Origin of the sequence: Methylobacterium sp. WL64, assembly GCF_008039945.1 — a bacterium.
Lineage (GTDB): Bacteria > Pseudomonadota > Alphaproteobacteria > Rhizobiales > Beijerinckiaceae > Methylobacterium.
Window position 1 is genome coordinate 1 of record NZ_VRVA01000011.1, and the last position, 54,753, is coordinate 54,753.

A 54,753-nucleotide genomic window follows, 5' to 3' on the forward strand; every position below is an offset into this window, starting at 1 on the left:
GCGCGGGGGCCGCGGGCTTCTTCGCCTGGGACAGCGCCGGGGCGGCCGCGAGGCCGAGGCCCGCAAGGCCGAGGAGGGCGGCGCGTGCCAGCGTCGCGGGGCGGGTGAAGGACATCGGCTCTGACCCCTTTGAAGAAACGTGGTGTGGCTTGCGGAATGCGGAGCCGGCCTGACGGGCTGGTCCGCCGGACCGCCCGGGCACGCACCGCCGTGGCGTGCCTCCCGGGGCTCCGGATGAATCGGTCCGACCATCGGGCGAGGATGGGCGCCTCATGCGCGCATCGCCCGCCCCAGCGACCGGGCGGCCTGCCTGTCCCCTCCGAATGAGGCGAAGGCATGACACCACGGCATCGAGCGCCCTCGGAGCGCGTCGTGCCGCAGCGGCCTCCGATAGGCTCCTGCCTCCCCGGCCGCAAGCGCGACGTTGGCCGCGCCCGCGTGCACGGCCCCCACGCGCCACCGTGATCCGGACGTGTGGCGCGGCGACAGCCTCGCCCAAGGGCTGGCGACAGCCTCGCCCAAGCGAGCCGATTTCAAGTGAGCGCATCTTAGGCGCGGGTTAACCATGGCCGGCCGACCATGCGGATGGATCTGCGGTTTGAGCGGGGGTCGGATTGAGCGCGTTCGCGGTGGCGGAGAGGACGGCCGACGCCGCGCCGGACGCGTCCGCGCGGTCCGGCGGGCTGTCCGCCAGCCTGTTCGCGGCGGCTCGGTCCGGCCCGCAGCGCACGGCCCTGCGTGATTCGGGGGACCGGGCGGCGTGGTGCGGGCGCCCGCCGATCACCTGGACCTACGCGGCGGCGGCGGAGATCGTCGGCCGGCTCGCGCGCGGGATCGGCGCCTGGCGGCTGCCCGCGGGCAGCCGGGTCGGCCTGTGGTTCTCCGGCGGCGCCGAATCGGCCCTCGCCCACCTGGCCGTCGAGGCGGCCGGCCACCTGCCCTGCCCGATGCCCGCCCTCTGGGATGCCGGGCAGCTCTCGGCCGGGATCGCGTCCGCCGGCCTGGTCGCGGTGCTGACGGAGGGCCGCCGCGGTGCGCGCCGTCCGGCCGAGGACCTCGCCCAGGCGGCCATGGGCCATTTCGGCCTGCGCTACCTCGCCGCCTTCGGGCCGGGCGTCCCGGACGGCGTGATCAGCCTCGACGCGATGGCTCTGGAGCGCGGGGTCGTCGAGCCGGTCGCGAGCCGCGGCCTCGTGATCTTCGCGGCGGCCGACCCGACCCGGCCGGTCTACCGCAGCGCGGCAGCGCTCGCCGCGGCGATCGACGTCCACCTCGACGTGCTGCCGGTGACGGCGGACGAGCGGATCCTGACGCTCCTGCCGGCCCACGACCTGCGCGGACTGGTCACCGGCCTCGGCGCGGCGCTGGCGGCCGGGGCCAGCCTCGAGACCGTGATTCCCTTCGACGAGGCGGGGTTCCGGGCCGGCCTGATGCGGCCGGTGCCGACGCGCCTCGTGGTCCCGTCCCTGATCGAGGCGGCGCTCGCCGCCCTGCCCCTGCCCTGGACCGTGCGGGCCCTCCACGTGGTCCACCGGGCGCCCACGCACCTGATCCCGGGCCCCGTCGCCGAATCGGCCGGCCCGCGCCGCCTCGATTCGCTGGTGTTCGACGAAGACGTAGTCCTCACGCGACCGGGCGGCCGCGACCTCGCCGCGACACTGGCCCATCCGGAGCGGGCGCCCCTGCCCCGAGCGCTCCTCGATCTCGCATTCCTCGATCGCGGCCCGGTTTATCGGGGCCTGGTTTATCGCGGCTTGGCCTGCGCGGCGGCGCCCCTCCCCCGTGGCGGCGTTCCCGACCTGGACCCCCAGGATTGGCGGAACTCGGGCTACCGGCCGGTCTCGGCCGGCGGGACCGTGACCGGTGTCGAGACCGCCTGACCGGCGGACGGCATTCGGTTCATCCAGCGCTCAGGCACGACGGATAATCTCGCACGCGCACACAACCGGACGGATCCGATCCGCTTCTTCGCGGGTTTCGCTTCGGATTGTGGTTCTGGCTATCTTCCCAAGCCACGCTTCATGAGGTACCGCTCAAGCCTATGGGTGCGCTGCAACAAGTGCTCGTGGTCGATGACGGTGTTCGCGCCGTGGACCGGTCCCTTTCGGGCGAGCTGGCCAACCTCGGCTACGCGAGCGTCACCGCCTCGATGGAGGCGGCAGACGATGTCCTGGCCGTGATCGCCCGCCCCGCGGCGGTGCTGCTCCAGGCCCCGACCCGTCGGGACCCGGCCTACGCCCGCCGCGCCGCACGCCTGCGCGCGCAACTGCGGGACCGCGGCATCCCGGTCCTCCTGATCGGCGACGCGGCCGAGGGCCGGGCCGGCGGCCCGGTCGACCTCGCCACCCGTCTCGGCGCCTACGTGGCCGCCCAGCCCGACCTCTAAGCGATAAGTTTTCGTTCAAAGCTCCGCCGCCCTAGCGGGTGCCGCGAGGCAACCTTAGGTCGCGCGCCGTCCCGGAGTGCAGCGCAGCACTGGGTCGCTGCGCTGCGCGCCATGACGGCCTTGGACGATCTGCCCGGACGATCGTGTCCGATTCGGCCAAGGGCCCACGGCGCGTCATCGGCGGCGATTGGAAGCGCGCTCAGCGCGCGCCGCGCATCAGTTCCGGCGCGCCGAGCCGCGGCAGCACGCCCTCGCGCATTACGATCCGCCGGAGCGGACCGAGATGCGACATCGCCAGCAGTCCCAGGCCCCGCAGCGCGTCGACCGGAACGAGGTCGGTGAGCAGGCTTCGGTTCAGGAGGTCGACCGCGGCCGTGCGGGCCGCCGCGTCGAGGCGGCGGCTCCGGGCGTAGCCGTCGAGTACCGGCCGGCCGCCGGGGTCGCGGCCGTCCCGGGAGGCGGCGACCAGCAGGTCGCGCAGGGCGGCCGCGTCGCGCAGGCCGAGGTTCAGCCCCTGTGCGCCGATCGGCGGGAAGACGTGGGCTGCCTCGCCGACGAGCGCCAGCCGCTGCGCCACCGGGCTCGACACGGACAGGCCGCGCATCGGCACGAGGCCCCGGGGGCCGTCGATCCGCATCGCGCCGAGCATCGCCCGGGCCTGGCGCTCCACCGCCTGGCCGAGGGCGGCGTCGTCCAGGGCCGCGAGGCGCCGCGCGGCGCTCTCCGCGGTGACCCAGACGAGGCTCGACCGGTGGCCGCCCGGCAGCGGCACCAGGGTGAACGGGCCGGAGCGGGTGTGGAACTCGGTGGAAACGTCCCGGTGCGGGCGGTCATGCGCCAGGATCGTGGTGATGGCGCTCTGCGGATAGGTCCAGTCGCGCACGCGCACGCCGCTGGCGGCCCGGAGCGGGGAGCGCGCCCCGTCGGCACCCACCACCAGACGCGCCGCGACCGTGCCGCCATCCGCCAGGGTCAGGCGCGAGACCGCCTCGCCGGGGGCGGCGCCGGCCGCATCCGCCTCGACCAGGGTGAGATTCTCTTGGGCGCGGGCCCGGATGCGCAGGCTCTCGACCAGGCGGGCGCTCTCGACGTTCCACCCGAAGGCGTCCAGCCCGATCTCGGCGGCCTGGAAGCGCACCGGCGGCGGCCGGAACAGGCTGCCGGTGTCGTCGATGATCTGCAGGGTGCAGAGCGGGCTGGCCTGCGGCGCCACCGCCTCCCAGGCGCCCAGCGCCTCCAGGAAGCGCACCGACCCGTCCAGCAGCGCCACGGTGCGCCCGTCCGCCACGGGGGCGTGCCGGCCGACCAGGGCGGTCCGGATGCCGGCCTGGGCGCTCGCCAGCGCGGCGGCGAGCCCCGCGGCTCCCGCGCCCACCACGGCGACGTCGAAAGGTATATTCGCCACTTCTGACATGCTGCCCGACGCGATCCTTTGAACCGCCTGCGCCCATGATCCGGGTCGCATCGGCGGTCTCGGCCGATTCGTCCCTATGGGACAGATCCTATCTGAGTCTTGCAGTCACCCTGCCAATCCCGGCCGGCGCCGCCACGGCGCCGCAGCCCACCGAGCGATTGGCCTGCCCGGTGAGTCTCCGTTCGCAGAACAACGTTGACGTGAGGCCGGGGGTCTACATTTCTGTGGACTTCCACGAACCTGTCGGACGTCCGATATCCGCACGAACGCGAGCGAACTCCGCAGGCTCCTCGCCGCGAAGGGATGCACGTTCGAGAACCACACGGGCGGCTCGGGCCATCTCACGGTCCGGCGTGGCGATCGGGTGTCGCAGATCCCGATGCATGGCGGCCGGAAGGAGCTCGGCACGGGGCTCGTCAACCGCATCCTTAAGCCGTTGGATCTCAAGTGACTGGCTACATCTTCGATCTCGAACCCGACGACAACGGGACGTATCTCGCCACCTGTGCGGCCTTTCCCGAGATCACCACGTATGTCGAGGATCCGGCCGCCCTTCCGATGAACGGCTTAGGTGCCCTTGAGGAAGCCCTGGCGGCGCGCATCGCGCGCGGTGTGGACATACCCGCACCGGCGCGAGTGGAGGCCGACGAGGCTCCCGACACCTGGGATGGACGCATCATCAGGGCTTGGGTCAAGCTGCCATTGCAGACCGACCTCAAGGTGATGCTGTACCGGATGCTGCGGAGCAAAGGCATCACGCGCGCCGAGCTGCAGCGCCAGCTCGGCTGGAACCGGGAGAGCGTCGACCGGCTGTTCCGGCTCGATCATCAGACCCGAACGGCACAGTTCGACGCTGCCTACCGGGCGCTCGGTTGCGAACTGAGCGTGCAGAGCGTGCCGGTGTCCTGAGCGCTGCGTCTTCGCTTCGTCCGAGCGCGCCGTTTCACCCGAGGAACGCCGACAGCTCCGAGAACACCTCCTCGGGCCGCTCCTCCTGCAGGGTATGCCCGCAATCGAGCGCCCGGCCCGAGACGGCTGTGGCCTTCTCGCGCCAGGTCTCCAGCACGTCGTAGGTCTGGCCGACCACGCCCCGCGCCCCCCAGAGGGCGAGCAGCGGCGCCGTGATCCGCGCCTCCGAATCGGCCGCGTCGTGCTCCAGGTCGATGCCTGCCGCCGCCCGGTAATCCTCGCAGATCGCGTGGCGGCAGGCCGGGTCACTGTAGCAGCGCAGGTATTCCGAAAAGAGGTCCGGCGGGGTCGAGCCGGAGGTCTTGGACTGGCCCTCGACGTGGTGGCGCAGGAAGTATTCCGGGTCCGCGCCGATCAGGGTTTCGGGAAGCGGATGCGGCTGGATGAAGAAGAACCACCAGAAATAGCGCGTCGCGAAGGCCTTGTCGGTGCGGGCGTACATCGTCGCCGTGGGGGCGATGTCGAACAGGGCCAGGCGCTCGACCCGCTCCGGATGGTCCAGGGCCAAGCGGTGGGCGACACGGCCGCCGCGGTCGTGGCCGACCACAGCGAACCGGTCGTGGCCGAGCGCCCGCATCACCGCCACTGCGTCCGCCGCCATGGCGCGCTTGGCGTAGGCGGCGTGGCGCTCGCCGCCCGGGGGCTTGTCCGAATCGCCGTAGCCACGCAGGTCCATCGCCACGATGGTGCGGCGCTCGGCCAGGCGCGGGGCGACGTGCAGCCAGGTCGACAGCGTCTGCGGGTGGCCGTGCAGCAGCAGCACCGGCGGCCCCGAGCCGGCCGAGCGCGCGTGGATCGTCACGCCGGGTGCGGTCTCGATCCGGTGCCGGTCGAAGCCCGGCAGAAAATCCGTCGCCATGCGAGTGGGTCGCCTCCGTGTCGCGAACGCGTGTGCCGTGAGCCCAGGTGCCATGCGCCCGTGCGCCCGTGCCTTGCGCCGCACTGGCGCGCCGGCATGCACCGGATGATAAGGCGGCTCCGGCACGATGTCCGCCGAGCCACCATGACAGATGCACGCGCGCCTCAGGACGCCGCCCCCCGGGATGCGGCCGTGAACGACCCCGACGCCGCGGAGGCGCCGGAGGGCGTCCGCGCGCCGCTGCTGCGTCCGAGCATCCTCGATCCCCTGTTCGCCCCGGCCCGCGCCCTGCCGGGCGTCGGTCCCAAGATGGCGCCGCTGATCGAGAAGCTGCTCGGCACGCCTGAGCGGGAGGCCCGGATCGTGGACCTGCTGTTCCACCTGCCCCAGGGCGGCGTCCCGCGCCGGCTGATGGGCTCGGTCAGCGAGGCGCCCGTGGGCGAGCCGGTGACCGTCGGGGTCACCGTGGTGGCCCACCGTCCGGCCCAGATCGGATCGGGCAAGCGCCCGCACCGGGTGCTGGTGGAGGATTCCACCGGCGACATCTCCCTGGTGTTCTTCGGCATGCCCCGCGCCCGGGTGGAGAAGATGCTGCCGCTGGGTGCGCATCGCTACATCACCGGCCGGATCGACCTGTGGGACGGCACCCGCCAGATGGTCCACCCGTCCCGCATCGTGGACGAGGCGGGCTTGGCCGAGCTGCCCGCCGTCGAGCCGATCTACGGCGCCACGGAGGGGCTGACCTCCCGGGCGATCAACAAGCTCGCGGTGGCGGCCCTCGATCGCCTGCCGACGCTGCCCGAATGGCAGGATCCGGCCTGGCTGGAGAAGAACCGCCTGCCCGCCTTCGCGGATGCGCTCCGCGTGGAGCACCGCCCCGACGAGCCGCTGCCGAAGGCCGAGGATCCGCTCCAGCCGCCGCCGGCCACCCCCGCACGGCGGCGGCTGTCCTACGACGAATTGCTCGCCTCGCAGCTGGCGCTCGCCCTGATGCGGGCCCGCCAGCGGCGCAAGGCCGGCCGGGTCAACGCCGGCGACGGGGCGCTGAGCGGGCGCATCCGGGCCGCCCTGCCCTTCGCGCTCACCGGCGCCCAGGCCCGGGCGGTGGTGGAGATCCGCGAGGATCTCGCCGCCCCGCGCCGGATGCTGCGCCTGCTCCAGGGCGATGTCGGCTCGGGCAAGACCGCGGTGGCCCTGCTGGCCATGGCGTCGGCCGTGGAGGCCGGGCGGCAGGCCGCCCTGATGGCGCCCACGGAGATCCTGGCCCGGCAGCATTTCGACCGGCTCCAGCCGCTGGCCGGCTCCCTACGGCTGCGCCTGATGACCGGCCGCGACCGGGCCGCCGAGCGCAAGAGCACGCTCGCCGCCCTCGCGGCGGGCGAGATCGACATCCTGGTCGGCACCCACGCGCTGTTCCAGGAGGCGGTGACGTTCCGGGACCTCGGTCTCGCCGTCGTGGATGAACAGCACCGGTTCGGCGTGCACCAGCGCCTGGCGCTCGGCGCCAAGGGCGAGGCGGTGGACTTCCTGGTCATGACCGCGACGCCGATCCCGCGCACGCTGGCGCTGACCTTCTTCGGCGACATGGACGTCTCGGTCCTCGACGAGAAGCCCGCCGGCCGCCAGCCGATCCGCACCATCACCCTGCCGACCGAGCGGATCGACGAGGTCGTGGCGGGGCTCGCCCGGGCGATCGCCACGGGGGAGCGGGTCTACTGGATCTGCCCGCTCGTGGAGGAATCCGAGTTCATCGACCTCGCCGCCGCGGCCGAGCGCTTCGACGACCTGAAACAGCATTTCGGCGACGCGGTCGGGCTGATCCACGGCAAGATGCCTGGGCCCGAGAAGGACGCCGGCATGGCCCGGTTCGCCGCTGGGGACACCAAGGTCCTGGTCTCGACCACGGTGGTGGAGGTCGGGGTCGACGTGCCCGAGGCGACCATCATGGTGATCGAGCATGCCGAACGGTTCGGCCTGGCACAGCTGCACCAGCTCCGGGGCCGGGTCGGGCGCGGCTCCAAGGCGTCGTCCTGCCTGCTGCTCTACCGCGGGCCGCTTGGGCAGGTGGCGCGGGCCCGGCTCGAGATGATGCGCGACAGCGAGGACGGCTTCCGCATCGCCGAGGCCGACCTGAAGCTGCGCGGCGAAGGCGAGGTGCTCGGCACCCGCCAGTCGGGCCTCGCCGCGTTCCGGCTGGCCCGGCTCGAGAGCGACGGCGACCTGCTCGTGGCTGCCCGGGACGACGCCCGGATGATCGTCGAGCGCGATCCCGGCCTGAGGAGCCCGCGCGGCCAGGCGCTGCGGGTGCTGCTCTACCTGTTCGAGCGCGATGCCGCGATCCGATTGATCGGGGCCGGCTGAACGGCCCGGGTGGGACGTGGCTTTCCTGAACGGCGCGTTCAGGAAAGCCCGCCGTTCAGGAAAACGCCACCTTGGCCCTGCACGCCCGGGAACAAACCGCACGAAACCGCCTGCTGATGCACGCGGAGCACGTAATGCGGAGAAAATCTCTGTTTCAGAAGGACTTGTGCTGAGCTGCGGGCGGGCCGGGGCCGGCCTCACGGCGGCGGGAGATCGCGTAGACATGCGCCTTGACCTTGCATCAGCCACAATCGTCCCTTAACTGTAGATGAACGAATGGCCCGGTAAGCCGGGACATCACGGACGAATCTGGAGGACGGACATGTCGAACGGACTGTTCCAAAACCTGCCGGGCTCCCACGAGATGGCCGGTATCCAAGCCTTGCCGACCGAGCCCTGGTTGTTGCCGATCTCGGACGGTGCCGTCGCAGCGGTGACGAAGACGTCGGAGGATCTGCAGGCTGCCGTGCGGCGGGCCGCGCGTCCGTTCTGGCTCGCTGCCAACGGGATCTGCATCGCGCTGGGCTTGGCCCTGACCATGCAGTGCGCCACCGGTTGGGCCCCGACTCCGACCCGCAGCGCCGTCACGGTCGCCCAGGCCACGCCGCCGACCATCGCGCCGCAGACGGCTTCGCTGCAGCGCTGAGTCACACGATCTCAGAATGAGCGACGGATTTCAGGGCCGGCCCGCGCGTGCGGGGCGGCCCTTTCGGTTGGGCCTCACGCGTCCTGCGGCTCCCGGTGGGCCGCCGGGTCGCCTGCCTGCTGCGCCGTCCGCAGGGACGCCGCCATGGCATGAAGCCGTCCCTGCGGGTCCTCCGGCTGGATCACGCCCGCCGACATCACCAGCTTGGCCGCGTCGTCGACACTGATATGCAGTTCCACCACCGCCGAGCGCGGCAGGTAGAAGAAGAAGCCCGTGGTCGGGTTGGGCGCGCAGGGCAGGAACACCCCGACCATCTCGTCGGCGCCGGCGGCGTTCCGGGCCTGCAGCGCGCCCTCGACCTCCGGGGAGGCCGGAGCCGACAGGAACACCACCGACCACGTGCCCTTCACCGGGAACTCGACCAAGCCGACCGTGCGGAACGAGGTGCCGTTGGCCGAGAACAGGGTCTCGAAGATCTGGCGCAGGCCCTTGTACAGGCCGGAGATCACCGGGGTGCGGGCCAGCAGCACCTCGCCGAACTCGATCACCGAGCGACCGACTAGGTTCGCCGTGAGGAAGCCCAGCAGCGTCACCGCCAGGAACGCGATGACAAGGCCGAGGCCGGGGATCGAGAACGGCAGGTAATGGTCCGGCAGGTAGTTCGCCGGCACCAGCGGCTTCACGAAGGAATCGATCAGCGCGATGAACCACCACGTGATGTAGGCGGTGATCGCCAGCGGTCCGGCCACGATGATGCCGGTGAGGAAATAGGTGCGCAGCCGCCCCCGCGCGCTGACGCGCGTCTTCGGGGTGGCGGGGCCGGGCGCGGATGCGTCGGGCTCGGGAGCCTGAATCGGCGGGGAACTCGGCGCCACGGGTGCCCTCTCGGCCGCTCGACCTGCGGCGATCCTGCCTGGGGGCGATCGGTCCCCCGAAGGCACAGGTAGCGGCTGCGCTTGTCCGCCTCAAGGGCGATAGCCGCGTGCGGCCTCGCCGCCTGACCGTCCGGTGGCCGAGCCATGACCGAAATTTCACGCAACGGCCGCCCCCGGCAGGCGGTTGTTCCGGCAGTCCCGACGGCGCGCTGAAGACGACCGACGCCGGCCGCCGACGCCCACCGGGCCAGACCGGAATCCTGACATGACCAGACTGAAGACGCTGGCGGCTGCCCTGGCCGCATCGACCTTGCTCGCCGGCGCGGCCGCGGCCGCCGACCAAGCTGCGCAGCCGGACCGCACGGCACCGCACGTGACCGGCGCGCTGCAGAAGCAGGCCGCCGCGGAGGCCGGCAAGCTGTCGACCGACGGCATCGACGCCTATCGCGACGTCCACCTGGCGCGGCTCGCGATCTACGAGGCGAAGCCCGAGCAAGCGCGGATGTTCGTCAGCCACGCCCAATCCGCACTGGAGAAGTCCAAGACCGATTCCACCGCCTTCACGAAGGCCGAAGCCGACCTCAAGCCGCCGTCCGGCATGCGCACGGCGGCCACGATGGCAGGGGGTGCCCCGGCGGGCGACGCCGCGATGGGGCAAGCGGGCGCCAAGGACACGCCGCCGGCGAAGGCCGGGACCGCGCGCGCGACCGAATCGGTCACGTGGTTGCCGGTCGACGCGCAACTGGTCCTGGCCGACGACTTCGTGGCCCGCACCAAGGATCAGTCCGCCGCGATCGACGAAGCCAACCACAAGCTGCGGGCCGGAGATCGAACCGGCGCGGTCGATCGGCTCAAGCTTGCCGGCGTCGATGTCGATTTCACCATGGCGGTGGTGCCGCTGGTCAAGACCACCCAGGACGTCGATCAGGCCGCCAAGCTGATCGCCGACGGTCAGTATTACCAGGCCAACGTTGCGCTGAAGCAGGTCGAGGACGGCGTACGCTTCGATACGATCGACGTGACCACGGTGCCGAAAGCGGCTGCCGCGCCCAAGCCGGAGGCTGGACACGCCACGGCCAGCACCGCCAAGTCGGCCGCGCAGTGAGGCGGGGCGGCGGGCTACGGGTCTGCCGCTGCAACCTCGCCGCTACCGCTCGGACGGGGACGTCGGATAGCGGGTGCTGGCATCGCGTCCCGGGGGATCACCGCGCCGCGATGCCCGATCACGGCGCCTGCTAGGCGGTGCGCCTCGGCGGCGGAGGCCTCCGGGGGCAGCCCGGCAATGCGTGCCGCGAGGTAGCCAGCCGCGAAGCTGTCGCCCGCGGCCGTCGTGTCGACCACCCGGTCCACCGGGCCGGCCGGCACGTTCGTGTCAGACGTCCCGTCCAGCACCCGGGCGACCGGGACCGAGCCGTCCGCGGTCTTGAGCACGATCTCGGCACGGCCACGGTAGCGCAGCACCTCCTCTTCCCCCGCCTCGCCGAACAGCCAGTCCAGGTCCTCCACCGAGGCGAAGATCAGGTCCGCCTGCGCCAGGGCCTGGCGGAACGCCGCCCGAGCCACGTCCCGGTCCGGCCAGCCGCGGGGCCGGTAATTGGTATCGAACGCGACCCGTCCGCCCCGGGCGCGCAGGGTCGCCAGGGTCTCGGCCAGGGCGGCGCGGCCGGCCTCGCCGTAGAGCGACAGGCTGATCCCGGAGACGTAGACGAGGTCGTCGGACTCCAGGGCGGCACGCGTCTCGGCCGCGCCCGGTTCCGAGAACAGGTCCCGCGCGGCGGCGCTGTCGCGCCAGTAATGGAAGCTGCGTTCGCCCGCGTCGTCAGTGCGGATGATGTAGAGCCCCGGCATCCGGCCCGGCAGGCGGCGGACCCGCTCGAGGCCGATACCCTCGCGGCCCCAGGCTTCCACCATCGCGTCGCTCCAGGTGTCATCTCCCAGGGCGGTGACGTAATCCACCGTCACGCCGAGGCGGGCGAGGTAGAGCGCGGTGTTGAGCGTGTCGCCGCCGAAACCGCGGACCAGGCTCCCATCCGGCCGCTCCGACAACTCGACCATGCACTCCCCGACGCAGGCGACCCTCATGCGGCTTCTCCGTGTGCGGAGCCTCGACCGGGCCGGTGGACGACCGGACCCGTCCGGCTTGGCCTATCGATCGCGCGGCCGCCTCGTGGGCTCGTATCCTTTTGAAGTATAGCCCTCATCGACCCCCGCCGGTATCCGGTTTTCGCGCGTCGCGCGCAGTCTTCCAGCGCGCCGTCCTGAATTGTCGGACGTCATTGACCGTCTCGGAATTTTGAAGATCCGATTCGAACATATTGGAACGTTGAGGGCCACTGGCTCCGGCCCGGCATCAACACGAACTCGTAATAGGGTAACGAGGATGGCTACTTCGCAGAGGGTATCCTCCCGTACGACCTGACGTCGGCCGTCAGCGTCGGTATCGGCGGCCGCCACTGGCGAATGCAGACCGGTTCGGTCCGTATCAGCTCTCGTTCTCCCCCGGAAGCTCGACCGAATTCGAGACCGACCGGTGCAACGCCTCCGCTCAGATCGCCTACGAGCTGTCGGATCTGGGGCTCGGCGGATCGGACGGTCCGCCGGTTCTGGTTCACACGGACCTATCTGCGCCGGGTCGAGGTTTGGGAGCAGTGCCTTGTTCGTACGGAACGCGCGTCATATCCCGGATCTCGTCTTGCCGGATGGTTCGGCAAATCCGTGTGTGCCCTCTGGATACCATCTCTGGAAGCGCGGCGGCCGCGCATGCTTTAACAAAGTCATCAGTCGAGTCGTGAAAGGTGCGGGTCGCACGCGCGCTTTCGAAGACGACCTTCATGTCCCATCGCTCATCCGTGATAACCCGACCTGACGGCCTCGATCTGGATCGTCCGATCCGGGAGGGCGGCGCCCGGATGGCTCCCCTGTGGCAGGTGCTGGTCGGGGGCGATGCGGTCCGCCGCCATGCGCACCTGATCCTGGCCGCCGGCGTGGCCCTGGCCCTGCTAGGCGTCGCCGTGATGATCGATGCCCTCGCGGGGGCGGTCCATATCCCGGAGCGCTGGTTCGGCCTGCTCCTGCTGGTGGACGCCCTCGGTTCGCTCGGCGCCGGCCTGATCGCCGCGGGGGCGGCCCGGCGGCTGCGGATCTTCAAGGGCCTGTTCCTGGCCTTGGCGGCCATCCTGATCATGATGGCCTCGGCCTCGAGCTTCTTCCTGCTGGCGATGCTGTTCGGCACCGTCTTCCTGGTCGACGGCATGATCCGGATCGTCCTCGCCTACCTGCTGAAATTCCCCGAATGGCGGACCTCTGTGGCGCTCGGCGCGCTGGGCGTCGCCTTCGGCGTGTTCCACCTGCAGCCTTGGCCGACCTGGTACGTCGGCACCGTGGGCTACTGCATCGGGATGTTCCTGGTCATCAACGGCCTGCGGTTGGCCTTGGCGGGCCTGCGGACCCGGCGGACGGCCCCGGAGCCGGTGCTGGAGGGGGCGTCGGCCCTGAACTCCGACAGCTTGACCGTCTATGTCTGGACGCCGACCGGCCAGGCCACGACGCCGGCCACGCAGCGGCTGGTCCGGCGCTACGTCGCCTCCGTCGACGTGGCGGGGCGGTACTCCACCGGCCACGCCGCCCTCGAACTGGCGGGCGACCTCTATATCAGCCACTACCCCGCGGTGGAGATCGACCGCTCGCCGGCCAACCTCCGGTCGAGCCTGCGCGCCGGTCCCGAGAACGACGTCCCCGGCCGGTTCCTGCCGTCGCATCGCGCGGAGGTCGCGGATTGGTGCGAGGCCACCGTCGCGGTCACACTCAACGGCGTCGACGGCCTCCGGCTGCGGGCGTTCTGGGACGCCTATCGCGGCGACACGACCTACAACTTCATCAGCCGCAACTGTTCGACCACGGTCGCCCGCGCCCTGGATGTCGCCGTGGAGGGCGCGTTCAGCCGCGGGGGGCATCCCTGGCGGAGCCTCGCCAACGCGCTGACGAGCCCGGAATTCTGGGCCGCGGCGCTGCTGCGCAACGGTGCCCGGTCGATGACCTGGACCCCCGGTCTGGTGCTCGATTACACGCGCGCGCTCAGCGCCCTCGTCGACCCGGCCACACCGGTGACCTCCATCGCCTGGGCCAATGTGGGCCGCCGGTTCGTCCGCAACGGGCGGTTCGGGTCCCTGACCCGGTTGTTCCACCTCGCCTGGCGCCGGCGCGCATCAGGCTCGGGTCAGACCGAGGCCTGACTGAGGGCCTTCCGGGTCCCCCTGCCCTCCGGGCCGCCGATAGGGTGGCGCGCCCGGGTCAACGGGCCGTGCGGCGGGCAGCGAGATCGCGGGCGATGGCCTGCATCACCGACAATGTGTCGACCTCATCCTGCTCGGCGCCGTGGTCGCTGAGCTTCACGATCACGGTCCCAGTCTCGCGGTCGACGTAGACGTACTGGCCGTAGACGCCGATCGCCGAGATGTCGCTGTCGTCGCCCCCGGGGGCATGCCACCACTGGGCCGAATACTGCCAGCCATCGACCGCCCGGCGGGCCGGCGTCTCGATCCGGTCGATCCAGCGAGCCGGGATGATGCGGTTCTGGCCCGCCAAGCCCTGGTCGGCCACCAGAAGCCCAAGGCGGGCGAAGTCGCGGGGCGTGGCGTTGATGCAGCAGAACGCCTTCTCGATCCCGCCGGCCCGGTCGAGATTCCAGGTCGCGTCGGCCTGGGCGCCCATCGGCTTCCAGATCCGCTCGGAGAGGAGGTTCGCCAGGGGCTTGCCCTCGACCCGCGCCAGGATCAGGCCGAGCAACTCGGTGTCGATGCTGCGGTAGCGGCCCTGGCTGCCGGGCTTGAACGCCAGATGGGCGTTGTCGCGGACGAAGGCAGTGATGTCGCGCGTCAGGTACATCCCGGCGGTGCCGGTCAGCGGATGCTGCGGGTCGTAGTTCTCCGGCACGGCGATCCCGCTCGTCATGTCGAGGAGGTCGCGCACGGTGATCTGGCCGAAGACCGCGCCGTGGCGCAGTTCGGGCAGCAGGGCCGAGACCCGGTCGGTCTCCGCGAGCTTGCCGCCCGCCACCGCGGTGGCGACCAGCAGCGACACGATCGACTTCGCCACCGACCAGGACGGGAACAGCGTCGCCGGTCCTGTGCCCGGCCGCTGCCATTCGTGGATCAGGACGCCGTCCTGCACCACCAGGAAGGCGTTGGTGTGCGTCTCCGCCAGCATCGTCGCGAGCGGAACCGTCCGGCCCTTCCAGGAGACGCGCTCCAGGATCGGGCTCGGCCGGAACGCCAGGTCGCGGGCCCGTTCGGGCGCCTGCACCACCCGGCTGGGGAACCAGGGGCCGATCGCGGACGGCTCGATGACCGCCAGGGCTGCCAGCGTGACCGGATTCGGGACGTTGATCAGTGCGGTGGCGGTCCAGGCGCAGCCCGCCGCCACGCCGCCGCCGGCCGCGGCGATCAGGCCCCAGCGCATGCCCCGCTGGCGGCCCGGACGGGGGCTGGCCGAAGCTTCCGGGATCGCGGGCGACGCAGTCATGGTGGATCGGTATCGCTCTGGATCGGCACTGTCGTGGCGCCGTCGATCGGGGCCTTGGCACGGGCGGCGACCATGATGAGGAGGCGTTAACGAAGGGCCAACCCGGTCGGACGTTGAATTCGGCGCTCAGCCGCGCGTGCCTAGTGCGGAGGATTCGAAAATCTTCATCGATTCGACGGAAAAGGGCTCCCGAACGCCGGCGGCACCTTATGGGAGGAGGCTGCCGCGCACAAACTGCAACCCACCGTCCTTACCTGATCGTCCTCCCCTGATCGTCCTTGCCGATCCGAAGAACCGATTTTCACTTGAGACTGGCTCCGCGCCTGCACAAAAGGTCTTCCGCGCGATGAACTCTTTCCTGATCCTCGGGCTCGCGATCGGCGCGGAGGTCACCGCCACCCTGGCGCTGAAGGCCGCCGACGGCCTGACCAAGCCGGGCCCCACCCTGATCGTGGCGGTCGGCTACGGCACCGCCCTATGGCTGATGTCGAGCAGCATGGACATGCTGCCGATCGGGGTGGTCTACGCGATCTGGTCCGGGGTCGGCATGATCGGCGCCGCACTCGGCGGCGCGTGGCTGTACGGCGAGGCGATCAGCCCGACCATGCTAGTGGGGATCGCGATCATCGCGGTGGGCGTGGCCATCCTGGCGTCCGGGCAGGGCCAGCACTGAGCCGGATCCCCTCCGGGCCCCGGGGTCGCGCTCAGAATCGGCCGCGCTCAGAACCGGCCTGCGATGGTGAGGCGCACGGCCGTGGGCTCGGCCGGGTGGAACACGCGGTCGGTCAGGCCCTCGGCGGGCTCCCCGGGCAGGCGCGAGACGTAGGCGTAGGTGATCTGGTCGGACTTGCTGTTGGTCAGGTTCAGCACGTCGAGGGAGACGCTGACCCCGTTCTCGAAGGCGTAGCCGACCCGGCCGTTGAACAGGGCGGTCGGGCGCGAGCGGATGGAATTGTCCTCGATCAGCGGGCGCGGCCCGAAATACCGGAACCGCAGGGAGCCGAACCAGCCGAGCGGCGCGCCGAAGGTGATGCCGGCCGACGCGATGGTGGTAGGCGCCTCCGGCACCCGGGTGCCGACTGGGTCGGAATCGGAGAACCGGGCGTTGGTGATCGTCAGATCGCCCTCCAGCGACAGGAACGGCGTCAGCGCGTAGCGGTTCGTCCACTCGACGCCGAAGCGCCGGGTCGGGCGGCTCGGCTCCGTGGTGCCGGTGTCGCCCTGGAACAGGTTTTCGGACGCGAAGTCGAGCCGGAACAAGGCGAGGCTGGTCTCCAGCCCGGCGATCGAGCGGTTGCGCAGCCCGACCTCGTAGCCGGTCGAGGGCACCAGGAACGGCGCGCGGCCGATGTTGAACAGGGGGCTTGCCGGATCGACCGTGGCAGTCACCCCGCGCACGTCGTTCGAGTGGAAGCCGCCGCCGTAATTCACGTAGAACTCGGTGTCGAACCACGGTCCGAGGGTCAGGCCGAGCTTAGTATTGACGATGCCGTCGCGGGCCCGGCCCGAATTGGCCGGCGTGTCCGAGGCGACGCGGGCATCATAGCAATCGGCGCGGAAGCCGAGGCTGGTGCGCAGCCAGTCGGTCCAGCGCACCCGGTTGTCGAAATAGAAGGCCCCGCTCGTCTCCAGCACCCGATCGTCGAGCACGCCCGAGCGGTATTGCCGGTTCGTCGTGTTGAACAGCCCGACCCGGATGCTGTCGGTCCGGGTCTGCACGCCGACCTCGTTCTCCATCGGACGCCCGAACAACGCGCCCTGGAAGATGTGCAGCGCCTCGCCGCCGCCGATGATGCGCTGGTCGAGCTGGTGGAACTGGTCGCCCGCGACGGGGTCGTTGAGGACATAAGTGAAGTCGTTGAACAGGTTGAGCTGCGAGCGGATCACGTAGGCCGAGGCCCGGGTCACGCCTGTGTCGTCGGTGCTGCTGAAGCGGCCGGACAGCGAGAGGCGGCTCGTATCCCCGCCATCCGTGGGGTTGATCGTGCCGTATCGGCCGATCAGCCCCTGAGCGACGGCCCGCTCGGGGATCTGGTTGGTGGCGGTCCAGCGGCTGGCATAGGCCATGCCCGTGACCGAGAAGCCGTCGAGCGCCGTGCCCTGGCTGTAGCGGGCGACGGTGCTGATCTTGCGCAGGGCGTCCGGGACCACCCACGGACCGTCGTAGACCTGTGCGTCGGCCGCGACCAGGAGGTTGCCGTCCCCGATCGGGGTCGAGGCGATGGTGAGCGCGCGCTTGTAGCCGAAGCTGCCGATGGCGGTGAGCGCGAGGTTTTTCTGGACGGTGTCGAGATAGTCGATCCGCACCGAGCCGGCGGAGGCGAAATCGCCGTCGCGTACGAAGTACGGCCCCTTGTGGAACTCCACCGCGCCGACGAGTTCGGGGATCAGGAAGTTGATGTCGGCATAGCCCTGCCCGTGGGCGTGGGTGCGCATGTTGAGCGGCATGCCGTCCAGGAACAGGGCGATGTCGGTACCGTGGTCGAGGTTGAAGCCGCGCAGGAAGAACTGGTTGGCCTTCCCCTCCCCGCTATGCTGGGTGACGATCAGGCCCGGCACCGCCTCCAGCACCTCGCCGGGACGCGTCACCGGCCGGCTGTTGAGCTGGGCGCCCGTGATCACCCCCGCGCTGGCGGAAGCCACGGGCAGGAGCGGGCCGCCGATGCCGGTCACGCCGCTGACATAGCCCGCACTCGCGGCGGCACCGCCCCGCGGGGCCCCGGAAGGCTCTGCGGTGACCGAGATCTCGTCGAGCGTCGCCTCGGTGTCCTGGCTCGGCCGGGATCCGTCCCGGGCGGAGGCCGCCGGGGGCAGCAGCGCCAGGGCCGTCAGCACGGCCAGTTTCGAGAGCGTCAAGCGCGGCACAGGACGGGACACGGGACCTCGGGCGACGGCAGTGGCACGTCACCGCGAACGAGGCCGCGCCGACCGCGCTCGCGCGGGCGTCCCGGCACCCGCCAGGACACCCCGCCCAGCGCGTTTCGCGTGTGACCACGACTGACGGCAGGTCTCCTGGCTCACGGGTCGCCGCCCTCTCGTCGTCTTCCCGGGCGAGGCGGCCCAGTGACGTGGTGACGAGAAGGCTCACCGCTTACAGTTGCGGGGGCAGCCGCGGATTCGGGGAAGACCCCTCACCGCGTTCCCTTTTGATCCCCGAAGGGAACCGTCCCGGCCACCTTCGAGCCAAGGCTTGGGTCCCGTCAACGTCCCGGCACCGGTTGGCGGCGTGTGTGTCTATCGGATGACACCGGGCCCTCGGCCGGCTCTCGTTCCAGCCGAACGAGGCCGCCGACCGGGGGACTCGTCCCTCCGATCCCGGACGGCTCCGGGCGATGCTACGCTAATGGTATCGCGAAGCTTTTCCGCCCGGACCTGCGGCTCCCGCTGCGGCTCCGGTCCGTCCCGCGAGGGGCCGCGTTCCAGGGCTGTCCGTGGTCCGCCAGCGCGGGCCGACCGGCGTTCGGGGCGATCCACGCATGCCGGCCCGCCACATCCTCGCCGCGAACGTGCACACAAGCTTGGCGCGTACAACGATCGAGAGTGGCGACGCCGGGCAGGGCGATCGCCCTGCCCCGAGGCCGGAGGACGGAGCGCTGATGCATGCAGGGTAGCGAGAGGATCAAGACCGTTTCGGGGCTGGTCGCGCTGGCGCTCGCCGGCGGCCTCGGTGCGTGCAACACCGCGTCACCCCTGACCACAGGATCGATCCTCGGCCGCAAGCCGTCGATGGTGGTCACCGACGCCGAGCGCGACTGCCTCGGCCGGGCCATGTATTTCGAATCGAACCGCAGCGACGAATCCGGTCTGCTGGCCGTCGGCACCGTGGTCATGAACCGGATGGAGGCCGCGATCTTCCCGGGCGGCATCTGTGCGGTGGTCGGGCAGCCCGGGCAGTTCGCCCCCGGCGTCCTGACCAAGCCGATGCAGGACCGCGACCTCCAAAAGGTGGCGGATGCCGCCGACGCGGTGCTGGCGGGCGAGCGTCACCCGAAGGTCGGGAAGGCGATGTATTTCCACACGGCCGGCCACCACTTCCCGTACACGAACATGCACTACGTGGCCGTAGCCGGCGGCAATGCCTTCTACGAGAAGCGCAACTCCCGCGCCGCCAAGGCGGAAACGCCGGCGCCCGCCGCCCTGCCCCCGACGGTGTCGAGCTACGCGGCCGGCCCGGCTGCGCCGACGCGTTAGCGCTGCGCACAACGATCCGAACGGCCTTGCCGGATCCGGATCGCGCTTCCGGCGCGGGTCCCTCCCCTTGCCGCAAGCCTGCGCCCCGGCACCACCCGCTCGCAGCGCGTGTCCATCCCGCTGCGAGCGTGGCCGCCCGCGACCACGCGGGCCGGCGGAAGCCGCCGCAAGCCATACATCGGGACGCGGCTCCCGACAGGGACGCGGATCGACCGGCATAGAACGAGGCGGTGCTGTCGATCGCACCATCTTGACCGGTCATCGCAGATGAAGTGACATCGCGCGCGGCGGTAAATCTGTTGATTGGCTCCGTGACCCGCGGAGGCGAGATTTACATCGACGGGCGACGCCTTAGCTTGTCGGTTAGAACTACCCACGAATCACGGATCTGCCGCCGATGATTGCCCACAGGGTAGCGCTCGCTGGTGCGGTCCTCATTCTGAGCATCGCACCGGCAGCCTCTCAGTTGCGCCGCCCGATGACCTGTACGGAGGACGTCTCGGTGGGGCTCGACGCGGCCCCCGGCCCCGAGGGTGCAAAGCCTCAGCCGCACCGGGCGCGGACCTTCTCGTTGGTCTCCGGCGGCGGCTTGCTGACCGTCCTCTCCGCCGGGCGGTCCGACTATTACGAATGTCAGGTGGCGTCGCCGCGCTTGAATGAACGGACCCCGCGCAACGCGATCAAGTGCCAGAACGGCGTATATTTTCTTCTGATCGACCTAAACAAGCTGAACTTCGTCGAGGCGCAGCTCAATCCGGAGGATCGCGGCGAGATCAAGATGAGCTACGGAAGCTGCAAGATCCTCTGACTGCGCTCAATCCATCCGGATCAGGATGTAGGCCGAGACCGCGATGACCGCGATGGTCACCGCGAACAGCAGAAGCGTCCTGGCGAACGCGCCGTCGGGCGGGTCTGGTGCGTCGTTCATCATGCTCTCCCAGCCCCGGAAGGATGGTGGCGTTTGCCGTCTTGCTCAACGTATGAGCGGCCAATAGGCAGCATCCGCATAGAGTGGTCGGTAATCTGCGCTGTTGGCACTGAAGAAACCGTTCCTCGTCTGCATCTCTCGCCGCCTAGCCGGAAGGGACGTGGCATGCCTCGAGGGGATCGGCGCCGGCCACCGTGATCGAGCGTGCCCGCGGCCGCCCCCGGTCGAAGGGTGCATCACCGGTAGAACTGCGTCGCCGCCGGGGTCCATTGCCTGAATCCGGTCGCGACCATGTTGGCGACCACCCGGCAGATATACTGTTTCTGCGCCGCATTGTTGTTCGGCCCGGCATGGTAGCGCGCCACCGCCATCGTCCAGCTGCCCTCTCGCTTCTTGAACTCTTGGAGGAATTGGGTGGCGTACTGGACGTTCGCGAGCCGGTCGATCATGGCCTCGACCGAGCCGAGCTTGCCGCCGTGATAGAGGTGGTTGATCTGCATGCAGCCGAGGTCGATCGGGCGGATGCCCTTGCTGCGCGCTTCCGTGAAGCGAGCGATCACGTCCCGCGGCCCCGTTCCGAAATAGGCGGTTCCGGCGAAGCTCATGGCGTAGGGTTGAAGGGAGCCGCGCTTGCCGATCCTCGGTCAGGCCGACGGCGTAGAGCACGCCCAGCGGCACGCAGTAGCGGGCGGAGGCGCGCGCCATCTCGGCCTCGCAGACATTCGCCACTGCCGTGACAACGCTAGAGATAAATGCCGCTCTCACGAAGACGTACCACTTCATCCGTCCGTTCCCTTTTGCGTCTGTTGCCCGCTTGGCGCTGCTCGTCCTGCTGCTGTCTGGTGCCCTCGTTGCCCGCGCGGGCCCCGTCGTTGAACGATGGCGACGCGTGAAATTGTGAGCCGTCCGACGCGGTCGATGCCTCGGCTGAACGCGCCTGCCCGACGATGCCCCCGGCTTGGTAGCTGCCGTGGCTCAGGAGGTCGGTATGGATCGCCGTATGCTCGCGCAGCAGCGTGGCGGTCTCCGACTGCGAGGCGCGCGGATGGGTTAAAAACTGGCCGTTGGAGAGCTGCACCTCCAGGGTGACGACCCCGAGATCGTCCGGCCGAAGCCGGATCTTGAGGACGCGCAGCGGCCCGTCCGGGACGCCGCCAGCCGTCGGATCGGCATGGGTCCGGCCTTGCACGGCGGCCGCGGTCGCGCGCTCGAGCTTCTCCCGGATGGCCGTCGCGATCATCGGCAGGGTTCGGCGGGCAAGCTCGTGGCGGTCCCGGTTCCGTCGCGCGATCCGGCCGACACTGCGGCATCCTCCGCATGCTCGCCGATGGAGGCGAGAACGGCCCGCTCGATCCAGGAGATCACCTGGCTTTGCGCAGGTGCGACGCCCATCGGCTTCTGGGGGGCGGCCGTGTCGAATGCCGTGGTCGTGCCGCGGATCCGGCTTCGACTGGACCAGCGGCTGAAGCTTCAGCGCCGCTGCGGCATTCAGGGCCAGCAGCGCGGACAGGGCGCCTGCAGGATCGAGAATCGTTGACATCAGGGCCGGGCGGCTTCGCACTCGCAGGCTCGGGCGCGGGCGCGCCACCCGCGACGTTGGGCTTGAAACGAACCGCACGGCCCAGCACCGCGACGCTCGCCCCGGCGCCGCGAAGGACCTTCGCGACGTCAGGCGGATCTCGCTTTGGTGGCCGCCGAGGTGATTCGTAGGAAGGATTGCCGGCTGGCAGTCGGGCGCTTCGCGGCGTTCGTAGGCGTCGCCGAGACCACGGTGCGCAACGCGATCTGCGAGGCCCGGAAGCTCGAGCTGCTGACCGTCGAGGAGCGTCAGATCACCGGCTTCCGCAGCGAGACCAAAATCGTGCGGATCGTCTCGCCCGAATGGACCGCCCGGCCACGGCTGGCCCAAAGGGAGAATGCCGCCGAGTCTCCCCCGTCCGGAGAGAAGGTCATCACCACCCTGCTTTTCGGGGGGAGAGGGTGCAAGTCCGCAAAGCGTATGTCCGCTGAGGCTGCAGATCTGTGAAAGACGAGGCCAGCGGGACCAAAACAGGGGCTGCCGACAACCGGCTGTCGACCTCGACCAATCAGGCCAACCGAGAATGCGCGCGCGTGGTGGAACAGGCCGAGCCATGCGGTGAGGATCTGCAGCCGTTCGGCGAGACGGACGAGAAAACAGGATTGAGAACGAAACAGTTCTCGCAGTCGACCCGTTGAGGACGCCATGACCTGCATCGCGCTCCTTATCGAAGCCCCTCAGGGGGTACGGTTCCTCGTCGCCGCCACACCGCGGGAGGCTGCGCTGAAGGCCGAGTCCGTTATTGCCGCCATCCCGCAAACCCAGTTGCCCGTTCCAGCTTGGGTTGCGGGAGCTAGCTCTGGCACGGCCGATCGCCTGATGAACTACCTGGCCGACGTGCAGATGGAGCGCTTGCTGGAGGGGGCCCTCTGAGACCATCTCAGGATTTGCTAAAGCGTCGCCTCTTCCGTCTGTGCGCCTGAGGCGTTCGCGACACCGCAAAGCGTGCGGCGGCCAAGCTCGTGACGACAGGCGCTCTCCGGGCCAGTTCCCCACAGGGCGCCCGTGAAGCCTCGGCCGGGCAGTCGCGGGAGGGTCGGCGCGGCGGGGGAACTGGACACCGCAAGCGCCGGCACACGGCCCGGATCTCTGATCGTCGGAGGCAATCCGCAGGGATCTCAACGAGTACTGGTGACCCGACACAGAACTCCAGCCTCTGCTCCTACCTCGAACCCATTCAAATCCCACAGCAGGATTGATCTTGTTGTTGCGCCGCAAAGGCGAAATTTCGTCAAAAAACAAAATTTAAAATTGTTTTATTATGGGACTACTGTGCGCGTCTCATGCATATCCGTAATGCAGCTTAACCTCCCAGATTGGTTCTGCCACATTCGCGACATGATCCGCGGCGTTAACCAGCATTAGCCTGCTGAGGCGACCGCCAATATTTTTTAATATGCTCAACTACCGACAGAATGTTGGCCGTAATAGTTCGTTAACTTACCGATGATTTATCATTAGTTCCGTCTCTACTGTGAAGCATAGCCATGTCGCATACCGCAATTTACCAAGAGATCGAGCATGTTTTTGCATTGCGGCATAAGCTCGACATCACGCATTTTGGTGTGGATGTTGAGAAGGTCCCAAGCCCGGTGATCGAAGCGACCGAGGCTGTTCTGCCGGATACGCCGTTCGTGGCGCGTGGGCTTCGGCTGGATTGGGCGGCCAAGCGCGGGCTCGACATCGGGGTGGCGGCGACCGCGCTGTTCCTGCTGCTGCCGCTGATGCTGCTGATCGCCGTGCTGGTCTGGGCCGGCGACCGCAAGGCGCCGATCTTCCGGCACATGCGGCTCGGCCGGGACGGACGCAGCTTCGGCTGCCTGAAGTTCCGCTCGATGGTCACGGACGGCGAGGGCGTGCTGGCCGCGCACCTGGCCGCCAGCCCGAGCGCCCGTGCCGAGTGGGCCGCCACGCACAAGCTCTCCGACGATCCGCGCATCACCGCCATCGGCCAGGTGCTGCGCAAGACCTCGCTCGACGAGCTGCCGCAGCTGTGGAACGTGCTGCGCGGCGAGATGAGCCTGGTCGGCCCGCGCCCGATCGTGCAGGCCGAGGTCGCCCGCTACGGCCGGGCGTTCGCGACCTGCTTTGCCGTGCCGCCGGGCGTCACCGGGCTGTGGCAGGTCTCGGGCCGCTCCGACACCAGCTACGCCGAGCGCGTGGCGCTCGACCTGGACTACGCCAGCCGCTGGAGCCTGCGCCGGGACATCGCGATCATGCTGCGCACCGTCCCGGCCGTGCTCGCCCAGCGCGGCAGCAAGTAGCGTGGCCGTGCCGCCGAGGGACCGCGCCATGCAGGACGACAACCCGCTCTGGTACGACTACGCCGAGGCTGAGACGCCACCCTCCAGGCCTCTGCTGCTCTTGGCGAGCGTGCTGAGCCTGTCGCTGGGTGTGATGCTGCGTGCGGCCCGTGCGCACGAAGCCTCGCACCGGCTCTGGTCGCGGATCGTTGCCCGAGTGAGCCGCCGCCCGAAGATCGATGTGCAGCACCTTTGAATGTTAGGGCCGGCGATCCGGTCCGATGGCGCACAAGGTCGGCGACGCCGGTAGCCCCGCGCGCGTCGTGGCATAACGCTCGTCACCCCTGACCGAGCGTCGGCAGCGGGAGGCATGGGTGGGCGAGCCCCCCATTCCGAGCGTCTCGATCCGTCCACCGCGTCATTACAGCGGCACGACCGGCGACCGTCACCGCTCGGATACGGCGGCCGATCCGGAACCATACCCATCAACCCAGAAAACAGATCAGTAAACTGACAGCAGACTCACGATAGTCCGCATGGAGAAACCGTTCGGTATTGTGATTTCCGGATCCCCACTCCAAAGTGACTTGATATCGCGCTTCGATGTCATGGATCGATGACGCGGGTTCATGTCCGAGGAAGGCCCGGGAACCCAGCGTCGAAAGCTCGAGGCGGCAGGGCACGAGATGATGGCCTTCGACATGGAAACGGCGTCGCGTGACGGCGAGCGGCAACGCCTGATCGAGGCGATCGAGAGCAGTTCTGACGGCTTCGCCCTGTTTGATGCCGAAGGCCGCCTCAGCCTCTGCAACGGTCATTTCCGCGACTTTCATCCCAGCCTCGATGCCGTGATCGCCCCGGGGGCAGCGTTCTCCGCGATCGCGCGAGCCGCCGCGGAACGCTGCATCGTGCGAGAGGAGGGCGACACCGGCGACGCGTGGCTCGAAAGCCGGCTCGCACGTTTCCGCGACCCGCGCGGGCCGATCCTCCAGCAGCAGCGCGATGGACGCTGGATACAAATCAACGAGCGCCGGACCCGGGACGGCGGGACGGTCGCGGTTTACACCGACGTCACCGAGATCAAGCGCACCGAGCAGGCCCTGCTCACGACGCAGGGGCGGCTGACCTACCTCCTGACCGCGTCGCCGTCGATGATCTGCAGCTTCGAGGTGGGCGGCCGCAACGCGCCGACCTTCATCAGCGAGAACGTGCGCGACCTCCTCGGCTACGAGCCGAGCGATTACCTCTCCGGCCCCGAATTCTGGCTGGACCGGCTGCACCCCGAGGACCGGGACCGGGTCCTGGCGGAGTTCCCGCATCTGCTGGCGAATGGCCACAACGTCATCGAGTACCGGTTCCTGCGCAAGGACGGCACCTATCGCTGGGTCCGGGACGAGCAGCGCCTCGTCCGGGGCCCGGACGGCGAGCCCGTCGAGGTCGTCGAGTCGTGGAGCGACATCACCGAGCGCAAGGCGGCCGAGTTCGCGCTCCGGGAGCAGACGGCCTTCGTCGAGCTGCTGCAGGTCACCGCGGCCGCGGCCAACGAAGCCGCCACCGTCGAGGACGCCGTGCGGTTCTGCCTGGATCGGGTCGCGGCCCATACCGGATGGCCCCTCGGGCACGCCTACTGCTTGGCCGAGGCCGGGAGCGGAACCCTGGTGCCGACCGGCCTCTGGCACTGCGACGCGCCGGAACGCTTCGCGCGGTTCCGGGACGTCACGGCGCAGACGCCGCTCTCGGCCGGCGTCGGGCTCCCGGGGCGGGTCCTGGCGTCCGGCGCGCCGGCCTGGGTCCTCGGGGCGGAGCCGGAGCCTGGCCTCCCTCCCGCCGCGGCCGCGGACGGGATCCGGGCCGCCTTCGCCTTCCCCGTCACGATCGGGCGCGAGGTCGTGGCGGTGCTGGAGTTCTTCGCCTGTGAAACCCGGACGCCGGATCCGGCGCTGCTGAAGGTCATGGGCAATATCGGCGCCCAGCTCGGGCGGGTGATCGAGCGCAAGCGCGCGGAGGAGCACCTGCGTCAGGCCAAGGACGCCGCGGAGAACGCGAGCCGGGCCAAGAGCAGCTTCCTCGCCAACATGAGCCACGAGCTGCGCACGCCGCTCAACGCGATCATCGGCTTCACGCGGCTGGTGATGCGCCGGGCCAAAGACGTGTTGCCGCTGAAGCAGTTCGAGAACCTCGAAAAGATCCTGACGAGTTCCGAGCACCTGCTGTCGCTCATCAACACCATTCTCGACCTGGCCAAGGTCGAGGCCGGGCGGATGGAGGTGAAGGCGGCACAGTTTGCGCTGGAGCCCACCGTCGACATCTGCCTCCGGACGGTCGAGCCCCTGGTCAAGAGCGAGCGCGTGCAGCTGGTCAAGGACGTGGAGGGCCTGCCGGAGACGGTCTTCACCGACCAGGAAAAGCTCAAGCAGATCCTCATCAACCTCCTCAGCAACGCCATCAAGTTCACCGAGACCGGCTCGGTGACGCTGCGGGCCCGCGCGGTAGGGGACCGGATCGCGCTCGCGGTCTCGGATACCGGCATCGGCATCCCGGACGCGGCGCTGACCGTCATCTTCGAGGAGTTCCAGCAGGTCGACAACTCGGCGAGCCGCGCCCACAGCGGCACCGGGCTCGGCCTCGCCATCAGCCACCGGCTGGCGCGGATGCTCGGCGGGGACGTGGCGGTGGAGAGCCGGGAGGGTGTGGGCTCGACCTTCACCCTCACCATCCCGCAGCGGGTCGAGGGCGCTCTCGAACTCCAGCCGAGCCCGAAGCCGTCGGCGCCCGCGACGGCTGCCGCGCCCCGGACCGGGTCCAGGCTCGTGCTCGCGATCGATGACGACCCGAACGTCGTCTACCTGCTTCAGGAGAACCTGTCGGACGCCGGCTACGAGGTGGTCGGCGCCCCCAACGCCGAGGAGGGCCTACGCAAGGCGCGCGCGCTTCAGCCGCGCGCGATCACCCTCGACATCATGATGCCGGGCACGGACGGGTGGCAGGTGCTGCACGCGCTCAAGACCGACCCGCTGACGCGCGAGATCCCGGTCATCCTGATCTCGATCGTCGACCAGAAGGAGCTCGGCTTCCACCTCGGCGCCAGCGACTACATCGTGAAGCCATTCGAGCGCGAGTCGCTGATCGGCGCCCTCGGGCGCGCCGCCCCCAACAGCGAGCGCATCCTGGTAGTCGACGACGACCCGAACGTGGTCGATCTCGTCCGCCAGCTGCTGGACACCGAGGGCTGCACGATCGACTGGGCCCCGGACGGCGCCGCGGGACTCGAGCGCATCGCGCAGGCGCGCCCGAGCGTGATCCTCCTCGACCTGCTGATGCCGGGCATGGACGGTCTCACCTTCCTCGACCATCTCCAGGCTGATCCCGTCGGCCGCACGATCCCCGTCGTCGTCCTGACGGCGGCGTCGTTGAACGCGGCCGACCAGGGCATGCTCCGGGAGCGCGTGCGCGGACTGATCGACAAGCAGGGCCTCGACCGCGACGCCCTGGTCCGGGAGGTCAGGCGGGCGTTGCCGCTGGCGGACAACCCGGCGGCCGAGGTGACGCAATGAGCGCTGCCATCGGAAAGGCCGCGGCAGGACCGCTGGATCGCCCGCACGCAGCCTCCGAGGAGGTCGGCGGTTGAAGACCATCCTCATCGTCGAAGACGTCGCGCTCAACCGCGACCTGCTGATGCAGCTCCTGGAGGACGACTACGCGCTCGTTATGGCGGTCGACGGCGCCGCCGGCGTCGCGATGGCCGCGAGCCACACCCCGGACCTGATCCTGATGGACCTCTCCCTGCCGGTCATCGACGGCTGGGAGGCGACGCGGCGGATCAAGGCCGACCCGGCGACGGCCGGCATTCCCGTCATCGCGATCACCGCCAACGCGATGAGCGGCGACGCCGACAAGGCCAAGGCGGCGGGCTGCGACGACTTCATGACGAAGCCCGTCGACGAGGACCTGCTGTTCGCCAAGCTGCAACACTGGCTCGACTGAGCGCGGGCGGCCCCAGAGAGGCTTCAGCCCAGAGTGGCATCGGCCCGGAGAGAGCGAGACCCGTGGACCCAGCGCGCATCCTCATCGTCGACGACGAAGCCTTCAACCTCGACCTGCTGGAGCAGGAACTGGAGCTTCTCGGCCATGCGAGCGTCCGGGCCGCCAACGGGCGCGCGGCCCTCGATCTGCTGAACGCGGAGCCGTTCGATCTGGTCCTGCTCGACGTGATGATGCCGATCCTCGACGGCTACGCCGTACTCGACCGCATCAAGGCGCACGAGCGGCTGCGCCATACCCCGGTGATCATGATCTCGGCGCTGACCGAGATCAGCAGCATCGTGCGCTGCATCGAGATGGGGGCCGAGGATTACCTGCCGAAGCCCTTCGAGCCGGTGCTGCTCGAAGCCCGGATCCGCGCGTGCCTCGACCGGAAGCGGCTCCACGACCGGGAGATGGCGCATCTCGAAACCATCGAGCGGCAGCGCAAGCGCGCCGACGACCTGCTCCACGCGATCCTGCCCGTGGCGGCGGTGAGCGAATTGATGACCACCGGGCAGGTCAAGCCCCGGCTCTTCGACGATGTCGCGGTGCTGTTCATCGATCTCGTGGGATTCACGGCGTGGTGCCACACCCAAGGCCCCGAAGCCGTGGTCGCCGAGGTTCAGCGCCTCGCGGAGGCGTTCGAGGTGGTGGCCCACACGCACGGCATGGAGAAGATCAAGACGATCGGCGACGCCTTCATGGCGACCGCCAACCTGCTGTCGCCCCACGCCGACCCGGTGACCGCGGCGGTGCGCTGCGCCCGGGACATGGTCGCCATCGCGGGTGACGGGCCGACCGGCTGGCGGATCCGCGCCGGCATCCACATCGGTTCCGTCGTCGGCGGCATCGTCGGCCGGTCCAAGTTCACCTTCGATCTCTGGGGCGACACCGTGAACGTCGCCGCCCGCCTCTGTGCGCTCGGCGACGGATGCGCCGTCCACCTGTCGGAGGAGGCCTCGACCCGGGTGCAGGACGGCGGCGCGATCCGTCCCGTCGGCAAGGTCGCCCTCAAGGGGAAGGGCGAGTGCGAGGTCTATTGTTGCGCGTTGAGATAAGCGTTTCAACCGCGCGACGAACCACGCGAACCGCTACGGCGGCGGACAGGCTTCGACACATCCGCCTCGCTCCTGAGATCCCGGCCGGGCGTCATGGCGGTCAGGGGCTCTCCGAGACCGCCGCGACCGTCCCGGCCGGTGCGGGCCGCGGGCCCCGCGCGCGGCGCTCCTCGAGGCGCTGCAGGATGACGTAGAAGGACGGCACGAACAGCACCGCCAGGCAGGTCGAGGCGAGCATGCCGCTGAACACCGCGATGCCGATCGACTTGCGCGCCGCCGCCCCCGCCCCGGTGGCGGTGACCAGCGGCAATACGCCGAGGATGAAGGCGAACGAGGTCATCAGGATCGGGCGGAAACGCAGCCGCGCCGCCTCCACGGCCGCCGCCGCGATGTCGAGCCCGGCCTGCCGCTTCTCGCGGGCGACCTCGACGATCAGGATGGCGTTCTTGCTCGCCAGCGCGATCAGCAGGATCAGGCCGATCTGCGTGTAGAGGTTGTTGGCGACGCCGAGCGACAGCAGGGCCCCGACCGTCCCCAGGAGCGCCAGCGGCACGCCGAGCAGGACCGCCAGCGGCAGGATCCAACTCTCGTACTGCCCGGCCAGCACGAGGTAGACGAGCACGATGGCCAGCACGAACACCCAGTAGATCTGGGAGCCCACGGCCTTCTCCTGATACGACATCGCCGTCCAGTCGTAGCCCGTGCCCGGCGGCAGCACCTTCGCGGCGATCTGCTGCATCAGGTCCAGCGACTGCCCGGAGCTGAAGCCGGGGGCCGCCCCCCCCACGATCGTGGCCGTCGGATAGAGGTTGTAGAGGCTGATCAGGGATGGGCCCTGCACCGACTTGATCTCGACGACGGTGCCGAGCGGCACCATCACGCCGTTGCCGGCGCGCACCTTCAGGTTCTGGATGTCCTCCGGGCGCAGTCGGTAATCGGGCGCGGCCTGCACGTAGACCTGGAAGGTCCGGCCGAACTTGTTGAACTGCGTGACGTAGGACGATCCGACGTAGCTCGACAGCGTCGAGAACACCTGTCCGACCGTCACGCCCAGGGCCTCGGTCTTGATCCGGTCCACCGCGATCGCGATCTGCGGCGCGCCGGCCCGGAACGAGGTGTTGAGCTTCTGCAGCCCGGATTGCGCGGTCCCGTCGGCGACGATCGTCCGGGCGAGACTTTCCAGCAGCGGGTAGTCGAAGTCGCCGTTGCGCAACTCCACCTGCATGGTGAAGCCGCTGGCATTGCCGATGCCCTGGATCGGCGGGGGGATGAGCACGAAGGTCGAGGCGCCCTCCACCCCCTCCAGCATCGCGTTGAAGCGCTCGTAGAGGCTGCGCAGGTCCTGGCCCTTCTCCTTGCCCCGGGCATCCCAATCCTTGAGCACGACGTAGGCGACGCCGGCGTTGGGCAGGGTGGCGTTGGCATCGAGGACCGAGATGCCGCTGATGGTGAGCACGTTGTCCACGCCGGGCGTCGCCTTCGCGTGCGCGCTGATCCGCTGCATCACCGCGTCGGTGCGCTCCTTCGAGGCTCCGTCCGGCAGCTGCGCCCCGATGAGGACGTAGCCCTGGTCCTCGGTCGGCAGGAACGCGGTCGGCAGGCGGGTCAGCCCCCATCCGGCCAGGCCGATCAGCAGGAGCGCGACGGCGACCATGACGCCGCTGCGCCGGACCATGTGGCCGATCAGCCTTGCGTACCAGCCTTCGGCGACGCCGTAGACGCGGTTGAAGCCGCGGTAGAACACGTTGCGCTGCTCAGGCGGGACCGGCTTGCGCAGCCACAGGGCGCACTGGGTCGGCTTCAACGTGGCGGCGTTGACCGCGCTGATCAGGGCGGTGGCGGCGATCACCAGGGCGAACTGCTTGTAGAGCTGCCCGGTCAGGCCGGGCAGGAACGCGGCCGGCACGAAGACCGACATCAGCACCAGGGTGATGCCGATGATCGGGCCGAACAGCTCCTCCATCGCCTTCTCGGCCGCCGCCCGGGGCGAGAGCCCCTGGTCGATATGGTGGGCGACGCCCTCGACGATCACGATGGCATCGTCCACCACGATGCCGATGGCCAGCACGATGGCAAACAGCGTCGAGAGGTTCACGCTGAAGCCCATCGCCGCCATCGCCGCGAAGGCGCCGATGATCGTCACCGGGACCGTCGTCGCCGGCACCAGCATGGCGCGCCAGTCCTGCACGAAGACCAGGATGACGATCAGGACCAGGACGGCGGCCTCGAACAGCGTCGTGTAGACCTCGTGGATCGAGGCCTGCACGAACCCGGTCGTGTCGAACGGGATGCTGTAGACGAGGCCCGGCGGGAAGCTCTTGGCCAGCTCGCCCATCCGGGTGCGGACCGCCCCCGCCACCGTGAGCGCGTTCGCCTCCGGCAGCTGGAAGATGCCGAGGCCGGCGGCGGGCTGACCGTTCAGGGTGAACGACTGGCTGTAGGTCTGCGCGCCGAGCTCGACGCGGCCGACATCGCGCAGGCGGGTGATGCGGCCGCCGTCCTGCGCATCCGCCTTGATGACGATGTTCTCGAAGTCCGGGGCGTCGTTCAGCCGCCCGTTGACGTTGAGGGTGTACTGGAAATCCTGGCCGGCCGGGACCGGCGGCATGCCCACGGCCCCGGCGGTGACCTCCTGGCTCTGCTGCTGGACGATGGTGACGATGGCGTCGGGGGTGAGACCCCGGGCCTGCACGAGGTCGGGGTCCAGCCAGATCCGCATCGCGTACTGGCCGGCGCCGAACACCGTGACGTTGCCGACGCCCGGGAGCCGGGCCAGCTCGTTCTGAACGTTGATGACGCCGTAATTCGACAGGAACAGGCTGTCGAATGTCCCATCGGGGGCGGACAGGGTCACGAATTGCAGGACCGCTGTCGACTTCTTCTGAGTCGTGACGCCCTGCACCTGCACCGCCTGCGGCAGCGACGACATCGCGATGGCGACGCGGTTCTGCACCAGCACCTGGGCTTGGTCGCCGTCCGTGCCGATCGCGAACGTGACCGTGAGGGTGTAGGTGCCGTCGCTGGCGCTGGTCGACTGCATGTAGAGCATGCCCTCGACGCCGTTGACCTGCTGCTCGATCGGCAGCGCCACCGTGTCGATCACCGTGCGGGCGCTGGCCCCCGGATAGCGCGTGGTGACCTGGACCGTCGGCGGGACGACGTTCGGGTATTGCGACACGGGCAGGTTGAACAGCGACACCGCGCCGACCAGCACCATCACCAGGGCGAGCACGTTGGCCAGGACAGGCCGCTCGATGAAGAAGCGCGAGATCATGCCGTGGACCCTCGGTGCCGGCGTCTCAGGGGCGGCCCGCCGGATCGGCGGGAGCGCGGATCGACGGGTGCCGACGGCCGGCGTCTCACCGCCGGATCGCCGCCGGGTCGGCCGAAGCATCGGCCGGCGCCACCTTCCGGGGCGCCACCTTGGCCCCCGGGATGGCCCGCTGGATGCCGTCCGTGACGACCCACTCGTCGGGTTTGAGCCCCGTCTGGATCACGCGTTCGCGCCCGTCCCGCGGACCGAGCGTCACCACCCGCTGCGAGACCGTGTCGTCGGCCCCGACCGTGAGCAGGTAGCTGCCCTGCTGGTTCGTCCCGATGGCGTCGTCGCGGACCAGCAGAGCCTTGTCGTCGCGTCCGACCGGGATCCGGACCCGCACGAACAGGCCCGGCAGGAGCGCATGATCGGCGTTGTCGATGAGCGCCCGGGCCAGCAGCGTGCCGGTGGACGGGTCCACCTGCGGCGCGAGGTAGTCCAGCTTGCCGATATGCGGATAGCCGGCCTCGTCCTGCAGGCCGATCTCCACCGGGATCTTGGACAGGTCGCCCAACGTCCGCTGCGTCGCGAGCAGGTGCTGCTTGACCCGCAGGACCTGCTGCTCGCCGACGTTGAAGTAGATGTAGAGCGGGTCGATGCGCACGAGCTGCGCCAGCTTGGTCGGTCCGCTGATGCCAACGAGCGCCCCGACATCCACCAGGTGGTTGGTGACCACGCCGTCGAAGGGCGCGGAGACCTGCGTGTAGCCGAGGTTGATCGCGGCGATATCGAGGTTGGCTTGCGCCTCCAGCACAGCGGCGGTGGCCTGGTCCAGCTTGGTCTTGGCATCCTCCACCCGCGCCTGCGAGGCGAATTCCTGCCGGCCCAGGGTGAACTGGCGCTGATATTCCGACTGGGCGTTGGCCAGGGCGGCCTGCTGCGCGGCGAGGGCGCCCTGCGCCTGCTTGAGCTGCGCCTCGTAGGTGTTGCGCTGGATGGAGAAGAGTGGCGCGCCCTTCTTCACCACGGCCCCGTCCGTGTAGCTGATCCCCTCCAGAAACCCCTGGACGCGGGCCTCGAGATCGACGGCCGCGAACGCCTTGGTGTTGCCGGTGAGCTCGAAGTAGCGCGTCACGTTGCGCACGACCGGCTGCGCCACCGAGACGCTCGGCGGCGGCGGCGGAACGTACTGGTTGGTGTCGCGGCACCCGGCCGCCAGCGCCGCGATGGTCGCGACGACCAGAACGCGGACGGGTCCGGAAAGCAGTGGCGCGATCGGCACGGGCGGCCCCTCGACTGGGATCGTTACGGGACGGTCGTGGGCAGAGATCCCGCCGCGGCTACCACGTGTCTTCCGCCTTGGCCTCGCGGGCGAGGGTCAGGCACTCGAGCAGATCGACGTAGCTCGGCAGCCCATCCAGCTGGGCCTCCGCGGTGCAGCGCGTCCGGTCGACGGCCGCATAGCGCGACCATTTCTGGGCGACCTGCGCGCGTGCCGACGCCTCATCGTCGAGGCAGAGTTTCTGCCGCCTGGGATCGAGGGTCATCAGCGTGGTGGCCGCCCGGCACCCCGGCCCGACATCGAAGACCGGCACGCGGTCCGCGACCGGCACCGCCAGGGTCGCTCCCATCAGCAAGGCGGGAATAGCGATCATCATCGTCGATACGCCTCCGGTCACTGCGCCGACCGGGCCAACCGATCGATCCAAGCCGCAACCACCCTCCTCAGGTGTCGCGCGCCCCGCGATGCCGCGGTGTCTCTGCGCAGGACAAACCCGATTCGGCCGCCGGTTTGCAATGGATACCACAGGCCGTGCGCGCTCCGACTTCAAAAGGCGGGCCATCAGAGCGGATTTCTACTGACAATCGGCATTCGCGCCGCGGAAACGATCGGCTTCGTTTGAATTGATTACCGAATGTGAAATGCCAATCTTGAAGCCCGGACGCGGGGCGGCTCGCCAGGCCCGGCTATCCCGATGGGAGAACGACCGCCATACTGAGCGGGCAGGTCGCCGTTATTGCATTCGAGACGCCGCATCCCATCGTCGACGCGTACCCCTGTCCGATCCGGTGGCGCGACCGTGTCGAGTACCGCGGCCGCCAGGAGGTGCCTCGGGACGCGACGCGCGGCCGATGCTGGCGAGGGAGGCCGCGTCGTGAGACAGCCCGTGCCGCTCGACGGATCGGAACGGAGCCGATCCGCTGCCGGGAGGCGGCTGGCGTATCCGCGTTCCGGATCGCGCCCGGCACAGGTGGGCCCGAGTCGCGGCGTCCCCTCGCAGCGGACCCGCTCCAGCCCGAGCGCTCGCCAGCCACGTGGATGCCGGCTCGGCGCAAGCCAGAACGATGCGTCGAGGCCGTGGCATTGCGCCGGGCTTCCGTTTCGCGGTTTGCCGCGCGGCAACATCGAGCAGCGGCCGCCCGGTGGATCAACCGCCGGCGACCTTCTCGTACCGGGAGGCAACGGGTGCCGGCAGGCGCCGGGCGCGACCCTCCGGGCCACGCCACGCACCATCCCGCCGGTTGCGGACATCCGCAGGTCCCGGTGAGCGAAGCGGCCGGCGCTCGCAGGCGCCTTCCGAAACCGCGTTCGAAAGCGGCGCCTACCAGAGGTGCATCAGGATGTTGGACAGTTTGGTGAACCAGTCGGTGGTCGCGGGTGCGCTGGCTTCGCCCTTGTTGATCTTGGCCATCAGGGCGATCGCGGCTTTCCGCTGGCTCTCGGGGACGGAGAACGTCTCATAGGTGGGAGCCTTGCTCACCGCCGGGACGGCGGGACCCTGCGGGCTCGTGGCGCCCGCGGATGCGCCTGGGGACACGCTCGTTACGCTGCCCGGATTGATGGGGGCCGTCGGCGCGGCGGCGATCGGATTGCCGGTCGGCGGGTACGGGTTCTGCGTGCCGGCGGGAGAACGGGTTGCGCTGCCCAGCACCGGCCGCGCCGTACCGCCGGAGCCGGGTGCCACCGTCGAGGCCGAATTGGTCGGAGCGGTGGCCATGGCCGGCTGCGCGGTGGCGCTGCTCGCCACCGGGACTACGCTTGCCGGGCTCGCGACACCGTTTGCGCCGGACCCACCGGGCGGGGTCGTCACTGCCGTTGTGTCGAGGGCCGCCGGGGCCGCCGCGCTCGGTCCTGCGGTCGGCGTGTGGGCCATGCCGTTTGCCGGCGTTGTCGAGGCGGCCGCGGACTGACCCGACACGGGGGACGCGGACAGATTCGCCGTCCCCGCGGAGTTCGTCGTCGGGGCAGGGGCCTGAGGCGCTGCGCCGACGGTGGTCGGAGGGGGAGCCGAACCCGTGGCCGCAAGAGTCGCACCGCCCGAATGGGTCGCACCACCCGAGTGAGTCGTCTCCGCGGCGGTCTGGGACGGCGCGCTCGCGGTCGTGTGCGATCCGCCGCTCGTGCTGCTCACCGCGCTGGAAGCGGCACTGGTCGGCGCGCTCGCGGTCACCGTCGAGGGCGTCGTGCCGGCGGCATTCGGCGTCGGCGCGGCAGGTGCTGCGCTGAGGGTGGTCGAAGGGGACCCCGTCGTCGCACTGCCGCCTGCCGGGCCGGTTCCGCTCCCGGTGCTGGCCGGCGCAGACGCGGCGGTGGAACCCGTGGTCGGAGTCGCCGAGCCGCTCGCACTCGTCGTGGAGGTTGCAGCCGGCGGCGGCGCGCTCGCGGTGGACGCCTGCGTTGCACCGTTCGCACCGCTGCCGATCGCGCTCGGAGCAGTGCCGGTCGATGCGACCGGGGCGCTGCTTTGCGCCGTCGTGGGGGTCGTGCTTGCGGCAGGGACCGCCGATGGAGCCGTCGATGAGGCCGTCGTGGGCGCAGCGCTGGCGGTGGGCGCGCTCGTTCCCGGTGTGGCGTTGGTCGAGCCCGAAGACGCGCCGACAGGCGGGTTCTGAACGGCTGACGGCGTGGAGGCGCCGGACCCCGTCGTCGGAGCGGCCGGTGTCGGTGCGGCGGCGGGGGACACGCCTCCGTTCGGGCTGACGCTCGACGGGGAGGCAGTCCCGGTCGGCGCCGTCGAGACGGCGGGCTTGGGGGTCGCGGCAATCGTGGCCGTGGAACTCGTCGTCGGCGCGGCGGCCGAGCCGTTCGTCGGGTTGGTCGTTCCCGATGCCGTGCCGGTGGTCGAACCGGTCGCCGGCTTGGTGGCCGACGCTGCCGACGAAGCCACGCTCGTGGCCGTGCTCGTCGTGCCCTTCGCCGCGCTTGCCGTGGTCGCGGCGGCTGTCGTCGTGTTCGTCGAGGTTGCCGCGGCGGCGCCGTACAGGCCCGGATCCCGGCCGTCGGGGCTCGACACGGTGTCGCGCTTCACGGCGGCTGCAGTCGGATCGTTCGAATAGGCTCGGACGTAGTCGATTTTCGAGCTGATCGGCACGCCGGCGAGATCGGCGTTGTTGCTGCCGCCCCCCTGGGTGGCCAGGTTCACCAGCATGTACATCGGGCTGTGCAGATCCGACGGCGTCGCCTGCGAGCCGGTCATCTGGCCGTCCACGTAGAAGCTGATCCGGTCGGCCTGCCAGTTCATGCCGTAGGTATGATAGCCGGTCTGGTCCGGCATAACGCTCGTGACCTGGCGGTTCTGCTGCCAGGGGATGTTCGGCGTCTGATCCGTCGTGTGGATCGTGCTGTAGACGGTGCTCGGCCTGTCGCCGTAGCGCTCGACGACGTCAAGCTCCTGGTGCTGGCCCGCGTTGTAGGGGTCGGCCTTCTGCTGGTTGGGCAGCAGCCAGAACGCGTCCCAGGCGCCGACCTGTTCGGAGAAGTCGGCCCGGACTTCGAAATACCCGTAGGTCTGCGAGAAATTGCCCTGGGTCGTCAGCAGGCCGGATTCCCAGCTGCCCGGCACGCCCGACGAAGTCCTGTCCGGGACCGCCGTGATCGACAGGGCGCCGTCCTGGAGCTGAAACGGGTCGTAGCCAGACCCCTTGTCCACGAAGGACGAGTGGCCGAACCCGACATCGGCATTCGCGTCACCACGGTCTTGCGCGCGGATATCGGCCCAGGTGGTCCCCGCGCCGGTCTGTGAAATGCTGCGGGTGTTAAACTCTTCGTCGAAGGTTAGTTTATAACCGGTCAAGTCGACCATGAATGTTTCCCCAGACTTGCAGCAGGGCGCGATTGATCCATCGCAGCACAAGAGAACTTGCCTACGTCGCGTCAGCCACCCGAGTGGCCGGGCAACTTACTCAGCTATTTTTCCTAAATTTAACACTGTGGAAACATTACGTACGTGGTTGCGCTGCTGTCAAGATTTGTATTTGTGCAGCATTCAAGATCCCGTTTTCGGCCTATGAAGATCAGCTCGGTTCGATGCTGCATTCGGGATTGACAGTTGCTGTCGAGCCATACCGCGCACAAGCCTGTCGTCCTATTCCCGGTCCGCCCGAGACCTGTCGGAATGAAGATGGGTGTTGCCGGGGATAGCCGGTCCGGAAGCCCCGCTCAGCGGATGAAATCCTGCGTTGAGAGCGGGTTATCCTGCGGGCCGGTCCGCGCGGAATGACCGGCGTGCGATCGCGGCGGGACTTCGCTTTGGCTGGGAATGGGCGGATCCTGCCCAGCTCGGATTTCGCCGGGCCCAGGTCGAGCGGAGCGGATCCGAAGCGGATTCGGGGGGTTCGACACGAAGCCGCAGGGGCGACGATCAGAAGCCGCCGGTGGCCGGCCTCCGGACGCCGGTTGGCGCAAGCCCGAGAAGGGCCAAGGATCGATTACCTACCAATCGGGCCGCACCGGTCCGGGGAGCCCGGCCGGTAACAGCGAGCCCGTCGCCGTGGCGGATCCGCATTTCATGCGATCGACCGGGGAACGCGCGCAGGAACGGGGGGGCGCCGACATCATGGGCGGTCGGGGCGGTGCACGAGTTCGGTATCGGGACGAAGCCTGCACTGTCGGGCGGACCGCCGACGCGGCATCGCGTTTTGCACTGCAACCGTTCGCACCCTGTCAGGCGCGTCGATCCGCGATTCCGACTGGGTCTTATGGGGGCGCGCGCCTATGCGGCCTGGGGATCTTTCATCCCGGGCCGCCGGTCCGGCACCCGCCGGGCGCAGGGGTGGTGCGCTCGGTCGGCGGCATCCCGGAGCAGGGCTGGGGGCTCCGGGATGCGTCTGAGCGATGCGCCGTGAAGATGCGCCGGGAGGCGTCCGGCCCGCATCAGCGGGTCGGCATCGCGGTAGCGGTGACGACACGGGTGGTGGTCTGAGCCGCCGGGACGAGGCGCGGCGTGGTCGCCAGTTCGGTCGCGGGACGGGTGGTCGAGATCACCCGGGCCTGCTCCCGGTAGAGCGGCGGCGTCAGGTTGATGGCCTCATCGGCCAGGGCTGAACCGATCATCGGGATGGAGGCCAGGGCGGCCAGGATCAAGGAACGCGTGGTCATGGGGGGATACCTCTTGCTGTCCGGGTCCGAAGCCCGGTGTCGAGGCACTATCTACGCTGCACTGCGTCATGATCCAAACAGATAGGATCGATAATCGAAATCGATATGATCAATGACGCAAGCGGCCCGAATGTAGGGCGTGACCGGTGCCGGCTGATGCGAACCGCCGATCGCCATGCTAGGCGTATCTGGCAGTCGAGCTTGCACGGATACTGATCCTCGAACCGGGACGTCACATGCTGGGCTGGTTTCGTGCGTTGATGCCGAAGGAAGACCGGTTCTTCGACCTGTTCGAGCGCCATGCCGCCACCCTGGTCGGCGGCGCGGCCGCGCTCCGGGCCCTGCTCGATGGCACCCAGGACGTCCCGGTGGCCTGCCAGGCGATCGCCGACCACGAGGATGCCGCCGACACGATCACCCGGGACGCCCTGCTGGCCGTGCGGCGGACCTTCATCACCCCGTTCGACCGGGGCGACATCCAGGCCCTGGTCGGCTCCCTGGACGACGCCATCGACCAGATGCTCAAGACCGCCAAGACGGTGCAGCTGTTCGAGGTCACCGCCTTCGAGCCGTCGATGCGCGAGATGGGCGCGGTGATCCAGGAGGCCGCCGCCGCGACCGCCGAGGCGATGCCGAAGCTGCGGGCGCTGGGCGAGAACGCGACCGTCCTGAACACCCTGACCGAGCGGGTCATCCAGCTCGAAGGCCGGGCCGACGACCTGCACAATGCCGGGCTCAAGGCCCTGTTCAAGGCTTCCCGGCAGGATCCCATGGCCTTCGTGGTCGGGTCCGAGCTGTACGACCACCTGGAGAAGGTCATGGACCGGTTCGAGGATGTCGCGAACCAGATCAGCAGCATCGTGGTCGAGCATGTCTGAGCCGGCCGCGTGACCCTCCTGATCGTCCTCATCGCCGTCGCCCTGGTCTTCGATTTCTTGAACGGGCTGCACGACGCCGCAAACTCGATCGCCACCATCGTGTCGACCCGGGTGCTCGCGCCCCGCTACGCCGTCATCTGGGCGGCGTTCTTCAACTTCGTGGCGTTCCTGATCTTCGGCCTGCACGTCGCCGGCACGGTCGGGTCGGGCATCGTCGATGTCGACATGGTGACCGACCGGGTGATCCTGGGGGCCCTGGGCGGCGCGATCAGCTGGAACCTGATCACGTGGTACGCCGGAATCCCATCCTCGAGCTCGCACGCGCTGATCGGCGGCCTGCTCGGGGCCGGCATCGCCAAGGCGGGCCTCGGCGCGATCGTCTGGCCCGGCGTGATCGCGACCAGCGCCGCCATCGTGCTCTCGCCCGCCCTGGGCTTCGGCCTCGGGCTGCTGCTGATGCTGGCGGTATCGTGGATCTTCGTGCGCTCGACCCCTCACGCGGTGGACCGGTTGTTCCGGGGGATGCAGTTCGTCTCGGCCTCGCTCTACTCGATCGGCCATGGCGGCAACGACGCGCAGAAGACCATGGGCATCATCGCGGTGCTGCTCTACGCCCACGGGGAGGAGGGCGGTGCGTTCCACGTGCCGCTCTGGGTGGTGCTGTCCTGCCAAACCGCCATGGCGCTCGGCACGCTGCTCGGCGGCTGGCGCATCGTCCACACGATGGGCTCGAAGATCACCCGGCTGTCGCCCATGCAGGGCTTCTGCGCCGAGACCGGTGGGGCCGTCACCCTGTTTGCCGCCACCGCGTTCGGGATCCCGGTCTCCACCACCCACACGATCACCGGGGCGATCGTCGGAGTCGGTGCGGCCAGGCGGGTTTCGGCGGTGCGCTGGAACATCGCCCAGGGCATCGTGATCGCCTGGGTGGTCACGATGCCCGCGGCGGCGCTGGTCGCGGCATTGATCTACGGCGTCTCCGGCCTGGTGCTGCCGTGACCGGCCAGGAAAAATATGCGTCGCGCGCACGAAACCGAATTTAAGAGGCTTAATATAGCAACATGCGTAGGATTGAGCTATAAATCTTACTATTACGCCATACAGGGTGCTGCTTGTTGCTTATCGCGGCCCTCTTATGCGCAGCAGGAATTCTGGAAGGCTGGCTCTATCGGGCCCCGGCTGTCGTGGCGAGTTCGGTGCTGATCGCCCTGATATGCCTGCCCCTCTGGGCACTGACGTCCACGATCGATGCCGTGAAGGTCCTGGTGCTGCTCGCCTATCTGGCGGCCCACCAGTCCGGCTACCTGATCGGAGCGTTTGTCGGCGCGAGCCGTCACGACGATCGCTGAACCCGATCACCAGGTCCAGATCACGCGGCCGGAATAGGCGTAGATCACGACCCACATCCCGACCGACACCGCCAGCCACGAGACCACCAGGGGCAGGGGCGGCCGCTTCGTCTCTTCCCGGCGCAGCCGCGCGAATGTGTCTCTCACCATCAACCTCCCGGACGCGCCTTGTGGTTGCAGACGCGAACGGAGGCGATTCGACAAAAGTTTCAGGACGCGCCGCGCACCGTCGCAAACTACGGGTTTCCGAAGCCGAGGCTCGGCGCATCGTCGTGTTTCGAAAGCCGGCGGCCACCTTTCGGAACGATGCTCTAGCGCCCGAACTGCACCGGAACGCTGAGGTCGGCGACCCCGTCCTCGGCCAGCAGCTCGACCGGGGGCGCCCTGAACGGGCTCGCCCCCTGCACCGCCCGGAGCGCCCGACGGTCGAGCCCGCGGGAGCCCGAACTGCGCTCCATCTCGGCCTGACGCACCGAACCGTCGGCGGCGATCTCGATCCGCACCAACACGGTGCCGGCTGCCCGGCGGGTGTTCGCGTGCCGATCGGCGCGATCGACCGCGTCGATCCGGGTGACGAGGCCGGACAGCCAGGTGCGCACCGCCGGCGAGACCCCCATCCGCGCCGCCGCCGGCCAGGGCAGCAGCAGAACGCCGAGGAGCGCGGCGGTCCCGTAAGTCAACACGCGTGACGACATGCTGGAACAACGATCCTGTGCCTGATGGTAGCCCGGCTATCCTCACGCCGAAGGGTTTACCGGCCGTGACCCCGGCCCCGGTGTCCGGGGGCAAAGCCTGCGGTGCCGCGGGGCCCGAGCAACCGTCAGGACGGCTCGGTCTTTGCGATCTCGATCCGTTGCGGATCGTCAGCCGGCCGGATGGAAACCTTGATCCATGATGTGAAACACACCGACCGTGACGCTTATGAGGGTCGATTATCCGGTTTCGACGCAGACCAGCGCCGCCGGCATCGTCCCGGTTCCGGGACACAGGCGCGGCACCCCTTGAACCATCCCCGCCGATGGGTCCAAAGGCTCCGGTGACGCCGCAGAAAACACACGTGATCCAGGAGAAAGCCTCAGATGACCCGATTGGCGGAGCTGCAGAACGACCCCGCGTTCCAGCAGGCCGTGCTCGCCGTACGCGGGGCGGCCAGTACGCTGAGCGGTCGCGCGGTCACCGCCGAGGAAGCCAGCTTTCTGGTCGGTATCGCGTTGGCCACCTTCGCCAATGCCGGTGGCCTGAACGAGCCGACCCTGAGCCGTCTCGGACGGTTCTCCGACACGCTCGGGCAGAACGAAACCCTCGACAGCCTGACGAAGCACTGAGGCGATCGGGCGCCGGCTCGGTTCGGCGTCCGGCGTCGCTGCTGGTCCTGCGGGAGACGCAGAGACTCCGATGCCCCCGATGGGACGATGCGGCACTTCGAGATAGCCGTCCGAGGACGCTCTCGTGGGCCTCCGGCTACAAGAACCCCATCCGCCGGGCCAGCATCACCGCGAAGGCGAGGCCCGCCGCGAGGCTGACCACCAGCATCGCGACATTCGTCCAGAACCGGACCGGCCGACTCGAGCCCTCGATCCCGCTGGCGCGCAGCCTGACCCAGGGCACATAGAGGAACAGCGCAACCACGGTCAGGACCATGAACGCGAAAGTGGCGATCCGGCCCGCCAGCAGCGCGGCCCCGGCCAGGACGACCCAGCCGAGGACGATACCCAGCATCGTGAAGAGGGCCGTCGTGTTCAATCCTGCATCATCCCCAAACGGATGGAACGGCGCGCCATCCTAGGCGCCACGGGCAGCCGACAGGCTCGACGACGCCTTTCCGGCGATCCTTCAAGCAAACCCGAGGATCGGCGCAGCGAGAGCCCGCTGTACCCTTGAAACGATCAGTCAGTCAGGAGAAATTCTGGTGCTGCGAGACAGGATTGAACTGTCGACCTCTTCATTACCAAAAACGTAGTGGATGTGGCCAGAGGTAGCCGGGGTGCAGCTCATTCACTGAAATCCCTTGTTTTTTTCCGGATACCACCTCACTCGCATGGACATACGGGGTCAGAAAGGGTCGCTTCGTTGCACCCCCACTGCACCCCCAAGGCCATGGGAGATGCCGTTATGCCACGTCGGGCGGAAGCTGAAAACGTCATCCGGTTCACCAAGACAGCCGTCGCCGCTTTAACGCTCCGAAACGGCCAGTCCGAACGAACGGCCTGGGATCTTGAGGTGCCGGGGTTCGGCATCCGCATCCGAGCCAGCGGAAATCGCTCTTGGGTGATCCGGGCTCCGCGGTCGGGTGGAGACTCGCGCCTCCATACCATTGGATCTGCCAACAGCATCGATCTGGCGTCAGCCCGTCGAACTGCCCGTGAGAAGCTTGCCGAGACAGCACTTGGAGGCGATCCGACCAAGGCGAGACGAGAGGCAAGGGCGCAAGCTGCCGTCACGTTTGGCAGCCTCATTGACCGCTATGTCGCGCACAAAGAAGCCCAGGGCCGGCGTGGCGCCACCATCTACGGCATTAAGAACCACCTCAACAATCACTGGCAGCCGCTTCACGACCGACCGCTATCGGCGATCACCAAGGCCGAGATTGCCATCCGACACCGGGAAATCGCAGCGGACAGCCCACATGCCGCTGACCGTGCGCTCTCGATCCTCTCAACCTTCTTCGGATGGGCGATGCGCGACGGGCTGGTGGACGCGAACCCGGCTGCGAACGCGAACAAGGCCACCGTGCCGACCAAGCGAGAGAGGGTCCTCACGAACGCTGAGCTAGTCGCCGTATGGCGCGAGTGCCGAGACGATGACTATGGCCGGATCGTCCGCCTGCTCATTCTTACCGGACTGCGCCTTCGCGAAGTAGCTGGCATGCGCTGGTCAGAGATTAACCGCGCCACCGGCCATTGGGACATCCCGGCTGCGCGCATGAAGAACCGGCGTCCACATGACGTGCCGCTGCCGGCCGCCGCGCTGGCCATCCTTGCTGAGGTGCCAGAGCAAGCCGGACGCGACTTTGTGTTCGGATCGGGGGAGGGGGCATTCTCCGGCTTCAGCAAGGCGAAGAAGGCGATGGACAAGCGCCTAGGAAGCTCGGTCGGGAAATGGACGCAGCACGATCTGCGTCGCACCACCGACACCGGCATGAACAGCATCGGCATCTTGCCCCACATCGTGGAAGCGGTGCTGAGCCACGTCTCTGGCCACCGGGCGGGCGTCGCGGGCATCTACAATCGGGCCAAATATTTGCCGGAGAGGCGTGACGCGCTTGAGCGGTGGGAAAAATTTGTTTTCGCGTTGCTGTGACATGCTTTTCAATGGGTTGGCCTATGATCCCACCCCTCGAACAGTAGGCATCTCTGCTAATTTTCGCAGACATGTCTACTTGATGCGAAACTACAACATTGCGAAATTTGGTAGGATTACCCAGCTGTGTACTCCAATGACCAATTGTGAGTTCACATGACCATTCTGCAAAGCCTGCCGCCCGACATTGCCAGACGCCGCATTATCGGCACGCGAGACGCTGCCGCGTACTGTGGCGTCTCGGAGAAGACGTTTCGCCGGATGCAGGCCGCGGGGACCATCCCAGAGCCACTGAAGCTTTCCATACGCAAACTCGGATGGCGCATCGGTGACCTTCTCGACTGGCAGGACTGCCGACAGACCGGCCGGGCGTGGAAGGACTGCCAGGGTGTGAACGCCGCTTCCACACCGGCCTAAAGCAAGGATGGCGGGGCACCTTCCCCGCCGATCGTGCATCCTTCAGGTTGTGTCATTTCAGCTTCTATCGACCAAAAAGCGTGCGCCTGCCGGACGGCCGTCGTTGACCGTTGGAGATGCGACATTCATCCGGAATGGACCGTGGCAGCCCAGAACGATCATGAATTTCGCCGCACGCCAGAAGCTTTACCGTCGCATCGAAAAGCAGCGAGGCTCGAAAGTCATAACTTTCGTGACGAGCGACCGGACTGGAATGGAAACGCAGATTGCCCCAGACTGCGTAAATCTATTTGTCGAACTTTTGGATGAAATCGGACCAACGAGCAAGATTTCTCTGATCCTACACACGAACGGTGGCCATACGGCCTCGGCGTGGCGCATCGTAAATCTAATAGATACTTTCTGCGATGAGTTTGAAGTGCTCATCCCCCTAAAGGCAATGAGTGCGGGCACACTCATCTCTCTTGGGGCGGATCGCTTGGTAATGACCAAGCAGGCTGCGCTCGGACCAATCGACCCAAGCCTGACCCATGCACTTGGCCCCCAGGTCAACACCGGAGGAATGGCTCAGCGCGTACCAGTCAGCGTTGAAGCAGTTCGCGGCTACCTAGACGCGGCGAAGGGACTGGGCGTGCAGGATCCAAACATCCTGGCAGCTGTCCTCATGGACCTTTCTAAGCAGTTGCACCCCTTGGTGCTGGGCGAAATTTTCCGATCGCGTGAGCAAATTCGGTATCTGGCCAATCGTCTGCTTGTTCGACAGGTTAGCGATGAAACAAAGAAAAATGCTATCATTGACTTTCTTTGTGCAGATAGTGGTAGCCATGACTACACAATCAATCGCAGAGAAGCAGCAGCAATGGGACTCAGCATTGAGAAACCCTCCGTCGATCTTTACGTTTTGTTAAAGAATGTGATCGACAGTTTCACCGGCGAGCTAAAACTACTGCAACCCTACTCTCCTCAAGTGACGCTTGGGACGAACCAAGTTGCTCAGTATCAGGAGGTTCGGGGCCTAGTTGAAAGCACGAAGGGCGGCTGCTACGGGTACGTGTCCGAGGGAACCCTCACACGGACCGTGATTGCAGCGGCACCAATCGCTCAGGAAGCCGTTACCGATCAACGGACGTTTGAGGGATGGAAAAGGCTCCCATGATGACCTACCAGCAGAGCGCAGACGCGACGGCGACGTACCGTGAGACGAGCGGCGTCAATGTGAGTCGCCTGTCATCGGCTGCGGTTGGACGGGAGCCCATCGAGGCGCTTGGTGGCGCGACAGTCATCCCCACCTCGCATACGGTCCTTTCTCCCATCCGTTCGTTCGGCTCGTTGGTGCATGTTCCGCATCTTGAGCTTGCGGCAACATCGGAAGTCGTTGGTGATCTCCGGTACGTTCAATCGCCCGGCATGAACTGCTCAGCCAAGAGCGCACGAACCTCTCTCACCTAACCCGACAACGGCGCGATCCTAGGGTGCGCGCTTTTCAACACGCGAGACCTGAGTGGCGCTCCACGTCCCACCCTTCGCGGTAGGGATGCCCTGGGCGTTCAAGGCGTCGGCAATGCCGTTGAGCGTGGTTGTGCCGGACTGCCGGATCGCGGCGATCACCGGCACCAGGTCGGCGGCCCGGTTCATGGCCTTCGCCTTGGTGGCAGCGCCACCCTTGGCCTGAGCTTCAGTGGACGGGACGACGCCACGGTCTCCACCAAGCCGGACTCCGCGCGCCTTGGCGGCGGCCAGGGCCAGCTTCGTGTTGGTGCTGATCCGCTTCCGCTCAGCCTGGGCCATGATGCCCATGATGCCCACGACCATCTCATTGGCCTCCGGCATGTCGGCGGCGATGAACCGGACGCCAGCATTCTGGAGGTTCAGCAGGAAGGCCGCATCGCGCGACAGGCGATCCAAGCGGGCGATCACCAGCGTGGCGTTGTGGAGCCGGCAGAGACGCAGGGCTTCGGTGAGCTTTGGCCGGTCGGCACGCTTGCCGCTTTCATGCTCAACCACCTCAGTGATGAGGCTCCAGCTTCCACCGTTCAGGAAGTCGGTGACGGACTTCCGTTGTGCCTCGATCCCGAGGCCGGACCGGCCCTGCTTCTCGGTGGAAACGCGGAGGTAGGAAACAAATCTGCCGTCTGCCATCCGAGCCGCCCTTTACACACTGCAACCACCGAACGTTGACAGCTGTGTAAATCCGCTAGCCGCCTAACACAACCCCTAATCCGGCCACCAAGCGAACAATCGCATCGGCCCAAGAACAAGAAACGTGACCATGGCCTCCTTAGACGAGTTCGGCCCCTGGGCCACCAGCATCGATGCATGCGAGCGCCGCGCCCGGTGCCGCACCTTCCGAGCCATCGCCCGTATGATCGCCGGACCCCGTACCACCGCCCTGTGTGACGCTCTGGCGTGTAGCGAGAACGATCCGGCTCACCTGGAACGCGCCCTGGTCGCATTCGAGGGACTGGCCAGCCTCGACAAGCGCCGGATCCTCGGGAGCTTCCACCCGGTCATGATGGCGCCAACACCATGCGCCGCCTGAGGCTCTGGAGGACTACGCAACCCCCATTCGAGTGATAGACGGCGACTCCGGTCCCGGTCAGACTCAGGGCATGACGCCCGCTCGCTTCCTTCTCGCCGCGATCATGCTGACCCCAGCCGTTCCGGTGGAGGCGCAGGACAGCACCCGCGAGACGAACGCCCTCAGGGACATGGCCAGGGCGCAAGAGCGACAGGCCCGGTCATTGGAGCGGTTGCAGGTCCAGCTCAAGGACCAGGCCACGCAACAGGATCGCGCCCAGCGGAATGCTGAGCGCGATGCCAGATCGTCCAGGCGGTTCGATCGCCCTGAAGCTACGCTCCGGCGCGTGCCCTGAGCACGTCCAGGTCCAGCACAACCATGATGGCATCGGCTGCATCGGATGCAGCCAGCGCACCGTCACGGTCACCATCTCTGTTCAGTTCCTCAACCAAGCGCACCAGCTCGGCAGCGGCAGCGTTGAGCTTCTGTTGTGTGTCGCGCTTCAGCATGTCGTGTGCTCCTTAGTGTTGGCGTGCTGCCCAAGACACTGAAAGCATCCATCGATCTGTTGTGCGAGTGAGCAAGTTGTCACACGCTCAACGTCGCTTGCATGTAATTTGCACGATGTAGATTGTGACTGTTGCTGTGGCAAACACTTACGATATCCGAACAGAAGACATGCCTACCACTTGCGATAATGCAAGGGTCAGTTTTTTCTACAGGGAAGTACCCCCCACCCTGGCTAAGGCGTTCAGAAATTTTATCGCCCAAGGCGAAACCCCCATTCTTTCGACGACCCCCCGGCCTCGATCCGTTTGGGCACTTCACGATCCACAAAAACTCCCCAAATTCCAAAAGAGACCCCAATACCATGGACACCCTTGAACACCCCGTGATCGTCGCCCTACGCGACGCGGGAACCCTGCAACCGCGAGACCTGGCCTTCCTGATCCGCAACGGTCGCTCCTACACGGGCGCCGAGCTGCCTCCGGGCACCGAGACCTGGCCAGCCGGCAAATGCATTCTTGCCAGCGAGACCCTTGCCCAACGCCACGGATGGCAGTTCAGGACCGGCTTCGGGCTCCTCCCGCGATCCGTTGTCGGCGATAGTCGCCGGCTGCCATTGCGCCACGCCTGGACGACGCCGGACAGGGAGCGCGCCTTCGATGCCGTATGGCCGGACTCCGAGCACGCGGAGTACTTCGGTCTCGGCCCCGAATATGAGGGCTGGCTGGATCACGCCGTCGATCAGCAGGCCGCAGCCCGGAAGCGCGGGATACCGGCCGATCTAGTGCCGGGCAGCTTCGCTCAAAGCCTGCGCCGACAGTTCGGGTTCGGGTAGGCGCCGATCCGCTCGACCTGGACCGCGCAGGATGACTTTGGGCGGCGGTGGCAGCGATCCCTCTGAACGTCCGAGAAGGGTGGAAAGCAGACCTTAGCCTTTCGCCCCGAAGCAGACATTCTCTAAATAAGCCTCGATCAGAACCGTGCTGTTGTCACAACTCGGACGACAGCTGGTCCAGGATCCAGGTCTGCGCTTCATCCAGATCTATGAACAGAGGGGGGCAATTGAGATCAATCGGACCGAACCCAGCCTCCATGAACCACCTGCCCGCGTCGTCCTCATGCTGCTCGGAGAGACGGACCAGAACCGCGACTAGAAAGCCGTCCGCGAAGACCAGCTGGCTCTCAGTGTCGTCACTGTTCGTGGCGACCTGCACGGGCTGCAGTCGTAGGTTCATGCGGCGGCTCGGTCGTCCAGGTGTAGATAGTTGGGCCGAAACTCCGCTAGCGCCCGCAGGCGGGGCAGGTCGAGGATCTTGAGCCGTTTGTTCCTCAGTTCAATCAACCCCTTTTGCCGGAGTTCCTTGAGCGAGCGGTTCACATGGACGGGGGTGAGCCCCGTGGTGTCGGCTAGGTCCACCTGCGTGACCGGCAGGTCGCAGCTGTCGTCGGACGCCAATCCAACCGCTCGGAAGCGCAGCAGTAACTCGCAGAACAGGTGCGCGATCCGCTCTATGGCGAAGCGGCGACCCACGTTGACTAACCACTCGCGCAAGGTCGCCTCGTCGACGAGCTGGGCCTTGCGCAACCCTCGGGCGATCTGCGGATGGTTCGCCAGAAGGTCGGCCACCGTGTCGGGCGTCAGACGTACGACCTCGCAGTCCGACACGGTGGAGAGGGTGTGATCCATCTCGCTCAGCAGGGCGACGTCGAGGTCGCACATGTCCCCCGGCACGAGGTACGCCATGATTTGCCGTGCCCCGGTCGCCCGCAGCTTATGGCGGACCGCCATGCCGTTCATCACCAGGAACACGCCCTCGGGGGCATCGCCCTCGCGCACTAAGTCGAAGCGGGGCCCGACGTGGCGTGGCTCCGCGCTGATCCGCGCCAAGGTCGCTCGATCTGCGTCCGACAGGGTCGTGAAGCCTTCCAGCTTGCGTATCAGCGGATTGCCCGTGCCCCCGAGCTCCGGGAGCCGTGCCGGGGCAACCGGCGCAAATATGGACGCGGCGAGTTCGTTCACGGAGATGACGATGTCCGCAGACAGGGCTGGCTTGCCGAGCCAGGGGGCGCCCTGGAAGTGACTGGCCATTCGCTCCTCCCGCTGCCACCCTGAGTGGACGAGGAACGGCACATCGAGGCGGCGCAGGGTGCGAGCCAGGTCCGCGCAGAACCCATCCCTCAGGGCCACGTCGATGACGGCCACAGCCGGCTTCTCCTGCACGAGCAGGCGCAGCGCCTCTGCGGCTGTATCGACCGGCCCAAGCACCCGGTAGCCGGCCCACTCCAAGGCGTCGCTCAGGTCCATGCCGATGACGGCATCACCCTCTGCGAGCAGGACCACAGGCTGTCGATCCATCCGCGTCATGCGATGCTCCGGCCATCTGAGGTGTCCACCTATTCGTGGGAGGCACAGAGCTCACTGATCCAAGTCATACACATGGATGAACGGGCCAAGATAGATGCCGCTGGTCCTTGGTGATGTATCCAACAATCCGAATTGTTAGATACATCACCGACTTGTATGTCGCATTGCCACGGCTAGCAGAACCCGCCTATGATCGTCATCGCCTGCCGGTTGATCCGGGCGCAGGCGCTTAGGAGACAGAGCGTGCTCTTGCCCCAGCAGGGAGCAGAGCTATGTCTCCGCATCAGCAACCCAGTGTCCGCAATCGCCTGTTAAAGAAGCTCTCGCCCGACGACTTTGCGTTGTTGCAGCCGCACTTGCAGCCGGTGGTGACTGAATTGCGCCAGCAGTTGATCGCGCCCAACACCCCGATCAAGCAGCTGTTCTTTCCCGAGGTCGGCTTCTGCTCGATCACCACCCACGGCTCGGACAAGAAAGTCGAGCTCGGCATTATTGGACGCGAGGGGCTGGTTGGTGCCTTGCCCATCCTGCTCGGCGACGACCGCACACCACACGATCACTTCATTCAAAGCGCGGGCGAGATACTGAGCATCACCACGGAAGCGCTGTGCGCGGCTGTCGATCAGAGCGCGAGCTTGCACAGGCTGCTCGTGCGCTCGATCCAGGTGCAATTCGTCCAGACGGCGCAGACCGCCTTCGCGAACGCGAGCCAGACCATTGATGAGCGCCTCGCCCGCTGGTTGCTGATGTGCCACGACCGGCTCGACGGCGATGACCTCCAGATCACCCACGAGTTTCTGTCGATGATGCTCGGCGTGCACCGCTCCAGCACGACCCTGGCCATCCAGGTTTTGGAGGGGAACCGGCTGATCCGAGCCCGGCGCGGGCGCATCACGATCCTGGATCGCGAGACCCTGGAGAAAGTGGCGGACAACGGCTACGGCCTGCCCGAGGCCGAGTTCACCCGCCTGATCGAGGGTGCTTGATGCCGCTCTTTTTCATCAACGTCCGGCATCGGCCTGGACCTACAGGTCTGGCCGTGGATCCGGAAGGCGCGGTGTACGCTGACCTAAACGCCGCGCGGGAGGATGTCCTAGCGCAGGCACGTGTGATGATCGCGCGGGAGCGTCACACCTTCGTCCGCGACTGGATGGATTGCTCGTTTGAGATCATGGACCAGGCGGGCCAGCCTGCGCTCACGGTGCCGTTCAGCGATACGGTCGTCGAACTGGAGGACTGGGATTGAGCGCCGCCCGCACCGTTGGTTGGATGCCCGGCTCGCGGCATTCCCTGTCGCTCACCTCAACGCGACGGCTCGCCCGCCGCAGCCCGCAACTGTTCGAGGATGGTTCGGCGTGCCGTGGCATCCTGGATCTTGAACCAAAGCCGGACGAGTTCCGCCGTCTCGTCCGGGTAGACCTCCGAGTGGGCCGACTTCAGCAGCGTCTCGACCGGACATTTCAACGTATCCGCGATCCGCTGAAGGGCGTCACGATTGGGGTCGCGGCGGCTTGCGCCGATCGACGTTGGCCATGCTGGATGACGCATGGACAGCACTCCCGGGCCGCAGAGATCTTCCGCCCCGGTTCTTAACCTACTTCAACGTCGCAATCCAGGATAGTACCATAGCAGCCTGCTGCGCGTTGAGAGCGAATTGAAGAGTGAGAGGTATGATGATCGACGGCCATGATTTCGATGAGATGGTCGATGCCTGCCGCAAGGCGCATGAAGCAGTCATGGAGCACGGGAGCGCCGAGATGCAGGCGTTCACGACAGCTCTTCTGCATGCGCTCGCGAAAGAGGCCGCGAAATGCTTTGCCGTGGATGAAGCGACTGAGATCAACACGGATTATAGTAGTAGCACTTGAATGGACGGAGCTGCCGGGAAGCGGACCTTCCCAGGGCCTGCAATGGGTCGAATGCAGACCCTCGCGAGTATGTTGGAACTCACGTTCAAGCGTGACCGCCCCGACATCGCCTATCCTAAGCCTTTGAGACGCTAGCGGAACCCGTTCACGGGGCGTTTGATTATCATGTGATAACGTTTCGTTTCAACAGGAAGCAAACCTACCGAACCATGCCAGCCGTCACCATCACACCTGAGAAGCGGGCACAGCGATCCGCTCAGGCCGCTCAGACCATGAAGCAAGCCCGGCCCTTGGCCTACCAGGGCAAGCCGACCACTGAGCCGGCCACCACCACCAGGGGTCACAGCGTCAGCTACCTTGCCAGCCGGATCCGGCGAGACCGACCGGACATCGCCAAGCGCGTGGAGGCGGGCGAGTTCTTCAGCATCCGATCAGCTGCGATCCACGCTGGCATCATCAAGAACAGGGTCCAGGATCTACAGCCCCCACAGGGATGAGGTACCTTCGGTTGCCTCTGAGTAGTGTTGCAGCCTGCCGTATTTCCTCTCCATCACTCCCTAAAGGGGGAAATGCGGGCAAAGAATACGGGCGATCAGCGTCCTTCAGCCAAAATTATTCCGTAAAATCAGTGACTTGGGTGCAATCCCTATTTTCCAGAGAAATACGGGCACCCTGACGGAAATAGGGGCGACCGGCTCACCACCTGGTCGCCCATCCCATCCTGCCATTCCGACAGGTTCACCGCTCCTCGCAACGCGACAGAGCACACAGCAAGAAGCCCGCCCGATCCCCGTGCCACCACGCGAAGAGGATCGAAACGGGCTCTCACAGGAACCGAAAACATGCCCTCCACCTACCACAGCGGAAAGACAGTGATCAAACAACTAGACGCTCCTCCTAGCACACCTGGGCCTGGAGTTCAAGAGGCGCCGAGCGCTCACCCATCCTCTTTCGACAAGCTTCAGTGGGCCTTCAAGCTCCAGTCCAACAAGAAACTCACGCCCTCAGGCAGGCGCGTCATTGTCGTGCTGGCCGCCCGCCACAACAGCACCACCGGCCGGTGCGATCCGTCTGTTCCCGGCATCGCCGAAGACTCCGGCATTTCCGAACGGATGGCCTACAAGGCCCTGGACGAACTCAAGGCGGCCGGCTTGATCGATTGGGTTTCCGGCGGTGAGAAAGTCCGCAACAAGTACACCCTCCTGGACGTACCGCACTGGGATTTCCAGACCAAGACGACCACGGGAGGCACCCCGGCCAAGCGGGGCGAGGGTCCGGCATCATCCTCCAGGACCAACGTCATCCCATTCCCCGGGCCGGCTCAGGACAGCCAATCCGAGACGGAGGGGGCTGAACCCAAGTTCAGGGGGGGGATGAACTCCAGTTCAGGGGAGGGGCTGAACTCCAGTTCACCCGAACCTTTGAACCTTCAATCTCCGAAGGAAATCTCTTCTCCCTTAAGTCCCTCATCAGCTTCGGACGGTCCTGTCGCCCCCTTCAGCCCCTCGACGGGGCACCAGGGACCGCAGGACAGCACCCACACCAACCAGCCAGACACGAAGGTCGAGCGTCAGACCAAGCCCCGAGAGACGACGTGGCCGAACACACTACTCTGGAGCAAGGAAATCCGGGACATGGCCACGGACGCATACGCTGGTCCGGTCGGTAAAACCGTCCAGGAAACGTTCTACGCTTTCAAGGCTCACGCCATGAAGAACAGTTGGAGGCGCACCGACTGGCACAAGGCGTGGCGGGACTGGTACCGGGAAGCAGGCCGGATCGAGAACGCCAAGCGAAAGGGACCAGCCATCTGATACCCTCAACGAGGAGGGTGGTCACGACAGACCCCTCATCATCAGAGGCCGGAACAGGACCGAAGGTCCTAAGAACCTCAGTTCCGCCCCACCCGTCCCCTGAGAGCCTCACACAGAGGCGACAAGGGGTCGGTTGTGGGGATTACCACGGAAACAGCTCACGGCCGCCAGCGAGTCTCCTGGGCGATCCTAGAGGCCATCCAGAACAAGACTCATTCTCGGAAGGCCAGACCAGACCGAAGGGCGTTAGAACTCGGTTCCGCCCACGGCCACGCTTCTGAACAGTACATCTGAAGCAGAGACCTGAGCTTCGGAAGCAGTGGCTTGACAAAGAGGGCCTGGTGTGCTAGACGCTCAGGCAGGCTGCCATACATTCACCCGGTAGCACCCACCTGATAATCTGAACTGTCGGATCCACTCCGGCCTCAACGTCTCGGACCCCAGTCCGCGGCGCGCTTTCGCGTGCGCCATTCACATCCCCAACAGGAGAAACCACCATGACCACCAACACCGCGCAAGTGCCGGTGAGACTTTACGTCGAACTAGACGGCGAGGTTGCTCAGGCTCTGGACCGCGCTCGTAAGGACAAGCGTCTGTCCCGGCCCCAATTCATCCGCTCAACCCTGGCCGCAGCCCTACTGGAGATTGGCGCCCTCGCATCCGCAGTCCGTGAGCCGGCTCGGTGAGGGGCGTTCACGTCAGCTTCGATCAGCAGATCCGGGCTCATGGCCTGGCCGGAGGCCGAGAGCTTAGCCCCGATGAAATCGTGTGGCTGGACCAGAGCTTGAACCTGATCCTCGACCTCGATCCGGTCTCCATGAAGCTCGGGTTTGCCCTCGGTGCCGGCCGCTTCGGTACCCTCGGCCAGGCGCTCCACCAGCTCGCACCGCAAACACAGGAGATGGCGGCATGAAGGGCGCGTCGATTGATTTTCTCCCGAGCATTCGGGCTCACGCGACCGCAGGCAACCGCGAGCTGACCACTGAGGAGGCCGAAAGCCTCAACGCCACTCTGAACAGCGGGGCCAGTATCGAGACCGGCGACCACCCG

General features: G+C 67.6%; 58 protein-coding genes, 1 pseudogene and 1 riboswitch (1 of these 60 only partly in view). Of the genes and pseudogenes, 38 read left to right on the top strand and 21 right to left on the bottom strand.

All coding sequences use genetic code 11. The features are described from left to right. Positions 1–629: 629 nt before the first annotated feature. Complete coding sequence (locus FV242_RS08030) at positions 630–1,880, top strand: AMP-binding protein (protein ID WP_147938565.1); 1,251 nt, start codon at positions 630–632, stop codon at positions 1,878–1,880. A 161-nt stretch (positions 1,881–2,041) separates the two neighbouring features. Next, positions 2,042–2,386, top strand: a complete 345-nt coding sequence (locus FV242_RS08035) for a hypothetical protein (RefSeq protein ID WP_147899101.1) — start codon at positions 2,042–2,044, stop codon at positions 2,384–2,386. A 199-nt stretch (positions 2,387–2,585) separates the two neighbouring features. On the opposite strand, the gene FV242_RS08040 is transcribed toward FV242_RS08035, so the two are convergent. Beyond that, positions 2,586–3,800 (bottom strand): UbiH/UbiF family hydroxylase, encoded by a 1,215-nt coding sequence (locus tag FV242_RS08040; RefSeq protein ID WP_147938566.1) that lies wholly within the window; start codon positions 3,798–3,800, stop codon positions 2,586–2,588. A gap of 256 nt (positions 3,801–4,056) precedes the next feature. Between FV242_RS08040 and FV242_RS08045 the strand changes: the two genes are divergently transcribed. Then, positions 4,057–4,251 carry a type II toxin-antitoxin system HicA family toxin gene (locus FV242_RS08045; RefSeq protein WP_147938635.1) on the top strand — a complete coding sequence of 65 codons (195 nt, stop codon included), beginning with the start codon at positions 4,057–4,059 and terminating at the stop codon, positions 4,249–4,251. Next, positions 4,248–4,709 (top strand): type II toxin-antitoxin system HicB family antitoxin, encoded by a 462-nt coding sequence (locus tag FV242_RS08050; RefSeq protein ID WP_147938567.1) that lies wholly within the window; start codon positions 4,248–4,250, stop codon positions 4,707–4,709. Before FV242_RS08045 ends, FV242_RS08050 begins: the two co-directional genes overlap by 4 nt. Before the next feature lie 34 nt (positions 4,710–4,743). Here the strand turns inward: FV242_RS08050 and FV242_RS08055 are convergent, their stop codons facing one another. Continuing rightward, positions 4,744–5,628, bottom strand: a complete 885-nt coding sequence (locus FV242_RS08055; RefSeq protein WP_147938568.1) for an alpha/beta fold hydrolase — start codon at positions 5,626–5,628, stop codon at positions 4,744–4,746. A 144-nt stretch (positions 5,629–5,772) separates the two neighbouring features. On the opposite strand from FV242_RS08055, the gene recG reads away from it, so the two are divergent. Both recG and FV242_RS08065 read left to right on the top strand, forming a co-directional pair. After that, positions 5,773–7,989, top strand: a complete 2,217-nt coding sequence (gene recG / locus FV242_RS08060) for an ATP-dependent DNA helicase RecG (RefSeq protein ID WP_246692635.1) — start codon at positions 5,773–5,775, stop codon at positions 7,987–7,989. A gap of 322 nt (positions 7,990–8,311) precedes the next feature. Beyond that, positions 8,312–8,635, top strand: a complete 324-nt coding sequence (locus tag FV242_RS08065) for a hypothetical protein (RefSeq protein ID WP_147938569.1) — start codon at positions 8,312–8,314, stop codon at positions 8,633–8,635. Positions 8,636–8,709: 74 nt separating this feature from the next. Here FV242_RS08065 and FV242_RS08070 read toward each other — a convergent pair whose 3' ends face one another. After that, positions 8,710–9,510 carry a DUF502 domain-containing protein gene (locus tag FV242_RS08070; protein WP_147938570.1) on the bottom strand — a complete coding sequence of 267 codons (801 nt, stop codon included), beginning with the start codon at positions 9,508–9,510 and terminating at the stop codon, positions 8,710–8,712. A 265-nt stretch (positions 9,511–9,775) separates the two neighbouring features. Between FV242_RS08070 and FV242_RS08075 the strand changes: the two genes are divergently transcribed. Then, a complete protein-coding gene (locus FV242_RS08075; protein ID WP_147938571.1) occupies positions 9,776–10,615 on the top strand; it encodes a YfdX family protein in 840 nt (279 codons plus the stop codon). 14 nt (positions 10,616–10,629) lie between these two features. On the opposite strand, the gene FV242_RS08080 is transcribed toward FV242_RS08075, so the two are convergent. After that, a complete protein-coding gene (locus tag FV242_RS08080) occupies positions 10,630–11,592 on the bottom strand; it encodes a sugar kinase (protein ID WP_147938572.1) in 963 nt (320 codons plus the stop codon). A gap of 827 nt (positions 11,593–12,419) precedes the next feature. Here FV242_RS08080 and FV242_RS08085 point away from each other — a divergent pair. Beyond that, positions 12,420–13,742 carry an HdeD family acid-resistance protein gene (locus FV242_RS08085; protein ID WP_246692636.1) on the top strand — a complete coding sequence of 441 codons (1,323 nt, stop codon included), beginning with the start codon at positions 12,420–12,422 and terminating at the stop codon, positions 13,740–13,742. A 58-nt stretch (positions 13,743–13,800) separates the two neighbouring features. Here the strand turns inward: FV242_RS08085 and FV242_RS08090 are convergent, their stop codons facing one another. Then, positions 13,801–15,030, bottom strand: coding sequence for a serine hydrolase (locus tag FV242_RS08090; protein WP_147938574.1), 1,230 nt, complete (start codon positions 15,028–15,030; stop codon positions 13,801–13,803). Positions 15,031–15,376: 346 nt separating this feature from the next. On the opposite strand from FV242_RS08090, the gene FV242_RS08095 reads away from it, so the two are divergent. Beyond that, a complete protein-coding gene (locus tag FV242_RS08095; protein WP_147938575.1) occupies positions 15,377–15,703 on the top strand; it encodes a multidrug efflux SMR transporter in 327 nt (108 codons plus the stop codon). 47 nt (positions 15,704–15,750) lie between these two features. Here FV242_RS08095 and FV242_RS08100 read toward each other — a convergent pair whose 3' ends face one another. Continuing rightward, positions 15,751–17,775, bottom strand: coding sequence for a TonB-dependent receptor (locus tag FV242_RS08100; RefSeq protein WP_246692643.1), 2,025 nt, complete (start codon positions 17,773–17,775; stop codon positions 15,751–15,753). Positions 17,776–18,014: 239 nt separating this feature from the next. Next, positions 18,015–18,213, bottom strand: a riboswitch (cobalamin riboswitch). A gap of 417 nt (positions 18,214–18,630) precedes the next feature. Here FV242_RS08100 and FV242_RS08105 point away from each other — a divergent pair. Together FV242_RS08105 and FV242_RS08110 are read left to right on the top strand one after the other, a co-directional pair. After that, positions 18,631–19,221, top strand: a complete 591-nt coding sequence (locus FV242_RS08105; RefSeq protein WP_147938576.1) for a cell wall hydrolase — start codon at positions 18,631–18,633, stop codon at positions 19,219–19,221. Positions 19,222–19,618: 397 nt separating this feature from the next. Then, positions 19,619–20,029: a hypothetical protein gene (locus FV242_RS08110; RefSeq protein WP_147909532.1), complete on the top strand. Its 411-nt coding sequence runs from the start codon at positions 19,619–19,621 to the stop codon at positions 20,027–20,029. A gap of 356 nt (positions 20,030–20,385) precedes the next feature. Here the strand turns inward: FV242_RS08110 and FV242_RS08115 are convergent. Next, positions 20,386–20,932: pseudogene (locus FV242_RS08115) on the bottom strand (transglycosylase SLT domain-containing protein). Further along, entirely contained in the window at positions 20,892–21,389 is a 498-nt protein-coding gene (locus FV242_RS08120; protein ID WP_147909531.1) for a flagellar hook-length control protein FliK, read from the bottom strand. Before FV242_RS08120 ends, FV242_RS08115 begins: the two are co-directional and overlap by 41 nt. Positions 21,390–21,476: 87 nt before the next feature. Between FV242_RS08120 and FV242_RS08125 the strand changes: the two genes are divergently transcribed. The 9 genes from FV242_RS08125 to FV242_RS08165 all read left to right on the top strand — a co-directional run bounded on the left by FV242_RS08125 (position 21,477) and on the right by FV242_RS08165 (position 29,052). Beyond that, positions 21,477–21,686: a hypothetical protein gene (locus FV242_RS08125; RefSeq protein WP_147909530.1), complete on the top strand. Its 210-nt coding sequence runs from the start codon at positions 21,477–21,479 to the stop codon at positions 21,684–21,686. A 150-nt stretch (positions 21,687–21,836) separates the two neighbouring features. After that, positions 21,837–22,175 (top strand): hypothetical protein, encoded by a 339-nt coding sequence (locus tag FV242_RS08130; RefSeq protein WP_246692319.1) that lies wholly within the window; start codon positions 21,837–21,839, stop codon positions 22,173–22,175. Next, positions 22,172–22,366: a hypothetical protein gene (locus FV242_RS08135; protein WP_147909529.1), complete on the top strand. Its 195-nt coding sequence runs from the start codon at positions 22,172–22,174 to the stop codon at positions 22,364–22,366. Before FV242_RS08130 ends, FV242_RS08135 begins: the two co-directional genes overlap by 4 nt. A 7-nt stretch (positions 22,367–22,373) precedes the next feature. Then, entirely contained in the window at positions 22,374–22,601 is a 228-nt protein-coding gene (locus tag FV242_RS08140; protein WP_147909528.1) for a hypothetical protein, read from the top strand. A 719-nt stretch (positions 22,602–23,320) separates the two neighbouring features. Beyond that, positions 23,321–23,992 (top strand): sugar transferase, encoded by a 672-nt coding sequence (locus tag FV242_RS08145; RefSeq protein WP_187278360.1) that lies wholly within the window; start codon positions 23,321–23,323, stop codon positions 23,990–23,992. 28 nt (positions 23,993–24,020) lie between these two features. Beyond that, positions 24,021–24,227, top strand: a complete 207-nt coding sequence (locus FV242_RS08150; RefSeq protein WP_147938577.1) for a hypothetical protein — start codon at positions 24,021–24,023, stop codon at positions 24,225–24,227. A gap of 373 nt (positions 24,228–24,600) precedes the next feature. Beyond that, positions 24,601–27,525, top strand: coding sequence for a response regulator (locus FV242_RS08155; RefSeq protein ID WP_246692637.1), 2,925 nt, complete (start codon positions 24,601–24,603; stop codon positions 27,523–27,525). A 70-nt stretch (positions 27,526–27,595) separates the two neighbouring features. Further along, the gene (locus FV242_RS08160; protein ID WP_147906986.1) at positions 27,596–27,955 is read left to right on the top strand and encodes a response regulator; all 360 of its coding nucleotides are present in this window, start codon (positions 27,596–27,598) and stop codon (positions 27,953–27,955) included. A gap of 62 nt (positions 27,956–28,017) precedes the next feature. After that, positions 28,018–29,052 (top strand): adenylate/guanylate cyclase domain-containing protein, encoded by a 1,035-nt coding sequence (locus FV242_RS08165; RefSeq protein ID WP_147938578.1) that lies wholly within the window; start codon positions 28,018–28,020, stop codon positions 29,050–29,052. Positions 29,053–29,152: 100 nt separating this feature from the next. Here FV242_RS08165 and FV242_RS08170 read toward each other — a convergent pair whose 3' ends face one another. The 5 genes from FV242_RS08170 to FV242_RS08190 form a co-directional block, all read right to left on the bottom strand. Next, on the bottom strand, positions 29,153–32,326 hold the full coding sequence (locus tag FV242_RS08170) for an efflux RND transporter permease subunit (RefSeq protein WP_147938579.1): 3,174 nt from the start codon (positions 32,324–32,326) through the stop codon (positions 29,153–29,155). 85 nt (positions 32,327–32,411) lie between these two features. Next, on the bottom strand, positions 32,412–33,590 hold the full coding sequence (locus FV242_RS08175; protein WP_147938580.1) for an efflux RND transporter periplasmic adaptor subunit: 1,179 nt from the start codon (positions 33,588–33,590) through the stop codon (positions 32,412–32,414). A gap of 58 nt (positions 33,591–33,648) precedes the next feature. Next, positions 33,649–33,966, bottom strand: coding sequence for a hypothetical protein (locus tag FV242_RS08180; RefSeq protein WP_246692638.1), 318 nt, complete (start codon positions 33,964–33,966; stop codon positions 33,649–33,651). Between the two features lie 945 nt (positions 33,967–34,911). Continuing rightward, complete coding sequence (locus tag FV242_RS35155; RefSeq protein ID WP_210248925.1) at positions 34,912–37,392, bottom strand: family 16 glycosylhydrolase; 2,481 nt, start codon at positions 37,390–37,392, stop codon at positions 34,912–34,914. 1,070 nt (positions 37,393–38,462) lie between these two features. Then, the gene (locus FV242_RS08190; protein ID WP_147906991.1) at positions 38,463–38,687 is read right to left on the bottom strand and encodes a hypothetical protein; all 225 of its coding nucleotides are present in this window, start codon (positions 38,685–38,687) and stop codon (positions 38,463–38,465) included. A 236-nt stretch (positions 38,688–38,923) separates the two neighbouring features. Between FV242_RS08190 and FV242_RS08195 the strand changes: the two genes are divergently transcribed. From FV242_RS08195 to FV242_RS35375, 3 genes are all read left to right on the top strand, one after another. Then, positions 38,924–39,565, top strand: coding sequence for a DUF47 domain-containing protein (locus FV242_RS08195; protein ID WP_147906992.1), 642 nt, complete (start codon positions 38,924–38,926; stop codon positions 39,563–39,565). Between the two features lie 9 nt (positions 39,566–39,574). Beyond that, positions 39,575–40,564, top strand: coding sequence for an inorganic phosphate transporter (locus FV242_RS08200; protein ID WP_147938581.1), 990 nt, complete (start codon positions 39,575–39,577; stop codon positions 40,562–40,564). A 197-nt stretch (positions 40,565–40,761) separates the two neighbouring features. Then, complete coding sequence (locus FV242_RS35375; RefSeq protein ID WP_246692358.1) at positions 40,762–40,914, top strand: hypothetical protein; 153 nt, start codon at positions 40,762–40,764, stop codon at positions 40,912–40,914. A 6-nt stretch (positions 40,915–40,920) separates the two neighbouring features. On the opposite strand, the gene FV242_RS34420 is transcribed toward FV242_RS35375, so the two are convergent. Together FV242_RS34420 and FV242_RS08210 are read right to left on the bottom strand one after the other, a co-directional pair. After that, positions 40,921–41,061, bottom strand: a complete 141-nt coding sequence (locus tag FV242_RS34420; RefSeq protein ID WP_187278365.1) for a hypothetical protein — start codon at positions 41,059–41,061, stop codon at positions 40,921–40,923. Positions 41,062–41,225: 164 nt separating this feature from the next. Further along, a complete protein-coding gene (locus FV242_RS08210) occupies positions 41,226–41,609 on the bottom strand; it encodes an energy transducer TonB (protein ID WP_147938582.1) in 384 nt (127 codons plus the stop codon). A gap of 384 nt (positions 41,610–41,993) precedes the next feature. On the opposite strand from FV242_RS08210, the gene FV242_RS08215 reads away from it, so the two are divergent. Beyond that, positions 41,994–42,239, top strand: coding sequence for a hypothetical protein (locus FV242_RS08215; protein ID WP_147938583.1), 246 nt, complete (start codon positions 41,994–41,996; stop codon positions 42,237–42,239). A 136-nt stretch (positions 42,240–42,375) separates the two neighbouring features. Here FV242_RS08215 and FV242_RS08220 read toward each other — a convergent pair whose 3' ends face one another. Beyond that, entirely contained in the window at positions 42,376–42,657 is a 282-nt protein-coding gene (locus FV242_RS08220; protein ID WP_147938584.1) for a hypothetical protein, read from the bottom strand. Between the two features lie 369 nt (positions 42,658–43,026). On the opposite strand from FV242_RS08220, the gene FV242_RS08225 reads away from it, so the two are divergent. The 4 genes from FV242_RS08225 to FV242_RS08240 all read left to right on the top strand — a co-directional run bounded on the left by FV242_RS08225 (position 43,027) and on the right by FV242_RS08240 (position 46,080). After that, entirely contained in the window at positions 43,027–44,214 is a 1,188-nt protein-coding gene (locus tag FV242_RS08225) for a site-specific integrase (protein ID WP_187278361.1), read from the top strand. Positions 44,215–44,370: 156 nt separating this feature from the next. After that, positions 44,371–44,631 (top strand): AlpA family transcriptional regulator, encoded by a 261-nt coding sequence (locus FV242_RS08230; RefSeq protein WP_147938586.1) that lies wholly within the window; start codon positions 44,371–44,373, stop codon positions 44,629–44,631. Positions 44,632–44,791: 160 nt separating this feature from the next. Beyond that, positions 44,792–45,787 carry a serine protease gene (locus FV242_RS08235; RefSeq protein WP_147938587.1) on the top strand — a complete coding sequence of 332 codons (996 nt, stop codon included), beginning with the start codon at positions 44,792–44,794 and terminating at the stop codon, positions 45,785–45,787. Next, a complete protein-coding gene (locus FV242_RS08240; protein WP_147938588.1) occupies positions 45,784–46,080 on the top strand; it encodes a hypothetical protein in 297 nt (98 codons plus the stop codon). Before FV242_RS08235 ends, FV242_RS08240 begins: the two co-directional genes overlap by 4 nt. Positions 46,081–46,098: 18 nt before the next feature. On the opposite strand, the gene FV242_RS08245 is transcribed toward FV242_RS08240, so the two are convergent. Then, positions 46,099–46,770, bottom strand: coding sequence for a recombinase family protein (locus FV242_RS08245; RefSeq protein WP_147938589.1), 672 nt, complete (start codon positions 46,768–46,770; stop codon positions 46,099–46,101). 130 nt (positions 46,771–46,900) lie between these two features. Here FV242_RS08245 and FV242_RS08250 point away from each other — a divergent pair, with 130 nt between their 5' ends. Continuing rightward, positions 46,901–47,170, top strand: a complete 270-nt coding sequence (locus tag FV242_RS08250; protein ID WP_147938590.1) for a hypothetical protein — start codon at positions 46,901–46,903, stop codon at positions 47,168–47,170. 311 nt (positions 47,171–47,481) lie between these two features. On the opposite strand, the gene FV242_RS34425 is transcribed toward FV242_RS08250, so the two are convergent. Next, on the bottom strand, positions 47,482–47,658 hold the full coding sequence (locus FV242_RS34425) for a hypothetical protein (protein WP_187278362.1): 177 nt from the start codon (positions 47,656–47,658) through the stop codon (positions 47,482–47,484). Positions 47,659–48,020: 362 nt separating this feature from the next. On the opposite strand from FV242_RS34425, the gene FV242_RS08260 reads away from it, so the two are divergent. Continuing rightward, a complete protein-coding gene (locus FV242_RS08260) occupies positions 48,021–48,491 on the top strand; it encodes a hypothetical protein (RefSeq protein ID WP_147938592.1) in 471 nt (156 codons plus the stop codon). A gap of 154 nt (positions 48,492–48,645) precedes the next feature. Here FV242_RS08260 and FV242_RS08265 read toward each other — a convergent pair whose 3' ends face one another. Continuing rightward, positions 48,646–48,891 carry a hypothetical protein gene (locus FV242_RS08265; RefSeq protein WP_147938593.1) on the bottom strand — a complete coding sequence of 82 codons (246 nt, stop codon included), beginning with the start codon at positions 48,889–48,891 and terminating at the stop codon, positions 48,646–48,648. Further along, positions 48,888–50,021 carry a helix-turn-helix domain-containing protein gene (locus FV242_RS08270; protein ID WP_147938594.1) on the bottom strand — a complete coding sequence of 378 codons (1,134 nt, stop codon included), beginning with the start codon at positions 50,019–50,021 and terminating at the stop codon, positions 48,888–48,890. Before FV242_RS08270 ends, FV242_RS08265 begins: the two co-directional genes overlap by 4 nt. Before the next feature lie 272 nt (positions 50,022–50,293). On the opposite strand from FV242_RS08270, the gene FV242_RS08275 reads away from it, so the two are divergent. Further along, a complete protein-coding gene (locus tag FV242_RS08275) occupies positions 50,294–51,007 on the top strand; it encodes a Crp/Fnr family transcriptional regulator (RefSeq protein ID WP_147938595.1) in 714 nt (237 codons plus the stop codon). Beyond that, on the top strand, positions 51,007–51,267 hold the full coding sequence (locus tag FV242_RS08280) for a hypothetical protein (RefSeq protein ID WP_147938596.1): 261 nt from the start codon (positions 51,007–51,009) through the stop codon (positions 51,265–51,267). Before FV242_RS08275 ends, FV242_RS08280 begins: the two co-directional genes overlap by 1 nt. Before the next feature lie 56 nt (positions 51,268–51,323). Here the strand turns inward: FV242_RS08280 and FV242_RS34430 are convergent, their stop codons facing one another. Further along, positions 51,324–51,485, bottom strand: coding sequence for a hypothetical protein (locus FV242_RS34430; protein ID WP_187278363.1), 162 nt, complete (start codon positions 51,483–51,485; stop codon positions 51,324–51,326). A 206-nt stretch (positions 51,486–51,691) separates the two neighbouring features. Here FV242_RS34430 and FV242_RS08285 point away from each other — a divergent pair, with 206 nt between their 5' ends. The 6 genes from FV242_RS08285 to FV242_RS08305 all read left to right on the top strand — a co-directional run. Continuing rightward, on the top strand, positions 51,692–51,889 hold the full coding sequence (locus FV242_RS08285; RefSeq protein WP_147938597.1) for a hypothetical protein: 198 nt from the start codon (positions 51,692–51,694) through the stop codon (positions 51,887–51,889). A 272-nt stretch (positions 51,890–52,161) separates the two neighbouring features. Next, complete coding sequence (locus tag FV242_RS08290; RefSeq protein ID WP_147938598.1) at positions 52,162–52,386, top strand: hypothetical protein; 225 nt, start codon at positions 52,162–52,164, stop codon at positions 52,384–52,386. A 345-nt stretch (positions 52,387–52,731) separates the two neighbouring features. Then, complete coding sequence (locus tag FV242_RS08295) at positions 52,732–53,703, top strand: helix-turn-helix domain-containing protein (protein WP_147938599.1); 972 nt, start codon at positions 52,732–52,734, stop codon at positions 53,701–53,703. A gap of 497 nt (positions 53,704–54,200) precedes the next feature. Further along, entirely contained in the window at positions 54,201–54,389 is a 189-nt protein-coding gene (locus FV242_RS08300; RefSeq protein WP_147938600.1) for a hypothetical protein, read from the top strand. A gap of 80 nt (positions 54,390–54,469) precedes the next feature. Continuing rightward, positions 54,470–54,616, top strand: coding sequence for a hypothetical protein (locus tag FV242_RS34435; protein ID WP_187278364.1), 147 nt, complete (start codon positions 54,470–54,472; stop codon positions 54,614–54,616). Then, positions 54,613–54,753, top strand: partial view of a hypothetical protein gene (locus tag FV242_RS08305; RefSeq protein ID WP_147938601.1) — the 5' end (the start) only. The gene runs 339 nt beyond the window's last position; 141 of the gene's 480 nt are visible here — the first part of the coding sequence; it begins with the start codon at positions 54,613–54,615; its stop codon lies beyond the right edge, outside the window. The genes FV242_RS34435 and FV242_RS08305 overlap by 4 nt, the downstream gene beginning before the upstream one ends.

What these genes read in the sequence shown, in the direction of transcription:
- FV242_RS08035 (WP_147899101.1), top strand. Translation starts at nt 2,042, where the DNA reads ATGGGTGCGCTGCAACAAGTGCTCGTGGTCGATGACGGTGTTCGCGCC.
- FV242_RS08040 (WP_147938566.1), bottom strand. Translation starts at nt 3,800, where the DNA reads ATGTCAGAAGTGGCGAATATACCTTTCGACGTCGCCGTGGTGGGCGCG.
- FV242_RS08055 (WP_147938568.1), bottom strand. Translation starts at nt 5,628, where the DNA reads ATGGCGACGGATTTTCTGCCGGGCTTCGACCGGCACCGGATCGAGACC.
- recG (WP_246692635.1), top strand. Translation starts at nt 5,773, where the DNA reads ATGACAGATGCACGCGCGCCTCAGGACGCCGCCCCCCGGGATGCGGCC.
- FV242_RS08065 (WP_147938569.1), top strand. Translation starts at nt 8,312, where the DNA reads ATGTCGAACGGACTGTTCCAAAACCTGCCGGGCTCCCACGAGATGGCC.
- FV242_RS08075 (WP_147938571.1), top strand. Translation starts at nt 9,776, where the DNA reads ATGACCAGACTGAAGACGCTGGCGGCTGCCCTGGCCGCATCGACCTTG.
- FV242_RS08080 (WP_147938572.1), bottom strand. Translation starts at nt 11,592, where the DNA reads ATGAGGGTCGCCTGCGTCGGGGAGTGCATGGTCGAGTTGTCGGAGCGG.
- FV242_RS08085 (WP_246692636.1), top strand. Translation starts at nt 12,420, where the DNA reads ATGGCTCCCCTGTGGCAGGTGCTGGTCGGGGGCGATGCGGTCCGCCGC.
- FV242_RS08090 (WP_147938574.1), bottom strand. Translation starts at nt 15,030, where the DNA reads ATGACTGCGTCGCCCGCGATCCCGGAAGCTTCGGCCAGCCCCCGTCCG.
- FV242_RS08095 (WP_147938575.1), top strand. Translation starts at nt 15,377, where the DNA reads ATGAACTCTTTCCTGATCCTCGGGCTCGCGATCGGCGCGGAGGTCACC.
- FV242_RS08105 (WP_147938576.1), top strand. Translation starts at nt 18,631, where the DNA reads ATGCAGGGTAGCGAGAGGATCAAGACCGTTTCGGGGCTGGTCGCGCTG.
- FV242_RS08110 (WP_147909532.1), top strand. Translation starts at nt 19,619, where the DNA reads ATGATTGCCCACAGGGTAGCGCTCGCTGGTGCGGTCCTCATTCTGAGC.
- FV242_RS08120 (WP_147909531.1), bottom strand. Translation starts at nt 21,389, where the DNA reads ATGATCGCGACGGCCATCCGGGAGAAGCTCGAGCGCGCGACCGCGGCC.
- FV242_RS08125 (WP_147909530.1), top strand. Translation starts at nt 21,477, where the DNA reads ATGGAGGCGAGAACGGCCCGCTCGATCCAGGAGATCACCTGGCTTTGC.
- FV242_RS08140 (WP_147909528.1), top strand. Translation starts at nt 22,374, where the DNA reads ATGACCTGCATCGCGCTCCTTATCGAAGCCCCTCAGGGGGTACGGTTC.
- FV242_RS08150 (WP_147938577.1), top strand. Translation starts at nt 24,021, where the DNA reads ATGCAGGACGACAACCCGCTCTGGTACGACTACGCCGAGGCTGAGACG.
- FV242_RS08155 (WP_246692637.1), top strand. Translation starts at nt 24,601, where the DNA reads ATGTCCGAGGAAGGCCCGGGAACCCAGCGTCGAAAGCTCGAGGCGGCA.
- FV242_RS08170 (WP_147938579.1), bottom strand. Translation starts at nt 32,326, where the DNA reads ATGATCTCGCGCTTCTTCATCGAGCGGCCTGTCCTGGCCAACGTGCTC.
- FV242_RS08180 (WP_246692638.1), bottom strand. Translation starts at nt 33,966, where the DNA reads ATGATGATCGCTATTCCCGCCTTGCTGATGGGAGCGACCCTGGCGGTG.
- FV242_RS35155 (WP_210248925.1), bottom strand. Translation starts at nt 37,392, where the DNA reads ATGGTCGACTTGACCGGTTATAAACTAACCTTCGACGAAGAGTTTAAC.
- FV242_RS08190 (WP_147906991.1), bottom strand. Translation starts at nt 38,687, where the DNA reads ATGACCACGCGTTCCTTGATCCTGGCCGCCCTGGCCTCCATCCCGATG.
- FV242_RS08195 (WP_147906992.1), top strand. Translation starts at nt 38,924, where the DNA reads ATGCTGGGCTGGTTTCGTGCGTTGATGCCGAAGGAAGACCGGTTCTTC.
- FV242_RS08210 (WP_147938582.1), bottom strand. Translation starts at nt 41,609, where the DNA reads ATGTCGTCACGCGTGTTGACTTACGGGACCGCCGCGCTCCTCGGCGTT.
- FV242_RS08215 (WP_147938583.1), top strand. Translation starts at nt 41,994, where the DNA reads ATGACCCGATTGGCGGAGCTGCAGAACGACCCCGCGTTCCAGCAGGCC.
- FV242_RS08225 (WP_187278361.1), top strand. Translation starts at nt 43,027, where the DNA reads ATGCCACGTCGGGCGGAAGCTGAAAACGTCATCCGGTTCACCAAGACA.
- FV242_RS08230 (WP_147938586.1), top strand. Translation starts at nt 44,371, where the DNA reads ATGACCATTCTGCAAAGCCTGCCGCCCGACATTGCCAGACGCCGCATT.
- FV242_RS08235 (WP_147938587.1), top strand. Translation starts at nt 44,792, where the DNA reads ATGAATTTCGCCGCACGCCAGAAGCTTTACCGTCGCATCGAAAAGCAG.
- FV242_RS08240 (WP_147938588.1), top strand. Translation starts at nt 45,784, where the DNA reads ATGATGACCTACCAGCAGAGCGCAGACGCGACGGCGACGTACCGTGAG.
- FV242_RS08245 (WP_147938589.1), bottom strand. Translation starts at nt 46,770, where the DNA reads ATGGCAGACGGCAGATTTGTTTCCTACCTCCGCGTTTCCACCGAGAAG.
- FV242_RS08250 (WP_147938590.1), top strand. Translation starts at nt 46,901, where the DNA reads ATGGCCTCCTTAGACGAGTTCGGCCCCTGGGCCACCAGCATCGATGCA.
- FV242_RS34425 (WP_187278362.1), bottom strand. Translation starts at nt 47,658, where the DNA reads ATGCTGAAGCGCGACACACAACAGAAGCTCAACGCTGCCGCTGCCGAG.
- FV242_RS08260 (WP_147938592.1), top strand. Translation starts at nt 48,021, where the DNA reads ATGGACACCCTTGAACACCCCGTGATCGTCGCCCTACGCGACGCGGGA.
- FV242_RS08265 (WP_147938593.1), bottom strand. Translation starts at nt 48,891, where the DNA reads ATGAACCTACGACTGCAGCCCGTGCAGGTCGCCACGAACAGTGACGAC.
- FV242_RS08270 (WP_147938594.1), bottom strand. Translation starts at nt 50,021, where the DNA reads ATGACGCGGATGGATCGACAGCCTGTGGTCCTGCTCGCAGAGGGTGAT.
- FV242_RS08275 (WP_147938595.1), top strand. Translation starts at nt 50,294, where the DNA reads ATGTCTCCGCATCAGCAACCCAGTGTCCGCAATCGCCTGTTAAAGAAG.
- FV242_RS08280 (WP_147938596.1), top strand. Translation starts at nt 51,007, where the DNA reads ATGCCGCTCTTTTTCATCAACGTCCGGCATCGGCCTGGACCTACAGGT.
- FV242_RS08285 (WP_147938597.1), top strand. Translation starts at nt 51,692, where the DNA reads ATGATGATCGACGGCCATGATTTCGATGAGATGGTCGATGCCTGCCGC.
- FV242_RS08290 (WP_147938598.1), top strand. Translation starts at nt 52,162, where the DNA reads ATGAAGCAAGCCCGGCCCTTGGCCTACCAGGGCAAGCCGACCACTGAG.
- FV242_RS08295 (WP_147938599.1), top strand. Translation starts at nt 52,732, where the DNA reads ATGCCCTCCACCTACCACAGCGGAAAGACAGTGATCAAACAACTAGAC.
- FV242_RS08300 (WP_147938600.1), top strand. Translation starts at nt 54,201, where the DNA reads ATGACCACCAACACCGCGCAAGTGCCGGTGAGACTTTACGTCGAACTA.